Here is a 57671-nt window from a genome sequence, read left to right as displayed (position 1 = left end):
ACCTTAAGTAGCGAATCATCAACCATAAATGGCTTTAACGAACTGTGTACCCTGGTTTTGGTCGAATACACATCCTCATTAAGTTTTTGATAAAACTGGTAATTGTATGGCTGATATATGGATTGCGCCTTTGCAATTCCGGCTATCAAAAACAATAAAATAACGCTTGTAAATAATCTCTTCATATTCAGGTTTAGTATGGTCTTCTCTCTACTATTCAAAGTAATTTAATGTACTGAAGCCGCCTTTTTTAAGGTGTTCATTTTTCTTCATCAATTGCAGATCGGCTTGCACCATATCAGCAATAAGGGCTTCCAGATCGTATTTAGGTTTCCAGCCCAGCTTTTGTTGTGCTTTGGTGGCATCGCCAATAAGCAGGTCAACTTCTGTAGGTCTGAAATATTTTGCATCAACTTTTACAACGGTTTGCCCGAAGCGTAAAGCATCGAGGTTTAAACCAAGTTCAATGGCTTTTTGTTCGTCTATATCTATAATTACGCCGCGTTCATTCTGGTCTTTACCGCTAAACTCTACCTCAATGCCTAATTCGGCAAAAGTCATCCTGATAAAATCGCGCACTGTTGTGGTTACTCCGGTTGCTATCACAAAATCTTCTGGGGTATCCTGTTGTAGCATCAACCACATGGCCTCAATGTAATCTTTAGCATGGCCCCAATCGCGCTGTGCAGATAGGTTGCCTAAATAAATACAATCCTGCAGGCCGAGCGCAATGTTTGATGCCGCGCGGGTAATTTTACGGGTAACAAAGGTTTCGCCACGTACCGGGCTTTCATGGTTAAAAAGGATACCATTGCAAGCGTACATGCCATAAGCTTCGCGATAGTTTACCATTATCCAATAAGCGTAAAGCTTAGCCACTGCATAAGGCGAGCGCGGATAAAAAGGTGTGGTTTCGCTTTGAGGAACGGCCTGTACCAAACCATAAAGTTCGGAAGTAGAAGCCTGGTAAATACGTGTTGTTTCGTTAAGACCAAGGATTCGGATGGCTTCAAGAATGCGTAAAGCCCCTATCCCATCGGCATTAGCGGTGTACTCCGGAGTATCAAAACTCACTTTTACATGGCTTTGCGCAGCGAGGTTATAGATCTCATCCGGGCGTACTTCCTGGATGATCCTGATCAGGTTGGTTGAATCGGTAAGGTCGCCGTAGTGAAGTTTGAATGTTACCCCGGTTTCGTGTTGGTCGCGGTATAAATGATCTATCCTATCGGTATTAAATAACGACGAACGGCGTTTTACTCCGTGCACCTCATAGCCTTTATTTAGCAAAAACTCCGCTAAATAAGCCCCATCCTGACCGGTTATCCCTGTTATTAACGCCTTTTTCATTTAAAATGACAGCACATGCTTAGTATAGTACAATAATACCCATTTTATTGTAAATACTACTTTACACGGCAATATATCAAGTGAATGCTACCCTTATAAACGTGATCGCGAGGTACGAAGCAATCGCGAACTATACAGAACGGCTCTGTAAATCGGGGATTGCTTCGTACCTCGCAATGACGTTTTTGTAAAAAATTTCTATGTCAGAAAATTATATCCCAGCCAAAGTCTCCTCCAGCTCCTGGTACCATTCGGCACCGTATTTACGGATCAGCGGGCCTTTCAAAAATTCATGTACATGCACCTTTAATTCGTCGCCGAAGCTGCAGGCATCGCTGCAAATATGCCAGCGATCGTAGTTCAATACATCAAATTCCGGGTATGATGTTATGCGGATAGGATATAAATGGCAGGAAATCGGTTTTTTCCAGGTTACGGCACCTTCTTCCCAGGCTTTTTCAATACCGCATTTGGTGATGCCGTTTTCCCAAATCACGTAAGCGCACTCTTTGTTGGTATCAACACATGGAGTAGTATAGTCGCCCTCAAAATCAGTTACGTAAACGCCATCACGCTCTATAGTTTCAATGCCTTTGGCTGTGAGGTAGGGTTTTACTTTAGGGTAGATCTCTTTTAAAATATCAAGCTCATCGGCATTAAGCGGCGCGCCCGAATCGCCCTCAAGGCAACAAGCGCCTTTGCATTTATTTAAATTACACACAAAGTTTTCTTTTACCACATCTTCGTGCACCAATACGTTGCCAACCTCAATCATGTTTTTAAATCAATCTTTAATAGGGTTTAACGGGTATTTTAGGCCCGTCGCCGATTTTAACTCCATAGATACGCTGCCTAACAGCACTTCAACATGGGCCTTAACCGGGATCCTGTTTTTATCATTAGTTACCCAAAGGTACAATTTACTGTTTTTACGAAAAATGCGCCCTGGTATAATTGCAGGGCTAAATTTAAGACAATTAAATTTACCCAACGCGCAATCAACCGTTTCGGTGCCCACATAGGTTATCTGCATATTATGGAAACTATCTTCCAAAAAATATTGCAGATCAAAAGTATCACCCTGTTTCAGCTTTGAAACGTCAATTGCCCTTGCAAAATAATAGGCCGATACAAAATCAAAAGCCTCGCCTTTATAAGTATAACTACCTTTGTTTGCCGTTACCTTTTTGTCTTTCTCATCAAAAGTAACATTATCAGTGTGCCTGTATTTGCCCTCGCGCCTGTTCTCTGTATAAAAATAGGGCTTCAGGGTGTTTTGATCTATGTACGATTCGTAGCGGTTACGCACCTTATAAAACAGATCGAACGAGCCGGCGGTTTTCCCCTCAGCTATCAAATGAAACACCGGGTGATCATCAAACTTTTTATCGCTGGCCTCCACCTTAATGGTAGCTTCGGCGGCAGTGAAGATGCCATATTTCATTTTATAATCAAGCTGTTCGCCGGCCTTGAATATCGATTCGTTGATCTTTTTCAATTCCTGGGCAAACGCCCCCGAACAAAAAGCTATAAAAAGCAGGGTTATAAAAATAGGTTTATTGCTATGCAGTTTTTTCATTAATTAATAGCACTGGTTTACAGGCCTCTGATATGACAACTGCTATTATAAATGGTTTAAACTTATTTTTATTGCCCCGCGCTATGTAAATACTTAGTCCTTACGTTTATAAATAGGCACGGTTGAGCAAGGCTCGCCAAACATTAAGCTTTTCACCACAGCACTTAGCTTTTTGGTAAGCTCAACATAGGCAGATGTAGGTACCTCTACATCCCCACAACCTTTCAACACAATACGCTGACCACGGTATTGCTCAAAATCGGCTTTAGCTATCTCCTTTTCAAATAATACGGTTTCAAGCACATCTTTATCGCCAAAAACAATTTCGCGGGCGTAAGGGGCCATACGGTTGGCCAGCAGCATATAAGCCCAGGCTGGTACAATGGCGTCGGCAGTGCAGGTAATCCCTACGTTTTTGCCTTCGTATTGTGCCCAATCGTGCTCTTTTATAAAATCCCTGAAATCTTTTTCTTTCAGGATGAGGCCGTGAAAAAGGTTATCTGTTATATCGTAAATCACCCGTTCGCCTGCCGGAAAAAAATCCGCGGGATCTAAAGTGACCAAGCCGCTTTGCGCTACTTTATTGATGATGTTTTCCTGGATCTCCATATCGCTTAAAACAAAAAATCCGGGAACGGCTGTATGCCACTCCCGGATGCAAATTTACTTTAAATTTTGTTTAGAAAAATTTAGCTCTGTTATCTTTTACAGTAGCATTATCTTTTAGTGCATCAAGCAACACACCTTGCGAGCGTTGTAAAGCTGCCTGGGCAATTTGTTCTTTTTGTTTGATAACGTTTGTAAGTGCCGGTGGGTTAGTGAAACCGTTCACAACAAATACATAAACACCTTGTGTACCGTCAACAGCTTTCGAAATTTTACCAGGGGCAGAACCAAATACCGAACCGATAACTTTATACTCGGCAGATAAACCCGGGATAATTGGGTTAGCGAATACAATGTTCTCAACCGGAGTAACTTTGCCACCAACCTTCTGCGCAACCGCTTCAATTGAAGCGCCGCCGCTTAGGGCCGAGTCAAATTTCTCTTTCAGTTGTTTAGCTTTAACCGCGGCACGTACAGCTGGTTCAATTTGCTTTTTAACAGCCTCTAACGGCAGGGTACCTTTAGGTTTGATAGCAGTAAGGCGGGTTACGATATATTGATCGCCAACTGTAAATACTTTATCGGTAACATCACCAACATCGGCTTTGTAAGCCCATCTAACAACGTCACGGGCGTTATCCAAACCTGGCAAACCAGAAGCGATAGCTGTAACATCTTCGGCAGTGCGTGGTTTTAAGCCTTCGCTTTTAGCTTCAGCCTCAAAGTTATCAGAAGTTAATTTACCAAGGAATTTCTGAGCATTGCTATAGGCAACGGTTTGAGTTTTGCTGCTTGCACTTAACGGCTTATCAACTACACCAACTTTAACCAGTTTTACAGAACCTTTTTGATCTTCAACTTTTATAATGTGGTAACCAAATTGCGATTTAGCAATGATCACATCACCTTTATTAGCTTTGAAAGCTGCATTATAATATTCAGGAACCAATGTACCCTGACCACCCATGTTACCATTGGCATCAAATGCAGGGATATCACCGCCTTTTACAGCGCTACCTTTATCAGCAGAGAAAGTTTTAGCCAGCTCATCAAATGATTTGCCACCCAGGATCAGTTTCTTGATCGAATCGGCTTTGGCTTTAGCTTTATCATCACTACCTGCCGATGCAAGATCGATAAGGATGTGTTTGGTTTTAACAGAATCAAACGTTGTTTTGGTATCGATCAGCTTAGCTACTTTGTAGCTTCCGTTTTCTAAATACGGACCGTAAACGAAACCTTTAGCAGCGTTAAACATGGTAGTATCCAGTTTAGGATCGATACCGCCTTTACGCTGATAAACTAAAGGAGCCTTAGTTTCAGCATTGATCTGTACAAACAACGAATCGTTGGTTGATGCTTTAAATTCACCGGCAATCTTTTCAACCTGTTGTTTTGTAGCAACAGAATCCTCTTTTGAAGGGGCAGCGTTAAAGCTTACGTATTCAAAATTCCTGGTATCCTGTGGGTTTTTAAATTCAGCTTTGTGTGCATCGTAATATGCGCTGTAGTCGCCATCAGTTAAAGTAACTTTAGCATCAGGAATTGAAGCGTAATCAAGCATGGTGTATTTAAAGCTAACCAGTTTGTTTTTTGCCTCATAATCATCAGTTGCTTCAAGCGAGTTTACATACAGGCCGTTTGTAACCATGCTCATGTATTTGGTAGCTTTTTTTGCTTCGATCAGGTCGATAACAAAATCGCTCCAGGCTTGCTTTTGTGTAGGATCAGCTTTGCCCGATTGGATGTAGGCTTTGAACTGATCAAACCTTGAACGATCAAACTGACCGGTTTGCGGATCTGAAAACTGACGCGCGATCTGTGGATCAGGATTGTTATCGCCGATCATTACGCTCATCTCGTCGTCGCCAACAATTAAGCCTAATTTTTCAATTTCTTTAGCTAACAACAGTTGGCTTAAATACTGGTTCCAGGTAGTTTCCTGCAAATAGCTTTGTATTTGCGGAGACATACTCTGTCCCTGTTGTTTAAACTGCTGTGAAGCTTGTTCAAGCTTCGCATTAAATTTGTCGTAGGGCACTTTTTCGCCGTTTACAACGGCAAGCTCGTTACTATCGTCCCTAAAAAAGGAACCGCCCGATCTTACAACTTCGCTCACAATAAACGCAAGCAGCGCGAGGCCAATAAAGAATGCGAGAATTTTCCCCATCCTTTCGCGCAAAAAACCCATTATACCCATATTACAATTTATAATTATTCTGTCTCTGTTAAAAGAGGGCGCAAGATACAATTTTTACTAAAATTCTATAACACAAAATTTTCCTGAAAAAAAGTCATTATTGTGTATCTTTTTCATCTACGTGAATGATACCGGTAGCCTGCTGAAAAGTGGGGTTTAACAGCTTATCGTCGCTTTCAAAACTATCGCCGTTCATTACGTTACCGCCACTAAGCAAAGCCTGAACCGGCTTTTTAGAGTAAACGCGCTTGGTTACCTGGTCCCAGAATAACTCGGCCGATTTAAAAGTTTCGTTTTTGGTATTGGTGGCTACCACATGCCCGTGAAATTCGATCAGCTTTTCTTCTTCGCGCTGAATGCCCGTATCGGCAACGATACTGCCCGATTGCAGCCCGGTTTCTTTATCGTAGTAAACTATGTTTACCCCCTTGGGCATTATTTTGTAAGGCTTTTTGATAGTTTGATAATCAATCTCTAACGGAGCAGTGAGGTGGATCTCAACCCTCGCCGAATCGCTCATGATCAGATCGAGCCCTACAGTGCGCTGCGCAACAGTATCAATTTGGTTTGCCGATATTTCCCTTACTTTTTTCAGGTCGTTTTCGCACGATGATAGTATTGCTGCCAATGGCAACATTAACAGGCCAGCAGCCTGTACATATCCCGCACGTTTAGGCATAAAAAAGGATTAATCGAATTTATACTTGGTAAACCATTTATCATTTAGGGTGAAGCCTAAATGGATATTAACATAGTTTTCTTTAACCAGGCCATTAACCAATGATCCACGCTGACCGATCTCGGCCGCTATATTGATCTTGTAAAAGCTGGTACCATTGTTTGAACGCAATGGCAAACCTACGCCAAGTGTACCTGCATAGCGTTTAACGGTAGTACCGTTAATGCGCATGTAAGTTTGATCGTAAATAGCGCCTATGCGGTAATCAACAGTGGCCAGGTAATTTCTGATGGTTGAAATATTAGGGGTATATGAACCACCAATGTTAAATGTTTTGCTATCCTGTAAGCCTTGTGGTTCGCCGGCAATTGAAAGCTGCGACCATTTACCCATCGAGTAATCGGCACCAACTAAAAACTTGCCGTCGCTTTGAAACGATACACCGAACCGTTGGATAAGAGGCAATTTAAGTTTTGATTTAGGACCTGTATTGCTAACGATACTATCAGCAGGCAAATCAGGATCGCCATTGGCATCATTAAAGTACGAACTTACCACAAAAGTATTTTGGGTATGAAGCTGCGAACCTAACGAAGCCGAATAACCAAAAGTAAGGTGCTTGGTATCGGTAAAATCAACCGAATACTGGGCACCAAAATCATAATTTAAACCGCTTATGGCATTGCTGCTTTCCTCTTTGCTGTTTATAGCACCTGCCAGATCCGGAAACTCGGTAGTACGGCTATCTTTCAGGTTACCAAATATGTACGATACGTTTGCACCTAACAATAAATGCTTGCCTAAACCAAAGCCATAACCCAAATAAGCTTTTGATAAGCTACCATCGCCGGTATAGTTATAATTAACGGTGCTGGTATCGGCAGGTGAACCTGAATTACCTAATTTATTAACCGTTCTTCTGTAGCTGTAACCACGTTCGCTGTAAGGCAACAAACCAAAGCTTAACGCCGATTTTTTAGAAGTTGGGATAGCGAAAGCAACATGGTTTAACCTGAAGTTGCTATTTTTTTGACTTGCAGAACCTGTTTGATTTAAGGTTATAAAATTTGAATATAAACCGATATCAAATGTGGTGCGGCTGATAGCACCATAAGAGGCGGGGTTTATAACGTTGATATTATCAAAAAAGCTGATCTTATTGGTAGCAACGCCTATACCACCCATACCAATACTTTGCCCCATTAACTGCGGGCTGATATCGCCAATACCGTATCTTGAATATGGAGAGCTTGATGTTGCCGTTGTTTGGGCCTGGGCTGAATAAGCGGCAGCAGCCAATAAAAGAGTTATAAAAAACCGGGTATATTTAATCATTATGCTTTTGTATAGCTGCGTTTAATCCTTTTAAAACCAAATAAGGTTCAATTTTTATGTAGGGGGCAAAGATGCTATTTTTCAATAGAGTATCAAAAAAATTGCTGTCTCCTCCGCTTAGTATAATGTTCAGTTGCTGGCCTTCGGTTTTATAGCTTTCAATAAAACCTATAAGCTCATATTTTATTCCGTTTTGCACGCCCGATCGTATGGCGCTTGTTGTATCATTTCCGTATCCGGCTTCAAAACCCTGGTCGGCCTCAACAAGCGGCAAACCAGCTGTATAATAATTTAAAGCCTTATAACGCATATTTAAGCCCGGCGATATACTGCCGCCAAAATAATTTCCGGCAGTATCAACTCCATCGTAAGTAATGGCCGTTCCGCCGGTTACTACCAAACTGTTTTGCTCCGGGTATATGTTAGCGGCACCTATTACGGCGGCCAGCCTATCCGGACCAAGGGTTTGAGGGGTTAAATAATGGTTTTTTATTCCGCTTGTCATTAAAGTATTGAAATGTACCAGCGGAATTTTAGCTTCCAGTTCGCTTTGCCAGGCCTCAGTGCTTTTTTTTACTGACGATACGATCCCTTTAACAGGCTTATATCGATCAAGTAAAGCATCAAGCACAACGGCAGTGACGGTTTCATATTGGTTCACCTCAAGCAATTCGTCCTGCTTAAAAACAGCAATTTTAATGAGGGTGTTACCGATATCGATAACCAAACAGGTCATTACGCCCTTACTATTGACAATATCGATTCAAAGATCGCCAAACCATCCTCGTTAGCCAGCAAACCATCGGCAGCGCGCTCAGGGTGCGGCATTAAACCAAATACGTTGCGGGTTAAGTTGGTAACGCCTGCAATATTTTCAATAGATCCGTTAGGGTTGGCATCGGCAGTAATATTACCTGCTTCATCGCAATACCTGAACATTACCTGATCATTATCATTAAGGGCTTTGATCACATCGGCATCGGCAAAGTAATTACCCTCGCCATGGGCGATAGGGATACGTAATGCCTGCTGCGGGTCAAGCTGCGCGGTTGGCAACGATTGTAATGTTTGTGGTTTTAAGTAGATGTTGCGGCAAATGAATTTGCGGTTGGTGTTGTGTAATAACGCGCCCGGTAATAAACCAGCCTCGGTAAGGATCTGGAAACCGTTGCAAATACCCATTACATAACCGCCTTTTGCTGCAAACTGGATAACCTCCTGCATAATTGGCGAGAAACGGGAAATAGCGCCCGAGCGCAGGTAATCACCAAATGAAAAGCCACCGGGTAAAACAACAAAGTCAACACCTTGCAAATCATGGTCTTTATGCCATAAGCGCACAACCTGCTGACCCATTACTTTTTCTAATACGTATATGATGTCTTCATCACAATTAGATCCCGGAAAAATAACTACTCCAAACTTCATCGAAAATTGTTTTAAAAAAATTGGAATGGAACTAATTTAACTTCAAAAATAGTTTCACGTTACAAAACTAACATAACCGCCTAAATAAGGACGAATTTAAAAGTTAAAATTTGTTAAACTGAAAGTAAATGATGCTGATAAACAACAGTAAATACAGCGTTTCGTAAAACCAGCGCTTACTTGCATATAAAAAATAATACGCCGAAAACACGGCTACAGGCACTGTACACAATAAAAAGTGGTTTAACCGAAATTCGGGGTTTACATAAAAAGAGAGTGCCGTTATCAGCAAAATAAAAAACAGCAATTGGAAGGTTTTGCGGGTTTGAATGTAGCTTTTAAAGAAGTTTTGCTGCAATTTAAACACACAAAGCACCAGGATCACGATAACCGGCACCAATAAAAGGTAGGTATATGAGGTGATGCTGATATGATCAGGAAACCTTTTACCCAGTGGTAACCAGATGCCTTTGAAGCGTGGCAAGGTATCATTAAGATAATAAATTACCGCTAAAAAGAAAAACACAGTTGCATAGCCAAGCACAGATATTACCCACTCGCGCCAGTTAATCGGCCTGAAAATAACCAGGGCTATCCATATGGCCAGGAACAAATAAATAAAGGGGAAATATACCAACGAACCTACCGCCACTATCAAGCCCAGATCATACACCGTTGATTTGGCATCTTCACTTTTATAAAGATTGATGAGCTTAAACAGCATCCAGATCAACAAAAAATTACCGATAAGCGGTGCGCTCAGGGTTAAAAAAGGCGTAAATAAGCCAGATAGCGTTATGTACATCAAAGCCGGCAAGAAAGTGGGCTTACCTAACAAGTTATGGTGATTGATCAGCGAGTTAACAAGCAGGGCCTGTACAAATACCAGCACAGCGGCAAGTAGCACATTCAATGCAGGCGAAAAAGCGTACTCATATTTTACCGGAACCAGCAGGCGGGCAAAAGGCTCAACAAAAATAAACTCAAGCTTTTCGGGCACCTGTATAAGGTAGCCCATACGCAACGCCAAAAGCAAAACAGCCAGCCATATTACGTTGAGCGGATTATAAGTGCGGAAAAGATTGATCATAATGAGCGGCTGTATTTGAGGCTGCAAAATTAGCAGAAAAACAGCTTACTAAGCAATATCTTTCATGCCTGCAATGCGAGTAATAAAAGCCGAGGCCGCTATAGGAAATATGACATTTACCCCTTTGTCATGCTGAGTAAATAAAAACCGAGGCCTCTAAAGGATTATATGACATCAGGCGGGCGGGCCTGTCACCCTGAGCTTGTCGAAGGTCCGCGCGCAGATGTCCTGCCCACTATGCTTCGACAAGCTCAGCATGACATCCATTTTTAAACATGTCATGGGTAGGTACGAAGCATCTTCTTCGCCCTGTATAGCGGCCTGCTTGTTGAAGAAGATCCTTCGCTATCGCTCAGGATGACAACTTTTTTCCTTGTCATGGGTAGGCCACGAAACAACGACGGCGTAGTTAAATCTTAGCGTACTGCTTCACCATTCTATCCACTATCTGTGCGGTCTCATCCGGAAAATCGACGATGATCTTTTTACCATCATGGATCCAATTATTGAGGTGAACCGGGAACTGTTCATCAATTTCTTTAACAACAGGCACGCCCAGCTTCGATGCCGAAAGCGCGTTGCATTGCTGTTCATACTGACCTTTCATAGGTATCATCATTACCTTTTTTTGCAGGAAAAGCGCTTCGGCTGGTCCTTCAAAACCGCCGCCGGTAAGCAGGCCTTCACAGCTGGCCAGGCTTTTATTAAAAGCTTCGTTACTTACCGGGAATACTTCAACATTGCCGGCAACGTATGCCTGCTTTTGCCTTTTAGAAAACACCTGCCACTTAACATCTTTGGCCTGACCAAGGTATTTTACCAACGTTTTATCATCGTAAGCAGGCAAATAAACGGTGTAGTGGCCCAGATTACTGGTTTCCATCTGCCTTATTTCGCTGCGGATAACAGGCGTGTTGATGAAACTATCGTAACGTTCAAAATGAAAGCCTACATGGTAGGTAGTGGGCGAATAGTTTTTAAGCAACCATTGCGCAAAGGGATCCTTTTTTTCGGGCCGTGGGGTATTGGGCGATACAAATGAACATTGATGACTTAACGATACCGACGGCACGCCCCTCAGTTTGCAAGCCCAGGCGCTCACAGGTTCAAAGTCATTGATGATCAAATCGTAATCTTTTAAAGGCAGGCTGCGCAGATCGCGCTGAAACTGGCGCAGGTTCATGATTTTCCATGTAGCCCAGTTATCAACTCCTCCATTTGTTCCAAACACAAAACTCACGCCATGGAAACGGTATTTAAGCGGCTGCGATAAGGAAACTTCGGCTTCGGTACCACTCACTAACAAATCAACCTCGCCGTATTGTTGCAGTAAAGGCACAATTTCGCGCGCCCGGCTAATATGCCCGTTGCCTGTTCCCTGTATGCCAAACAGTATCTTCATTAAAATATTTTCAAAAAGTTGATGCAGGTACCTTTACGGTGCAAATAGCGCTACCGTTTGGGGCACAAAAATTCAAGGGCTTAATTTAGCAAAGAAAATGTTACCGGGAAGTAATTAATCGGGTTCGTGCTTAAAACGCTCCAGTAAACTCTTAACATCAAGCATGGCGTTCAGATCTTCCGAATCGGTTTTATCCTCTTCATCAGCATCATTGTTAAAATCGTCGGGGTTGTATTTAAATATTTTCCAGTTGCCTTCGTGGTACTCCAGCGCGCTAAGGCTTTCCACCCAATCGCCCGAGTTGAGGTAAATTACCGACCCCGTATTTTGGGTTGATTGAATTTCCCTGATCTCGGCATGGTGAATATGCCCGCAAATAACGTAAGTATATTGTTTATCAACAGCCAGGTCGGCCGCGGTTTGCTCAAACTGGTTAATGAATTTTACAGCCTCTTTAAAACTGGCCTTCACTTTTTGCGAAAAGCTCATTTTTTGCCTGCCAATGGCGGTAAGGAACCAGTTAACAAAACTGTTGATCAAAATCAAAGTATCGTAACCAACCGCGCCTAATTTGGCCAGCCATTTGGAGTGCTGCATGGTAACATCAAACACATCGCCATGAAAGATCCAGGCTTTTTTGCCATCGATGTTTAACACCAGTTTATCCAACAACTGGAATGTGCCCATGTTAAAATCGGTGAACTTGCGCAGCATCTCGTCGTGATTACCGGTTAGGTAATACACCGGGATGCCATCGGTAACAAATTTAAGGATACGGCGCACTACCTTCATGTGAGCTTCGGGCCAGTAGGATTTACTGAACTGCCAGATATCAATGATATCGCCGTTAAGGATGAGGATTTTTGGCTTAATGCTTTTTAAGTACTTAAGCAGTTCTTTTGCGTGGCAACCGTATGTGCCAAGGTGCACATCGGATATTACAGCAATATCAACTTCGCGTTTTGCCATTAAATTGAGCGGTTATTTTACAGGCCGACATATAGTGCCGGAAACAACATGTTTTAATTTAATACAACAACGATTTACTCGTCGTCTTCATCTTCGTTAACGGTTAACTCATATGGGCTTGCATAAAAGCAACCTACTAAGATCAGCAAGCCAATAACAACAAGGTATGCGTACTCAAAATTCATTACAAAGATTTTTACAAATGTCTGAAATCTAACATTATCCTACTGTTAAGACTGCATTAAATATAAAAGGTTACTTTGCCTTTGTAAATTTATTTTTGACGCGTTGCAACTGGTTTAAATGATGCTCCAAATGCACCCTGATAAACTTAAACCATTGCCTGGCATTCAGCATACCCAAACGCGGGTGTTTGTATTTATTGATGGGTAGCGAAGCTTTTATTAACGGAGCGGTTGTTTCCACCCGGCGGCGGCATTTGATGATGAGGTTTTTAGCGTCCTCTTTTGATATTTTATTTACGGCAACCTTAGCGTTAACATCAGCCGGAACTTTAACTTTTACCGGCGGCAAACTGCCAAAAAGCATTACAAAGCGGCCAGCCAGGGTAAGGCCTTTTTTGTTTGGTTCGCAATTGCCATGCGTACAACGTTCAAGCGCTATTGATGAACCTAATGTAGCCTGCATAATGTGACTATACACCTCGGCATAACTCCAGCTACCATCCGGCGGGGTTACATCAAATTCCTCATCCGGGATTACATCCAGCCAGCGGCGGTATTCATCAAGGGCGGCATCGATAGCTTTGCGTTCTTTGGCAATGTTCATAGCATTGAAGTTAACTCTTTTAAATGAGTTATCTGTACTAACACATCTTTGGGCTTTTCGACGTTAAAAGGATTAAAATAAATGGCATCCATCCCAAAGCTTAACGCTCCGCGGATATCGGCCTCAATGCTATCCCCTATCATCACGCTCTCATCCTTAACAGCCCCGGCCAAATCAAGCGCGTGCTGAAAAATCGCCTTATCAGGTTTGTTTACGCCGACATCTTCAGAAATAATGATGTGCTGAAAATATTTAGCCAGGTTAGAGCCGGCAATTTTGGTACGGGTTGAATCTTTAAACCCGTTAGAGATCAGGTGCAGCGTATATTTTGATTGCAGGTACGCCAACGTTTCGTGCGCGTGCGGGAACAAGTTGGTTTTGGTAGGGCAAAGTTGCACGTAAGCATCCTCAAAATCAAGCGGAACCAGATCGGGGTGCAGGCCAAGATCTGTGAAAGTTGATTTAAAGCGGGCATCCCTTAACTCATCTTTAGTGATCTCGCCAATGTGGTATTGTGCCCAAAGGCGGTGGTTATTGCGGGTATAAGTTTCGATGAAAAGCTCGGCCGAATGCAGTCCGATCTCTTTAAGCTGATGGATCAGATATAGCTCGTGCAGGGCTTCTTCGGCGTTTTTATCAAAATCCCAGATGGTATGGTCAAGATCAAAGAAGATGTGTTTGTAGTTTTTCATTTAGAAATTCGGATGTTCAATTTCGGATTTATTTAACCCTCTATCTGAAATTCAAAATTAAACAATTCCTGATTATAGCCCCCTCGGCCATCTTCAATTCTTTTCCAAAGCCGCCGGAAACCATGGTTTGTATCTCGCAACCTGTTTTTTAGCGTTATCAGATACCGGAATTTTCCAAACATCAAAAAAGCGGGACAGGTTGCTATTGGTGGTTTGACAAATAGTTGTGAACCAAAGATCGCGTTTGTCCTGGTCTGTTTTGGGGTATTGCTCTTTTGGCAGGTTGCGATAAATGACGTTAGCTTTTCTAATTGGATCCCATCCAAAACGGTCGATGATCTGGATGTACATGCTTAAAGCTAAGAATGGATCAGCTCTCCATTTTTCATAACTTGGCTTATCCGCAAGGTACGTTTTTATTTTTTGCAACACCTCGGCCATATTGCTCATACCCTCGTGATTGTAAATACCTTTGTGCAACACCTTATCAAAAATATACATGGTGTATAAATTCACCGTAACCTCGGTTGTGCCGGGAAAATCCAGATCGAAAAACTGGTGGTGATGGCCTAATTCATGAAAATGCCCCCACGAGCCATTGGAACGCATAAATGTTTCATTCAGCATATTCCAGCTGTTCTCGTCGTTAGGCGCTACAATTTTATTTGGAAGGGCATACATGTATCCCGTTGCAACATCTACATCAACAATTATCCGCTCATTGTGCACGCGCTTACGAGAAATACCGGCCAGGTCGGCATCGGCATCCATTACCTCGTCCCAAAACTGCATCAGTTTTACCGGATTACTTAAGTAGCGAACATGATCTGAAGGGACAGTAAATACAATATTATCGGTAGCCAGTTCGGCCCATGGGGCCGGGTTGTTACGGATAGCATTATTCCAATCCGCTTCGCTGGTTTCGCCTAATTTAAAATACGGGGCTTTAACTGCTCCATCAACTTTCACTTTAATGGTTTTTAAGGTAGTGGTATCGCTAATATTTATCAGCAGTAAGCCACCATACGGCGAGTAAATTTCGGTAGTATCCTTATCCAGCTCAAATATTTTGGTCATATCTACCGGTATCCGATGTATTTCGTCAAGGTGAGTAACATCGTCGTTATGAACTCCTATCTGGGCTTTTAAGTGCTGCTTAATATCACCGGTATTAATAACAATCTTAACTTTCTCGCCAGCAGGAACGTACAAACCGGTAGTATGCGGCCGGTAATAGGCCGGCATATCCCAAAGCCCTTGTGTGCCTACTTTTACCGGTATAGTAACTTCTTCTTTCACTCGGGCGGCAGTTTCAGTAACATAACCCGGAAATGTTTCATATCCCGCGGCCTTTACTTCGGGGTGATTGTAAAAATCCTGCTGAATAGCATATAATTTATATCCCGCCCGAGCAGTAGTTTTAAGCGCGGGTGTATTAATTTGCCATGGCTTATCTTCCGTTGGTATGGGCATTATCTCTGGTAGTTTAAAAAATTCATTGATATACTTAACAGTTTCAAGGTTATATTCTTTGTATTTATAGATCACATAAAGGGTAGGATCAACAAAATACCGTTTAATATTGTCATCCGTTAAGGTAGTGGGTTCTTTAAAAGCACGCGGCAACATACTCTTAACGCGCAGGTAATCGGGTACACTATCGGTAACAAGTTTATTAGTGGTTGGGGTTTGTATAACCAGTGCGTTCAGATTTACCACACCCGCTTTGGCAAGCAAGTTATTCAGCTTTATATCGTGGTATTGAGGCTGCTTTGTAGTATCTCTATGCACAAACCAATCTGAATAAGGCGAAGCGTATATCAACCTACCTCCATTACTCACAAAGTCGTCAATTTTTTTCAACTGCGTTGAATCAGCTATATCAGTATTCAAGATCAACAGATCTGTTTGTTTTTTAAAATCGAAGTTTTTGATGGTATAAACAGACGACTTCTCCTTAATCAGAAAATCATGAAGGGCGGGGTCGGCAGTTTCTGTAATTGCGATGCGAAGCTTTCTATTACCTGCACCAGCCCAGGCGAGCATATTTCTGTTCAGTTGCGCCACGTTGCTGTTTTTAAGCATATCGTGGTTAAAATAAGCGGTGCCCCCAATTGCTAAAACTTTCCCTTTGCCTAATGAGGAAGTGACAATAACACTTGATTTGAGGGTTTCCTGAAAGTCAAGCTTGGTCATTGCTATAATTTCGGGCTTATCATTGATCAAAGTAAAAAGTGATATGCCATTGGGTTCCGGCGGCAAGGGAATGCTATCAACTCCTTTTAATAAAAGTGATTTTGTGGCTTGGGCCTTTAAAGCAAAAGGCGTTATCAATATTAATAAAAGAAAAAAAAATGGGCGATAAGGGTTATAGGTCATGTGCAGATGATTGATCTGCTAAAGAAAAGAAATAAACTTTTAAACAAGTAACAACAATGGGAATATTAACTTATTTTAACATTGGGTTGTACGATCTTTCTGTTGCGTTTTACTAACATTCAAGATGGCATGTCAAGATCGAAGAAGATGTGTTTGTAGTTTTTCATTTCTGCTTTTCGGCGCCGGATTAATTATCTTTAGTGCCTGCACAAATTTATACCATTGAAAAATATAAAATATCAACGAGCTTTTTTAACGTTTGTCGCGCTCGTTTTTATTGCTTATCTATCATTTTTAATAACAGCTGCAGACGAAGAAACAGGTATTGCCAATAGCTTCTTTTCAGAATATATAGCACCGATATTCAAATATTTATTTATTACAATCGCCTACCCCTGCGCAATTTTCTCTCATTTTCCACAAATCCATGTCAACTTCCTGATATATAATCTTGGGCTGATATTCGGTTGTTTGTCACATAGCTTTTTGATTGAAATGATTTTAACCAGATATTCTAAATACAGACATCCAGAAAAAAAGGAAAGCTTTTAAGTATTACGCCTTCTCCCCAAAAGCCAGATCCCCAGCATCGCCCAAGCCCGGAACAATGTAAGCCTTGCTGGTCACCTCATCATCAACGGCACAGATCCACAGCTTAGCTTTAGGCAAATTGGCACGTACATGGGCTACCCCTTCGGTGCTGGCAATTACCGCGGCAATATGTAACTCTTTGATATTATACTGGGCAGTTAGTTCTTTACAAACCTGCACTACGCTTTGCCCGGTGGCCAGCATGGTATCGCACAAAATAAAAACCTTATCATCAAGGTTTGGGGCCGAGATATGATCAACCTGGATAACGAAGCTGCCATTGCGTTTTACCTTACGGTAAGCGGTAATGAACGCAGAAGATGATCTATCGAAAAAATTTAAAAAGCCTTGATGAAATGGTAGTCCGGCGCGTAAAACAACACCGAGCACGGGCTCATCGGCAGGTATATTGATGCTGGCAGTACCCAACGGGGTTTGAAAATCCTGGGTTGTGTAATGGAGGGTTTTACTTAGTTCGTAAGCCAGTATGCCACCCAGTTTTTCCTGGTTGTTTTTAAAACGCGCCTTATCCTGCTGGATAACAGCATCACGCAGCTCGGCCAGGAACTGGTTGGCAATAGTATCGGTTTTGTTGAGGATAAAGATCATTTGTCAGTTTGCAGTTATGAGTTTGCAGTGAGCAGCGATGGTTTTCCTTACAATCAGCTATTGCAAGCTACCTTAAAAAACGCGGACTATCAATAGTTTCCTAAATCAGATTTTAGACCAAACTATTGCCGGTTTGCTTCATAAATTTAGGATACCCTTTTTATTGCCCACTGAAAACTGCAAACTAAGCTGCCCTACTGACATACTCTTGTCATTACCACGTACTTATTTTGCTCAGCAAACCCTATTGGCAGATTATTTGTATTTTTACATAACAACATGGATTTTAAATTAACATCACAATATAAACCCACCGGCGATCAGCCCGAGGCCATTCGCCAACTGGTTGAAGGCGTTAACAACGGCGATCCGTATCAGACCCTTTTGGGGGTTACCGGGTCGGGTAAAACTTTTACAGTTGCCAATATTATTGAGCAAACGCAAAAGCCTACGCTGATATTAAGTCACAATAAAACCCTGGCGGCTCAACTATATGGTGAGTTTAAGCAGTTTTTCCCGGAGAACGCGGTGAACTACTTTGTGTCCTATTACGACTACTATCAGCCCGAGGCTTTTATCCCCACCACCAATACCTATATTGAAAAAGATCTTCAGATAAACGAAGAGATAGAGAAGTTGCGTTTGCGTACTACTTCTTCACTAATGTCGGGCAGGCGGGATGTGATCGTGGTATCATCCATATCATGCATTTACGGTATGGGTAACCCGGACGATTTTGCCGATTCTGTTTTCAAATTCGCGGTGGGCACACGCATTACCAGGAACGCTTTTTTGCACCGCCTGGTTGAAATTTTATACGCCCGTACCACCGCCGATTTTAAACGTGGTACCTTCAGGGTTAAAGGTGATACCGTGGATATTTTCCCGGCCTACCTGGATTATGCTTACCGTATTTCTTTTTTTGGCGATGATATTGAAGAGCTAAGCACTTTTGATATTGGTACCGGCAAAACCCTTGAAAAAATGACGCACATGGTGGTTTACCCCGCCAACTTATACGTCGCCCCGCGCGAGCGTTTCCTGCAATCGATCTGGGCCATACAAGAGGAATTAGAAACCCGCAAAAAACAATTTATTGGTGATGGTAGGTTTTTAGAAGCAAAACGGTTAGAAGAAAGGGTTAATTACGACCTGGAGATGATCCGCGAGTTGGGTTACTGCTCGGGTATTGAGAATTACTCCCGCTTTTTTGATGGGCGTCAGCCCGGTGCAAGGCCATTCTGTTTGCTGGATTATTTCCCGGATGATTACCTGATGGTGATTGATGAAAGTCACGTAACAGTACCGCAAATCAGGGCGATGTATGGTGGTGACCGTTCGCGTAAGATCTCGCTGGTTGATTATGGCTTTCGTTTGCCGGCGGCGCTTGATAACCGTCCGCTTAACTTCCAGGAGTTTGAAAACCTGGCTCCACAAACTGTTTATGTAAGCGCTACCCCCGGCGATTTTGAATTAGAAAAATCGGACGGTGTGGTGGTTGAGCAGGTGATCCGCCCTACCGGTCTGCTTGATCCGGTTATTGATGTTCGTCCGGTAATAAACCAGGTGGATGACTTGCTGGAAGAGGTTGATAAAACCATTAAACAAGGCGATCGCGTACTGGTAACCACCCTCACTAAACGCATGGCCGAAGAACTGGCAAAATACATGGACAGGCTGGGTATTAAGTGCCGGTATATTCACTCGGAAGTGAAAACCCTGCAACGTGTTGAGATATTACGTGGTTTACGTTTGGGCGAATTTGACGTATTGATAGGCATCAACTTATTACGTGAAGGTTTGGATTTACCCGAAGTTTCGTTAGTTGCCATTTTGGATGCTGATAAGGAAGGCTTCCTGCGTTCTGAACGTTCGTTGATCCAAACCATTGGCCGTGCTGCCCGTAACGATCGCGGCAGGGTAATTATGTATGCCGATAAAATAACCGATTCGATGCAGATAACGATGGATGAAACCAATCGTCGCCGGGAAATTCAAATTGCCTATAACACCTTGCACGGTATTACCCCGCTTACAGTAGGTAAATCGCGCGAGGAAATTATGGAGCAAACATCGGTGGTTGACTTTAAAGGTGGCGTACAACAGGCTTACGTAGAAATGGATACCATTACCCTTGCCGCCGACCCAATTGTTCAATACATGACCAAAGCCGATCTGAAAAAATCGATAGAGAATACCAAAAAAGAAATGCTTGCCGCCGCCAAGAATATGGATTTCCTATTGGCAGCCAAGCTGCGTGATGAAATGTTTGCGTTGGAGAAAACGATGGAGGAGAAGTTTTAACCGTTGATTGGTTTTGATTACGTTGATTTCGCTGATTTTTTCTGAACCGTGATTTATGGGATTAAGAGATTGGGAGAATTGTTAGGACTGTTCTAATCACAACGTTTGATGTTTAAATATTTAGATATCTAAACATTTATTAACTTTGAATAAAGCCGAGTTATGCAATTATCAGATCTTGATCTTTCAAAAACATATTCATACGCCGATTATTTGCAATGGACGTTTGAGGATCGTCTTGAATTAATAAAAGGCAAGATCTTTAAAATGACACCTGCACCCGCCTCGAAACATCAATATATTTCCTGGATTATAGCCAGCGAATTATATCCATATCTAAAAGGCAAAAAATGCAAAGCCTATCCTGCTCCTTTTGACGTCCGGTTGCCTCGCAAAGGAGACCATGATGATAGAAAAGTTTTTACCGTGGTTCAGCCTGACATTTGTGTAGTTTGTGATCCGAATAAAATAGATACCCGAGGCTGCACAGGTGCACCAGATATAGTAGTTGAAATTCTTTCCCCCGGCAATAACCAGAAAGAATTACGTAATAAGTATGAAGTTTATGAGGAGGCCGGTGTTAAGGAATATTGGATAGTATCTCCGCAAGATAAAACGTTTCTGAAATATACCCTAACTGCTGATGGCTATCAACCTTCAAAATTAATGACAATGGGTGATACTATCACTACACCGATCCTTCCCGGTTTTGAATTAAGTTTAGATACCGTGTTTGCTGATAATTGACCCATAAACAATCTGCATATCAGCACATCTGAAATTTGCACATTCGCGACTCAAAATCATAATCAAACAAAATATTCGTTATATACTTATATTTGTAAGCTCAAAAGTACAACAGTATGATTCTTATTCGTTTCCTGATCATATCGATCTGTATCCTTTACATCATTCGTAGTTTGGTGCGTTACCTGCTGCCGTTTTTGTTTGAGGGTTTGGTGAACAAGGCACAACAGCAATATCAACAGCAACAACGTAATTATAATGAAGGCCCTAAGCCCGACGGTAAAATACGTATTGACCATGTGCCTCAGCCTAAAAAAGGTAGCGTACCTGATAGCGAAGGTGAGTTTGTTGATTACGAAGAATTAAAGTAAACCTTATCAACAAATATGAACACCAACCCGGTATTTAACAGGCGGCATAATCACAACAACACACCCGCTTCCATCACGCTTATTATCACCAACTTTATAGTGTTTGGTGTTGCTACGCAGGTGCTTACTTCCTGCACAGGCATTAAAAGTTTTTATTGGGTGGTTTTGGCCGGATTAGCCGCTTATAACTTTTTCACCATCCGCAAATACCGCGAAGAATATGACAAACCCCAGGTTATAGCTTACGTGGTGAGCCTTGTTGTAATGATAGGCCTTTATTTCGCTTTGCGCTACTCACAGCACTGTTAACAGGCCTTAACATAAACTTATAATTCCTATTCTCATTGTATTTTCTATTTTTGAGGAATATAATATCCATTTCAAAATATTTAAATGAATAACTGGTTCAAGCGCAACGGCATTCACTTTGCTATAGCTGCAATTTTTTTAGTGATCTGCTTTATCTATTTAACCCCGGCTTTCCAGGGTAAAACATTAGGTGGTGACGTTACAAGGGCTTTATCAACCCAAAAAGAAATTAATGATTACAAGGCTAAAGACACCACCATACTCTGGACAAACCAGATCTACGGCGGTATGCCCGCTTACCAGCTTTGGGCACCTTACAAAGCCAATTTAACAACGCATATTGTTAATGTGATCAATTACACGTTGCCTACACCAGTAGGTACTGTGCTGATATTTTTATTGGGTACGTACTTTTTATTCATTGTGTTAAAAGTTAACCCATGGCTGGCCGCGGCCGGTTCATTGGCGTTTACTTTTTCAACGTATAATATTATCCTGTTACATGCCGGGCATGCTAACCAGGCATTCGCTATAGCGTTTTTTGGGCCGATACTGGCAGGGATCATACTCACGCTTCGCGGCAAACACCTTTTAGGCTTTTCGGTTACCGCACTGTTTCTGGCTTTAGAGATCCGTGCCAACCACGTGCAGATGACCTATTACCTGATGCTGGCTTTATTGATCATGTTGGGTATCGAGCTATATCATGCCATCAAAAACAAAACATTAAGCGCGTTCATCAAATCGGCTGGCTACATTGCAGCAGCTGTTGCACTATCCGTAGCAGTGAATGCATCTATTTTATGGAGCACTGCCGATTATGGAAACGAAACCATCCGTGGTAAATCAAACTTAACCAGGCAAGCTTCTGAGCCAAACAATGGCTTAGCGCGTGATTATGCTTATGAGTGGAGCCAGGGTGTTGCCGAGTGTTTCACCTTCCTGGTGCCTAATGCTTACGGTGGTGGCAGTCAGGGATCTATCGATCCGGAATCGCACGTAATTAAAGCACTTAGCACCAGCGGTGCCGATCCTAACCAGGTTGTCGCGATTTCTGCCCGTTACCTCCCGCTTTATTGGGGTAACAAACAATTTACCGAAGGTCCGTTTTACTTTGGCGCGGTAATTTGCTTATTATTTGTATGGGGTTTAATGATTGTTAAAAACCGCATTAAATGGTGGTTGCTTGGCGCTGTTGTATTAACCATGTTGCTGTCGTTCGGTCGTAACTGGCCTTATGTATCAGATCTGTTCTTTAATTACTTCCCGCTTTACAATAAGTTCCGCGCGGTTGAGTCGATATTAGCTGTTGCTGGTTTCTGTTTCCCTATACTCGCGGTACTGGCAGTTAACGAGGCTATTGTAAACGAAGATAAAGAGAACCTGTTCAAGAAGTTTAAAATTGCCACTTATATAACCGGTGGCCTGGCGCTTATCATCGCTGTTGTACCTTCGGTACTTTTATCGTTCAGCGTAAGCGAGCAAACAGCAGGTGTTATCGGGCAAATTGCGCAGGAATTTAAAATTGACGCGCAAACCCTTACTAACGCTTTAAGGGCCGACAGGGAATCATTAGCACAAGCCGACGCTGTACGCTCATTGATATTTATCGCTGTAGCTTTTGGTTTAGGTTGGGCATTTTTAAAAAAGAAGGTCAGCCCAACCATGTTATCGCTGGGCATCCTGGCATTGGTACTGGTTGATCTTTGGACCATCGATAAACGTTTTTTAAACGCTGATAGCTTTGCTGCAAAACAAGATAACGAAGCGCCACAGCCACGTGAAGTTGACCAATTTATCATGAAAGATAAAGACCCTGATTTCCGCGTGTTTGATGTTACCCAATATCTTAAAGGCGATGGTGTAACGCCGTTCTTCTATAAATCATTAGGTGGATACTCTGCCGCAAGATTAAAACGCTGGGAAGAATTGGTTGATAACCAACTAAGCAAAAGCATTAACCAGGATGTACTGGATATGATGAACGTGAAATACATCATCACATCCGATCCTAAAACCCAGGCATTAGGTATGCAGGCAAACTCCACAGCTTGTGGCCACGTGTGGTTTGTAAAAAGCATTAAATATGCCGATAATGCCGACCAGGAAATGCAGGCTATCAGCAGCTTTACACCAAAAGATGAAGCCATTGTTGATAAGCAATACAAAAGCATCATCGATGAGAAAGTATTAGGTTCGGGCGTAGGTGATGGCAAGATCGAGCTGACCAGCTACTCGCCTGATCATATGGTTTACCAAAGCGGTTCTACTGCCAACCAAATTGCTGTATTCTCTGAAGTTTACTATAACAAAGGCTGGAAAATGTATATCGACGGTGTTGAGAAACCTTACTTCCGTGCTGATTACTTATTGCGTGCCGCACAGATCCCGGTAGGTAACCACAAAATTGAGTTTATTTTCCACCCGGCATCATACTACACCGGCGAAACTATTTCATTAGCTGGTTCGATATTGCTGGTACTTGCCTTAGGTGGTGCCGCTTATACCGAAAACAAAAAGAAAACTCCGGCTGCAAAGCCTGCGGGTAAAAAAGCTTAAACTAAGTTTATAATAAAAGAGAAAAGCGATGGGTTTTACTCATCGCTTTTTTTGTATCCAACAATTCAGTTGACTAAAAGCAAATTGTCATTTCGGCGAACAGTGGGAGGGTAACCACGGAGGGTGAGGAGAAATCTTGTACGCCCTGCAAAGCCAACAAGCATTGCCGCTTAGCATGGTGTACAAGATTTCTCTTTCGCTCCGGCGCTCTTTCCCACCCCGGCTCTATCGAAATGACATTTTTTATAATAGTTTCCGCTAATCGTTCGTCCGTCTATTCTTCAACCAATACCAGCCTAAATTAAAAGCGATAACAAAATGGTTAAAAACGGTAGATAATAACCCATAGTTCCGCTTCATGATATCAAAGCGCTCCTGTAGGCTTTGTCTATGCTTTTTCTTCGACATCCCCCCTACCAGGTATTTTGCTACGTAGCGGTTTACGTTAACTATTTTTTTAGCTTTTTTTGCTGCGCAGATGATCCAGTCGATATCTGAACTTAACTGGTACCGCCTATCATAAGGTTCAGCCAAATCACGCTTAATATAAATAGCCTGATGGCTAATACTCATACCGTATTCAAATCCTCGCCAGGTAAATTTTTCCGGAGCTTTATGGCGGCGTTGGCCTAAGCTGCTGCCATCATTAGCTATCATCTCTGTTTCGCCGTAGTAGATATCAGCATCATTAGCTAAGGCAAATACAGCCGCAACAGTTTCGCTATCATAAAACTCATCGCCCGAGTTCATGAAGATCACATAATCGCCGGTGGCTAAGGCTAAACCTTTATTCATGGCATCATAAATACCTTCATCCTTTTCGCTGACGAGTTTAGCGATGCGATCTTTATATTGTTCGATAACCTGCAGGGTACCATCGTTAGATAAACCATCAACAACAATGTATTCGATATTGGTATAAGTTTGGTTGATCACCGAACGCATGGTCCGCTCGATATCCCGTACATTGTTGTACACAATAGTGATAACGCTTAACCGGGGATTAGACATTGTTGCCTCCCTCACTCAGCAAATTATTGTAAACTTCGATATGTTGTTTGGCGATAACTTCTTCCGAAAAACGATCCATAATGGTTTGCCTTGCCTGCCGGTTCAGCTTTTCCTTTTCAGGGTGTTTGATGATCCATTCCATCCCATCGGCAAAACTCTCGGATGAGCGGTATGTGGCCAGGTAACCGCTATATTCATGCTGCACCATATTAGGGATACCACCCGTAGTAAAGGCGATAACAGGTGTGCCGCAACTCAAACTTTCCATTACAGTATAAGGCAGGTTATCCTCCAGCGATGGGATCAGAAAAGCATCAGCAGCGGCATAATGTAGAGCAAGCTTTTCATCATTATTGATAGTTCCTAAAAAACTGGTTTTAAATGGAAAATCCGGCACAGCTTCGGTACCGCGGTTGCCAAATACAACAAGTTCAATTTTATCTGCATCCGCACCTAAACGTTGCTTAAGCAATTCCATGCTTTCCAGTAGATATTGGGTGCCTTTGTGCAGATCCTTGCGCGAAGGCATAAATCCGCTTAAAAAAATAAATTTATCTGTTGGCAGTCCTGCTTGCTCTTTAGCTTCCGCTTTATCAATCGGTTTAAAAATATCGGTTTCGAGTGTGTTAGGGATCTGGCTGATGGCCTTACCTTTCATCAGGCTGATGGCCTCTACCGATCCCTGCATCCAGGTACTTGGCGCTACTACATTAAAATCAAGTTGCTGATAGGCTTTATTTTTTTGCTGCCAGATACGGTGAGAAATATCATCATTCCCGGAATTAATCAGCAGCGGACAATTGCCACATTCCTGCTGATAGTTGGTGCAGGTGTAGCGCACATGGCAACCACCGGTAAAAGCATTGCTATCATGAAAAGTCCACACCACTGGCTTGCCCAGCCTTTTAATTTCGGCGATATGTTTGGGATCTAAAAAACCATGGTTTACCCAATGCAGGTGAATAATATCGGCAGCCTTAACATCGGGGTGTTTAATAACCGAACGGCCAAACCAGGTAAAGGAAAACGGCGTTCGGCTATCCGGTTTTAAAAAGCGTTTAGCCAATATCCGCTCAAAAATAATAGTTGCCGCGGTGTACGATTTTTGAATAATGCCACGGTTAAAAGTCTTGATATCAGCATTATTTCCAAATTTATAATGGACTATAATTTTAGAATCGATATTTTGGCTAAGTAATGCACGGTTAAGGCGCATACATGCCCGGCCCGCACCGCCATTACCATCGTAAGTGTTTAAATGCACTACTTTTAACATGGCTCAAAAATACATTTATTCATCATACTTAAACCAAATGAAAAAACGATACCTCGCCCTGTTTGCAGCCGTTCTTTGGCAAACAGGTGTTAATGCCCAAACCGCCACAAGCTATTTTACCTCAAACCCAACCCTTACGCCCGACGGCAAAACCGTAATTTTCACTTACGAAGGTGACCTATGGAAAGCTGATATCGGCAATCCTTCGGCTACCCGCTTAACCGCTATGCAGGGCGATGAAACAAGTCCGCGAGTATCGCCGGATGGACAGTGGCTGGCTTTTTCGTCAAACCAGTTTGGCAATAATGATGTGTATGTAATGCCGTTGGCCGGTGGCGATATCAAGCAGATCACCTACAACGATTCGGGGGATAATGTGGACTCCTGGAGCTGGGATTCGAAATCTATTTATTTTTACTCGGGCAGGTATAATGGCTTCAGCGAGTATAAGGTTGCTGCTACCGGCGGAACACCAGTCCGGTTGTTCGGTCATTATTTCAATACTATTCACGGTGTGGTAGAGCACCCGCAAACCGGCGAACTGTTTTTTAGCAATACCTGGGAAAGTAATTTCTTCTCTAACCGTAAACATTACAAAGGTGCTTACAACCCCGATATCCAATCATACAATCCCAAAACAAAAGCCTACAAAAAATACACCGACTGGCTAGGCAAAGATTTCTGGACCACTGTCGATAAAAAAGGGAACATCTATTTCGTATCCGACGAGGGCAATGAAGAATATAACCTCTACACTTTTATCGACGGAAAGAAAACCGCTTTAACCAATTTTCCAACATCCATTAAACGCCCGCAGGTAAGTGCCGACGGCAGCAAGGTTGTTTTTGAAAAAGATTACCAGCTGTTTGTGTACGATGTAGCATCTAAACAAACACAAAAACTAAGCTTAAACCTGTTCCGCAATAATGTATTGCCTAAAGAACAGTCCTTTGATGTTGGTGGCAAAATTGAAGGTGCTGATCTATCGCCAGATGGCAAAAAACTGGCTTTCATATCCCGCGGCGAATTATTTGTAAGCGATGCCGAAGGCAAATTCATCAAAAAACTGGAACGCAATACTGGCGAGCGTGTTACCGAAGTGGAGTGGATGGCCGATAACAAAACCCTGCTGTTTGGGCAAACTTTAGGCGGCTACCCTAATTTGTACACCATTGCAGCTGATGGCAGCGGTGAGGAAAAACAGATCACTACTGATAAAGGCAGCGACCGCCAGTTCAACATGAATAAAGACCGCTCAAAAGCCATTTACCTGAGTGGCCGTAATGAGCTGAAGCTTTTAGATTTAAAAACGCTTACTTCAAAAACCATCGTAACCGATGAGTTTTGGGGCTTTTATAATCCGCAGCCGAGGTTTTCGCCTAATGGCGAGTATGTGGTTTATAATGCCTACCGCAATTTTGAAATGGATGTTTTTGTTTACGAGATAAAAACCGGTAAGATCATTAATTTGACCAATAGTGGTGTTACCGAGGCGGCACCGTTCTGGTCGCCGGATGGGAAGTATATTTATTTTACTTCATCGCGTACGCAGCCGGAGTATCCTTATGGATCGAAAGATGCGCATGTTTACCGCATGCCGCTTCAAAAATATGATGATCCGTTTAAAATGGATAAGTTCAACGCTCTATTTAAAGAGGAGAAAAAAGACGACGATAAAAAATCGAAAGAGAAAGAGAAAAAATCCAACAAAAAGAAACCATTATCCGAGCAACCAACGCCAAAAGCGCCCGCCGAGATCACTATCGATACCGACGAACTGATGAAACGTCTGGAGCGCATCAGCCCTGAGTTTGGTCAGGCGCAAGGTTCGTACGTGATCCAAAAAGGTGATAAAACAATGGTTTATTATTCATCAAACCATAGCGAAGGAAGAGGTGCCCTTTACCGCACCACACTCGAAAACTTTGAGCAACCTAAAACCGAAAAAGTTGGGGGCGGCGATTTTGGCAGTTTTGATATTTTTGGCAATAGCGATAAATACGTTTTGGTAGCAGGCGGCAATATTTATACACTGAACATTGATGCCAACAAAGTTGATAAGATCGATATCAATTACAGCTTTAACAGGAACATTGCCGGCGAATTTGCTCAGATGTTTGACGAAACCTGGGCTGGGCTGGATGAGAACTATTACGATGGAAACTTCCACGGTGCAGATTGGAAAAAGGTGCATGATACCTATAAAGCCTTTGTGCCTTACATCAATAACCGTTCTGACCTGCGCTTATTATTAAACGATATGTTGGGCGAGCTAAACTCATCACACCAGGGCTTTTACTCAAACGGCAGCGAGGAAAGGAAAAATCTATCCTACCGCACCATGGAAACTGGGATCATTTTTGATAACGACTCTCCCTACAAAGTGAGCAGCATAGCCATCCACAGCAATGCTGATAAAGCAGGCATCGATGTAAAACCGGGCGATATATTAAAAGCGGTAAACGGTGTTACCGTTGATGAAAAGCAGGACCGTAACTTCTACTTCACCAAGCCCCAGCTTGACCGCGAAATTGAACTGACATTTACCCGCGCGGGTAAAGATGTAAAAGTAAAACTACACCCCGAATCAACCGGCGACCTATCAAACAACCTGTACGATGATTGGATCCAAACCAACGCCAAAACCGTTGCCGATAAAAGCAAAGGCCGCATAGCCTACTCGTACATGAAAAACATGGGCGACGGCGCTTTGGAAGATTTTATGGAAGATATGGTTGATGATGCCTACAAAAAAGACGCGCTGATCCTCGATCTAAGATATAACACCGGCGGCAACGTGCACGATAATGTGCTCCGCTTCCTATCCCAAAAACCTTACCTGCAATGGGCCTACCGCGACGGTAAGAAAACCCCGCAGCCTAACTTTGCCCCGGTAGCAAAGCCCATCATACTGTTGATGAATGAGCAAACCCTGAGCGATGGCGAAATGACCTCGCAAGGTTTTAAAGCTTTAGGTCTTGGCAAAATAGTAGGTACTGAAACTTATCGTTGGATAATTTTCACCAGCGGCAAAGGTTTGGTTGATGGTTCGTTTTATCGCATCCCGGCATGGGGCTGTTACACGCTTGATGGTAAGGACATTGAGAAAAATGGTGTATCGCCGGATATTTATGTGAACACTAATTTTACTGATAGACTGGAAAATAAAGATCCGCAATTGGATAGAGCTATTGAGGAGATTTTGAAACAGTTGCCTCCGACTACATCAAAAGCAGAAAAATAGCAGTTCATCTCTTAAAAGACGTCATTGCGAGGTACGAAGCAATCCCCTATTAGCAGGGAGGCTATGCAGGCTTCTCTGTAAGTAGGGGATTGCTTCGTACCTCGCAATGACGTTTTTGGACTATCTCCATAAAAATATTACTATTCTTATCCCATCTCTACCTCCTAATCCCCAATCACTTATTTAGAACATATCCAAATAACATTTGTACAAAGCACTGACGGCTTTGGAATGTTATTTTTTGTAAATTCGCCGCTCTAAGGCCAGTTAATGGGCTTAACGTCAATTTCTTTTACTTTTCACCTAAAAATCAAATACAAATGGCTTTTGATTTAGATATGATCAAAAAGGTTTACGACCGCTACAGCACCCGCGTTGAGGCTGCACGTAAAGCGACCGGTAAACCCCTTACTTTAACCGAAAAGATTTTATACGCCCACCTTAGCGAAGGCGATGCTCAACAAGCATTCGGTCGCGGGGTTGATTATGTTGATTTTGCACCAGACCGTGTAGCCATGCAGGATGCTACCGCGCAAATGGCCCTTTTGCAGTTTATGCAAGCTGGCAGGCCGCAGGTTGCTGTTCCGTCTACCGTACATTGCGATCACTTGATCCAGGCTAAAATTGGCGCGGTTGAAGATTTAAGTACCGCTGTTGACGTTAACCGCGAAGTTTACGATTTCCTGGCCTCAGTATCTGATAAATATGGTATCGGTTTCTGGAAAGCCGGTGCAGGTATCATTCACCAGGTAGTGTTAGAAAACTACGCTTTCCCTGGCGGTATGATGATCGGTACAGATTCTCATACACCTAACGCAGGTGGTTTAGGCATGATCGCTATTGGTGTTGGTGGTGCCGATGCTTGTGACGTTATGGCCGGATTACCTTGGGAGCTTAAATTCCCTAAACTGATCGGTGTTAAATTAACCGGTAAACTTTCTGGCTGGACTTCTGCTAAAGACGTAATTCTGCGTGTTGCGGGTATCCTTACCGTAAAAGGTGGTACCGGTGCCATTGTTGAATACTTTGGCGAAGGTGCCCGTTCAATGTCGGCAACAGGTAAAGGTACTATCTGTAACATGGGTGCCGAGATCGGTGCTACTACCTCTATCTTCGGTTACGACGAAAAAGCTGCTGCTTACTTAAAAGGTACAAAACGTGCCGATATCGCTGAATTAGCTGATGCTATCGCCGAACACTTAACAGGCGACGAGGAAGTTTACGCTAACCCTGAGCAATACTTTGACCAGGTTATCGAGATCAACCTGAGCGAGCTTGAACCACATGTAAACGGTCCGTTCACTCCGGATCTGGCATGGCCTATCTCTAAATTTGCTACTGCTGTTAAAGAAAACGGCTGGCCTACCAAATTAGAGGTTGGTTTGATCGGTTCATGTACCAATTCATCTTACGAGGATATTACCCGTTCGGCTTCTATCGCTAAACAGGCTATCGATAAAAAATTAAAAACTCAGGCCGAGTTTACCATCACTCCGGGTTCGGAATTGGTGCGTTACACTGTTGACCGTGACGGTTACCTGGATACATTCGGCCAAATGGGTGGCGTTGTATTGGCTAATGCCTGCGGACCATGTATTGGCCAATGGGCCCGTCATACAGACGATCCTACCCGCAAAAACTCTATCATCACGTCGTTTAACCGTAACTTCGCTAAACGCCAGGATGGTAACCCTAATACCCACGCATTCGTGGCTTCACCAGAAATTGTTACCGCTTTCGTTATCGCCGGCGATCTGACTTTTAACCCACTTACTGATACGTTAACCAACGAAGCAGGTGAGCAGGTTAAATTTGACGAGCCACAAGGTATCGAGTTACCGGTAAAAGGTTTCGCGGTTGAAGATGCGGGTTACCAGGCACCGGCCGAAGATGGCAGTAAAGTACAAGTGATCGTTTCTCCAACTTCATCACGTTTACAATTGCTTGAGCCGTTCAAAGCATGGGAAGGTACCGACATCACCGGTTTAAAACTGTTGATCAAAGCAAAAGGTAAATGTACTACCGACCATATTTCGATGGCAGGCCCATGGTTGAAATTCCGTGGCCACCTGGATAACATTTCGAACAACATGCTGATCGGTGCTATCAACTACTTTAACCTTACTGCCGATAGCGTTAAAAACGAACTGACCGGCGAATACGGTCCGGTTCCGGCTACCCAGCGTGCTTACAAAGCAGCAGGTATCGGTTCTATCGTAGTAGGCGACGAAAACTACGGCGAAGGTTCATCACGTGAACACGCAGCCATGGAGCCTCGTCACTTAGGTGTACGTGCCATATTGGTAAAATCATTTGCCCGTATCCACGAAACCAACCTTAAAAAACAAGGTATGTTGGGTATCACTTTCGCTGATAACAACGATTATGATAAGATCCAGGAGGATGACACTATCGATATCACCGGCTTAACTACATTTGCCCCAGGCAAACAGTTAACTGTTGTTTTGCACCACAAAGATGGCTCAACCGAATCATTCCCTGTAAACCACACTTACAATGCACAGCAAATTGAGTGGTTTAAAGCAGGCGGCGCGTTGAACATCATCCGTGCTCAAATGGCATCTTAATTTCGGATATCGGAATTTTGATTTCGGATTTAAATATTGAAAGCCTTCCCGTTTGGGGAGGCTTTTTTGTTGGATGATTGTGTGACGGATACTCATTTATGATTTACAACGTTTGTTAATTGGAAACCGACCTTATATGAAATTCCTGCTACTTCATTTAATCCTGATCTTCTTATTTACAGTTGCTAACGCGCAGTCAAAAAAAGCCAGGAGCGTTACTTATCAAGCTCATCCTATTTCGAGTATAAAACAGATTGGGGATTCCGGTTCTCTCTCAGTTAATCAGTCGCTCATATTACAGGATAAAAACCTTGACGCTTTTATAGCCGATCTTAAAAAATCATCGATGTTATTGCACACAAGCATTAAAGGTATTCCTTCAGTTGTAAAAGATTTCTTAGCATCCTTTGCCGCTGATGGGTTTTCAATAGCAGATCCGGGCAAAGAATGGAATTGTTGTGATGGAGGCTGGGACGACGATTTACCCAATCGTGAACTGATTAATGTTGGCAGCGATGGGCATCTGTTTATAATCACTTACCTTACCGGAGGAATAGGGGTAGGAGAACACATTATACTGATTACATATAATAAAAAAAGAGTACTTGATTTTTGGACAGGAGATATATCAGAAAGGCTTGAGCGCAAAAGTGAGATCATTGGATATCTTATCGAAACAAAGGACAAGCATTGGCATGTAAATAAGTATAAGTTGCTTATATAATGGATTTAATAATTCTATCCCTTACTTACCGCTTATGATTTTTCGCTAAATTTAAAGCCATACACCTAATATGAAATCAATTTTAACCTCAACCTTATTTTTATTGATCAGTGCTTTTGCATTTGCCCAACCTTTCACTTTTAACCAGGGAGGCACAAGCGCTAAAAACTATTACGAAGAGATCCCTTACGAAAAACTATCGGGCAAAATGTTTATTACTGTAGAAATTGCAGGTAAACAACATCGATTTCTGTTTGATACCGGCGCGCCTGTACAAATTACTCCAGCTCTTGCTGCCGAATTGAAATCGCCCAGTATAAATCGCATGAGCATATCTGATGCTACCGGACTAAAAGACTCATTAAATGTAGTTGACCTGGCCGAAATTAAACTGGGTAATACCACCTTCAATAATATCCCAAGCCTCATAACAAACTCCGCAGCCTATGCTTGCTGGCATATAGACGGTGTGTTAGGTAGCAATATTCTGCGGAAATCTATTTTGCGGATCGATCAGGAAAAACAATTGATCATTATTACTGATAACGAGAAAAAACTATCGCTAAATAAAAAGAATGGGGCGCTATTGGTTGTCGATCCTATGCAAAGTTATCCTTATATTCCTGTACAAGGGCCGAATAAACTTTTTTTGATGGCTGGTTTTGATAGCGGCGAAAGCATTCTATTCGTGCCTTCAGAAGACGATATCGCATTAGTGGCAAAATCCAATGCTTTTGCTATTACCAGTATTGGCTACGGAGCTGGTACCACCGGCCTTTTCGGCGTACAGAAAAGCGACAGCGCAAAGCGTTTATTCTTTCCGGTTATTAGTATCGGAAATCAGGTATTTACAGATCTGACCGGAGAAACTCTTAAAAGTAATATGACAAGAATAGGTACCAAGCTGTTAGATTATGGAATATTGACCCTGGATTTTATTCATCAACGGTTTTATTTTGATACAAAAGCGGACACGATACACGTTGAAAAAAACAACTGGCCAATCAGACCAAATTTATCAGGCAACCATCTTGTGGTAGGAATAGTATGGAAGGGATTACGAGGTGAGATTTCACCCGGCGATCAGATAGTAGCAATTGACGATATGAATACTGAAACTGTAAACATATGTGACATTATTAACAGAAAATCAGGAAGTCTTCTTGATGGCAGGCAAACAGCAATATTAACTATTAAAGATGCAAAAGGCGAACTAAAGAAGATTACGATTAAACGAGAATAATTTCCCCGTTGGCCGGGTTGCATAATAAAGAAAAGACTTGCGAAGTTTTAAAAACTTCGCAAGTCTGATAATCACTTAAAACTTATACCTCACAAAGGCCTCCATAGCCTCATACTCAGCTAAACCAAGGCGGTCATAACGTTGCGCGGTATCACGGGTACGGTCTTCAGCGCGTACCCAAAACTCGCGTGCGTCGTCACCAGGGAATACCGGGGTATCCTTTTGCGATTGATGTTTAAAGATGGCGTTACGCTTACGGATAACCTCTTGAGGCGAAAGCGGCACGGCCATTTCTATTTCGTGAGTTTCAAACTCGTGCCATGCACCGCGGTACATCCATAACCAGCAATCTTCAACCCATTCTTCTGTTCCTTTTAATCGCTCTAATGCGGCAAGGATAATTTTGAAACAAACTAAGTGGGTTCCGTTAGGGTCAGCAAAATCACCGGCCGCAAAAATTTGCTGTGGTTTTATTTTTTGGAGTAGCTCGATGGTTAACTGAACATCTTCCTCTCCTACCGAGTTCTTTTTGGTTTTACCTGTTTCGTAAAAAGGAAGTGCCATAAAGTGGATATGATCATCCTGTAAACCTGCATACCTCGCACCCGAGATAGCTTCTGTTTTACGGATGAAACCTTTTACGTTACGGATCTCTTGCGTATCGATTTCGTTTGGCTGTTTGGTTGGGAAAAAGGCGCGCATTTCTTCATATGATTTTTGAAGATGGGTGCTGTCTTCGCCGATTGAATTTGTAAAGTCGATAGCAAACTCCATGTACCTCAATACATCATCATCCCATACCGCGGTGTTACCTGAAGTTTGGTAAGCTACGTGTACATCATGGCCCTGATCAACCAAGCGGATAAAGGTACCACCCATTGAAATTACGTCATCATCAGGGTGTGGAGAGAAAATGATTGAACGTTTTTTAGCAGGCAATGCCCTTTCCGGCCTTTGTGAATCATCAGCATCTGGTTTGCCACCCGGCCAACCGGTAATGGTATGCTGAATCTGGTTGAAAATATCAATGTTGATATTATAAACAGGACCTTGCTCAACCGCCAGTTGGGCCATGCCGTGGGTGTTATAATCTTCTTCGGTTAATTTTAATACCGGTTTGTTGATCTCGTTAGCTAACCAGATCACGGCTTTCTTTTTCAGTTGGTTATCCCACACACAGTCTTTAACCAGCCATGGGGTATCAAAGCGGGTTAAATCTGATGCTGCCTCAACGTCAAGTACAAACTCTACGTTATCGGATAGTTGCAGGTAGGTAGCAGGTACTTCACCCGAAATTTCACCTTCTACGGCTTTCTTAATGATCTGGGCTTTCTTTTTGCTCCAGGCCATCAGGATAATTTCGCGGGCTTTGAATATCGTACCGATACCCATGGTAATGGCTTTAGTAGGCACATCCGCTTTACCACCGAAATCCCTCGCAGCATCACGGCGGGTAAGGTCATCTAAAGTAACCATCCTGGTACCTGAGTTTGGTGCCGATCCCGGCTCATTGAAACCAATGTGACCGGTACGGCCGATACCTAGTATCTGCAAATCCAAGCCGCCAAATTCTTCTATCTTCTTTTCATACTCCACACAAAAGGCAACTACTTCATCAGCATCAAGGGTACCATCCGGAATGTGTACGTTCTCTTTGTCGATATCAATATGGCTAAACAAATTATCGTACATGAAAGTCACATAGCTTTGCGCTGCTGTGGGTTTCATCGGGTAGTACTCGTCTAAGTTGAAAGTGATCACGTTTTTAAAGCTCAAACCTTCTTCCTTGTGCTGGCGTACCAGTTCGCCGTACACGGCAACCGGGGTTGCGCCTGTGGCCAGGCCTAATACCGCTTTTTCGCCGCGGGCTTGTTTGGCTTTAATCAGCTTTGCAATCCTGTCGGCCACTGCTATCGAAGCCGCTTTCGCATCACTGTAAACGCTTACCGGTAACTTCTCGTACCGGGTTTCTTCCAATAAATTTAATCTTGCCATAATTTGTTCAGAACCTGTATTTTATATGTGAAAGTTTAAAAAAGTCGCTATACAAAAAACCCCCGCCGGGGCGAGGATTTTTATCAAACCAATTAACAAAAATGTTTATCCTCACCGACATGAGCATAAAGTAATTTACGTATAATAATAAGCTGTGCATTATCAATACAAACTTAATAAAACATAATTTGATTTAAAAGAACTTTTTAAATTTTTTTAATAAGTATTTTCTATCCCGAAAAGGTGATTAAACATGTAATTGGGTTAAAATTTGCGAAAATATATCTCATTTGGTTGCGAGTAAGTAAAAGATATGACCTCTGAAGGATTGTATGATATCAGGCGGATAGGCCTGTCACCCTGAGCTTGTCGAATGGGCGCGCAGAAGCCCACCCACCATGCTTCGACAAGCTCAGCATGACACCCATTTTTGAACATGTGATTGCCAGGTACGAAGCAATCGCACGGAAGCCGAGCCGCTCTGCATAGCATGCGATTGCCACGTCGCCCCCCCCCTTTGCGCAACCCTGCTCGACTCCTCGCAATGACATGATCTAATAGAATTCCAAGAAATATTTCTACTTGCTCATATGCTGTGTCTCCCCCTAAAAAATGAAAAAGAGTTCCTGATGGGCAGGAATACTCTTTTTGCTAACCAATTATAAAACATAAATCATGAGAGAGAAGAGATGCAGGGGCGGAGTCGAACCAACCGTTTGCTGCCGAACCAGCGCCTGCCACTTAGTTTTAAATGAACCCCATTCACAAACTAATCTGATGCAAATATATAAATATTCTACCAAACAGATAGATTTAATAGGATATTTATAGAAAAAGATTAAATGCGTAATTAAAAACCTAACTATCAACATCTTAATTTTTCAATTATTATTCGTCAGATTTATTGGAGCAGATCTTTTCGAACGGAACGTGGTATTCCTCGCCTAATGATTTTTCATACTCGGCAGCAAACTCATCATATACTTTGCGGGCATGTTCAATGCCACGGGTACGGCGCAAGGCCTTGATCTTAAATTTGATAGCAGTATCGTTAAACGGATCGATATTCAAAACAACCCGCGAAATTTCGAGCGCTCTTTTATAGTCATATGAGTCGTAAACCTTCTTGATCACCGGTAAAATTACCGGCATCAGGGTTTCTTCATATTCCTGTTTAAAATCATCAAGCCAAATTTCGGGGATATGCTGTAGCAAGCCACCGCGCACAATCAAATCAAAATGATTAAATAAAGGTTGCTCTGCATTCCCGGCCTGTTTCAGGTCATCCCTTACAATAAAATAATCGCAGTAAAAATCTTCGGCTATAACGAAGCTGTAAGTATCATTCAGGAAAGTAAGTTCCAACCCTTCAATATCCGAAAGGATCTTACGCAGGTGATTAATAGTAACTCCCCGGATGTTTTTGGTTTTAGCCACATCCTTATCCGGCCAAAGAATAGTGGAGATCTTTTTGGAAATCACCCCGCCTTTATCACGGCTGTTCAATAAAATAAGGATAAAGAGCTGCTTAATTTTCGAACTGAACAGGTAGGTGATATCCTTCGCGTTTTTGTCAAAAACGGTGAACTCACCCAGCAGGTAAACGGCATCAGCTTTATTGCCGATCTCTTTTTCTTCAGGTTCGGTAATGATTGGTTCGATATTGGCAACCGGAGATTGTTCCTCCTCGTCCACCCTTTTTCTCTTCAGAAAAAACAATACGATCCCTGTTAAAAACAACAATGCCGAAGCGCCTCCCAAAACCCTGTATAGGGTAAATGTTTTTGGCCGGGGTTGATGCGCAGACAGGTAATCCTGCTCACTAACCGGCGGGGCGCTAAGCGCAAAGATCCTGATGGTAGATTGTGATGGCGTAACAAACTCCTGCGTGGTGCAATAAAACACATCCTGTTTAGCATTATAAAACAGGTTATGATCTGTCTCAATCCGTTCGGACACAACTGGGATAGTTCCGCTTACTATCTGGTACGATCCATCCTTTATCGAAAATTTGTACAAACGCATAGCAGTTTTAGGCCGTTCGTGCGGGTAGCACAGGGCGTAAAAAAACTGCTTATCTTTTGAAATAATGAGGTTATTGGCCGGTACAAAAGCCTCCTCATCGGGCTTGATCTCCCAAAGTTTCTTTACGGTGTGGGTGGTAAGGTTAACCCGGTATAGGTCATAATAATGGATCCCGCCAACCACCTGGTTGCCGGATTGATTGCCGTAGCCGCCAAAAATATACACCTCATTATTGTTATCAGCAGCACTCGCTGCCGAGAAGAAACGTGGATTGATAACATCACCGGTAAAATTCTGGATCTGCCAGTTATCGGTAGCTTTATCGTACTTAAAAAAATCTTTATAGTATTTAAATGAGCCGTAGCCGCCAAACAGGTATAGGTTGTTAAAATCCTTATCGTAAAATACATTGTGATGGTGCCTTTGCTCGGTAATGTTGGCCTTACCATAAAAATCCCAGGTAAGGCTATCCAAACTAAAAGCGGCAATACATGGTGCCGGTTGCGGAGCCCGTAGTACTTCGTATAGGTAACATTTGTTTTCCTTTACGTTCACAATACTTTTGCCCAAATGTAGCGGCACATCCAAACGTTTTTTAAAGGGATTGGCCCATCCCCTGTTATACTCCACATCGTAATAAAAAAGCGAATCGCTTTTATAGATAAAGAATTGCTCGGTATGTTGGTTAAAGTTAAGCCCGGCTACTTCATTAAATGTTTTAGTGTATCTCTGCTTCCAAAAGTATGATTCGTTGATGAGCCAGGCGGGGTTATCTACCCAACCTATATTATCACCTTCATCATTATAAACATCGTTACCGGCCCACTCATTAAGCGGGAAGCTGTATTTATCATCATCATTACCGATAATCAGGTTTTTGATGGCCATGTTAGGCACGTCCGAGTAGTGCTCGTTTTTACCAAAGGTGATCTTAGCTTTTATTTTATCATCAAAACCTAAACCCGCGGCGCGGTACCATTTCCCGTTGATAGAGACACCTATTTTATCGCCCTTCAAATCCAGGTCGACTATAACTTTCATCCATTTGCGCCTCTTCAGCAATGAATCGGCAAGAGGGATATTAAGCTTATTGCTGCGGCTATCGATATTAAAATTAAGGAACGAACCCTGATTGTAGATAGAACTTAAACTGTATGAGTTGCCTTTAACATCCGTAAGGTTTAAAATATACCCAAGGTGCTGGTTATCCCAAAGCGAAAGATCAAAAGCTATTTTAAGATGATCATGAAACGTAGGCACCTCGTCTTTAAAAACCTGGTACGAGGTACGCTTGCTCATCAGGCTATCGTTCGAGCCGAATTGCAGCCCCTGCGCATGGCTTTTAATGGCTGGGAACAGCATAAAAAAAAGTAACACAATCTTACATGCCTTTTTTGAAAGCATAAAAATTTTACCATTTTTTATCATCGAAGGCACTGTGTTTAAATGCGCAAACTTACTTGCGTTAGAGGTTAGAATAATGTGCTAAAATAGAGTTTTTTTAACTACGGTAAAGGACGTTTTTCAGGATTTTAGATACCCTTAGTGTAGCGATGCCCTTTCCTGATCGTAATCCGGGTCCGCCATCGATTGCCGCAGAGCCGATGGTAAAAAACATTTTACATAAGTAGCTTAAACCCGCTCTACGATACCCACAAAGCACTTTCTCAGCTACAATACTACCTATCAGGCATTTACAGTAATAAGATTGATACATTACTTTGGGCGCTAAGCATAGTCGTACAAAAACATTTTGCCTTTTGGCGGTATTAGTACATGCACAACAAACAGGTATTAGCCGCCACCGGTGTAATTTTTAAAACTATGCCATTGAAATTAAAACATATCATAACGTTCTTTATTTTGCTTGGAGGGAGCGCCCACGCATTTGCGCAGGACAGTACCCTGGTAGGCAAAACCCTTAAGTGGGACCTGGCGCAATGCATCGATTACGCCAAAAAGAACAACATTCAAATCAATTCGCTCAGGCTTTCGCAACAAACCAGTCAGCAGGAGTATTTATTGGCCAAGGCTGGTCGACTGCCGGATCTTTCGGCAACGGGTTCGCAAACTTTTGCCCATGGTAATAACTTTAGTAACGGCGATAACGGTAGGCATTCAGGTTATAACGTATCTGGTTCGTACGGGCTGAGTTCAAACATCACTTTGTATAATGGCAGTTATATCAATAATAACATCAGCCAGAAAAACTTACAGGTACAATCGGCCAACCTGAGTATCCTTCAGCAGGAAAATGATATTACCCTGCAAATTACCGAGGCCTACTTAACGGTACTGCTTGATAAGGAGAGCGTGATCTACAATACTGACTTGCTCAATACAACCCAGGCGCAGGTTAAGCTGCAACAGCAACGCTACAATGTAGGCAGCGTAGCCCGTAAAGATCTCATTCAACTACAGGCCCAACAGGCAACCGATCAGTACACGCTGGTAAACTCGCAAAATGCAGTACGTAATGATATGCTGACTTTAAAGCAGCTGTTGGTGTTACCTACGGATGTGAGCTTTGATATTGCCAAGCCAGATACGGTGATAGCACCGATAGATAATGTAGCCTCCTTCCCCGAAGCGGAACAAACCGCACTGCAAAATCGGCCCGAAGTTAAAAACGGCGAGCTGGGCGTAAAAATAGCGCAGTTTGATGTGGATAAAGCCAAAGCAGGCTATAAGCCAACGCTAACGGCAGGTGCATCGCTTAATACCGGCTATGCAAACGGGCAAGGCGTAAGTTTCGGCAACCAGATCAATAATAACTTTTACCAGCAGGTTGGGCTTAACCTATCCATCCCCATTTTCACCAAACGGGTGGTAAAAACACAGGTTGAAGAAGCGAAGATCAACGTGAAACAATCGCAACTGGATTTGAAAAATACCAGGATCACGCTATCGCAAACTGTGGAGCGATCATTCATCAACGTACAAAACGCGCGCAGCCAGTATGATGCCGCTGCCGAAGAATATAAATACAGCAAGGAAAGTTACCGCATTGCCAGCGAGCAGCTTAAAGTTGGCGTAGCCAATACGGTTGACTTCCTGTTGCAGAAAAACCTTTTTGTGCAGGCACAGCAATCATTTGTGCAAGCTAAATACAACGCGTTGCTCACATTAAAGATCTATGATTTTTACAGGGGCGTACCCATCACCTTATAATACCGGTTTATCATGAAAAGCAGTTATAAAAAGATACTCATTATTGCAGGCATAGTGGTGGCACTGGTGCTCATCTGGTTCCTGTTCTTCAAGAAAAAAGAAGAGCCTATTGTGTTGCAAACCCAAAAGCCAGCCAAAGGATATATAGCCCAAAGCGTAACCGCCACCGGCCGTATCGAACCAGTGGATACCGTTACCGTAGGAACCCAGGTATCGGGCATTATTAAATATGTATATGCCGATTTTAATTCGAAAGTTAAAAAAGGGCAGTTGATTGCCGAGCTTGATAAATCATTGTTACAGGCAACCGTCGATCAGGCTAAAGGCACTCTATTAAATGCCCAAAGCCAGCTGGTTTACGCGCAAAATAATTACGCCAGGCAAAACCTGCTCTTTAAAACCGATGCCATTAGCAAGGCTGATTATGATGTTGCCCTCAATACCTTAAACGCAGGTAAAGCATCAGTAAAAAGCGCGGAGGCACAGGTACGTTCGGCAGAGAAAAATCTTTCTTACGCGGATATCTACTCGCCTATTGATGGCGTGGTGCTTAACCGTAACGTGAGCGTAGGGCAAACAGTAGCGGCAAGTTTCAGCACACCTACCTTATTTGTACTGGCAAAAGATATCACCAAAATGGAGGTAGAAGCCAATGTGGATGAAGCCGACATAGGCGATGTAAAAGCAGGAGAGCGGGCATCATTTACTGTAGATGCCTTTATAAATGATCAGTTTGGCGGCACGGTTGAGGATATCAGGCTGCATCCATCGGTATCATCAAATGTGGTTACCTATACCACCATCATCAATGCGCCAAACGATGATATGAAACTGAAACCGGGGATGACGGCAAGCATTATCATTTACACCAAAGAGGTTAACAACGCTTTACTGATCCCTGCCAAAGCGTTAAGCTTTACACCCGATTCGGCATTGATGAAAGATTATGAGATAGTAGGTAAAGTTGGCCACAAAGGCGGCAAAAAACGCGGTGGCGGCCAAGGTGGCAATGCTGGTGCAGGAAGCGCAGGCAATGGCGGGGCCAACGATAATTCGGCGGCGATACATACCGCCAAAAGCCGCAAGGATAGTAGCGGCGTAAATAAACAAACAGCCATTGTTTGGGTGTTGCAGGGTAAAAAGATTGTCCGCAAAAAAATCCAGACCGGATTGAATGACAATACTCAAGTTGAAGTACTATCGGGCTTAACTGCCGACGATGCTGTGATAACCGGGGTTACCGGTGGAGCGGCAAGCTCATCATCAACAACGGCAAAACCGGGCAGCAGTCCGTTTATGCCGCAAAGACCGCGTGGCGGAGGGGGAGGCCGTAGGTAATGAGCAAGAAGATATTAGATATACGTGAGCTGAAACGCGAGTTTCAGATGGGCAGCGAAACTGTGCGAGCGCTTAAAGGCATCTCCTTTGATGTAGAAGCAGGCGAGTTTGTAACCATTATGGGCAGCAGCGGCAGCGGCAAAACCACCCTGCTTAACATTTTAGGTTGTTTAGATAAACCATCCATAGGCGATTATTTTTTGGATGGTGTAGATGTAAAAAAACTATCGCGCGATGAACTGGCACAACTGCGCAACCGGAAGATAGGCTTCGTTTTCCAGGCTTATAACTTGCTACCCCGCACATCGGCACTGGAAAATGTAGAACTCCCCCTATTATATAATAAAGATATCAGCGTAGCCGAACGCCGCGACAGGGCCATTCACGCCCTTGAAGCGGTAAAACTTGCCGAGCGTTTAGATCATACACCCAGCCAACTTTCAGGCGGACAGCAGCAACGTGTGGCCATTGCCCGTGCGCTGGTTAACGAACCTGTAATGATCCTGGCCGATGAGGCTACGGGTAACCTGGACAGCCGCACATCGTACGAGATCATGTCGTTGATGCAGGAACTGAACTCGCAGCAGGGTAAAACTATTGTATTCGTAACGCACGAGCCGGATATCGCGTCGTTCAGCAGTCGTACAATTCAATTGCGCGATGGGCGCATCCAAAAGGATACGCAGAATACCAATCAACGGTCGGCGAAAGAAGTATTGGCGGGCTTGCCTATTACCGATGACTATTAAAGCATTGTAACCATGAATTTATTTAACCTGATACGGATTGCTTACAAGGCCCTGCAACGCAACAAGCTGAGGGCTTTCCTTACCATGCTCGGCATCATCATAGGTGTGGCCTCGGTTATTGCGATGGTGGCTATTGGCCAGGGATCAAAACAAAGCATCCACGATCAGCTTTCCAGCATGGGATCAAACATGATCACCGTTTTGCCAAGCAGTAACCTTAATGGTGGCGTGCGCATTGCAGGTTCGAGCTTTCAAACGCTTACTCAAAAAGATATTACCGCTTTGCAAAAAGCACAATATATTACTGAATTGTCACCGTCCATCACCTCTAAAGGGCAAGCTATTAACGGTGCCCTGAACTGGCCTACGTCTATACAGGGTGTCAGTCCGGATTATTTAGATATCCGTAAATTGAGCCTGAAAGATGGTATCTCGTTTACTGAACAGGATATCCTTACTTCGGCCAAGGTTTGTTTGATCGGGCAAACGGTTATCGACAACCTTTTTCCGGGTGGCGAAAATCCGATAGGCAAAGTGATCCGCTTTAATAAGATCCCGTTTCAAATCATCGGCATACTTAACCCCAAGGGGCAAAACGCCTTTGGGCAGGATCAGGACGATATTTTGATAGCTCCATATACCACCATCCAAAAAAGAATCCTGGCAACTATCTATTACCAAAACATCTACGCATCAGCAGCCAGTGAACAGGTTACCGATGCCGCGGTATCCGAGATGACACAGATCCTTCGCGATTCGCATCGACTGCGTGATACTGAGGATAATGATTTCACCGTACGTACCCAGGCCGAGCTGATCAACACTTTAAGCTCAACCAGTGGTTTGCTTACGGTATTACTTACTGTGATTGCGGGTATCTCACTGGTGATTGGCGGCATCGGTATTATGAATATCATGTATGTATCCGTAACGGAGCGTACCCGCGAGATTGGGTTACGCATGTCTATAGGAGCACGGGGTAAAGATATTATGCTTCAGTTTTTGATGGAGGCAATATTGATCAGTATTACCGGGGGAATCATTGGGGTGATATTAGGGATAGTATCATCCAATTTGGTTACACTTACCTTATCATGGCCTACTATTGTTTCTCAATCTTCCGTATTGCTATCATTTGTGGTGTGTGCTATCACGGGGATCTTTTTTGGATATTATCCGGCGCAGAAAGCGGCGAGATTGGATCCTATTGAGGCTTTGAGGTATGAGTAGACATTCCTACCCTCATTATGTCATTGTGGGCGTAGTAATCACACGGAAGCATATCCAGACTTACGAAGTTTTAAAAACTTCGTAAGTCTGGATATGCTTTGTCATATGATCCTTCAGAGGCCTCGGCTCTTATTATTCGCAATGACATGAAGAAGAATGCTATCTCTCTTCAACCATTTAACACTCCATCCTGCGACCAAATGTTAAATTTTAGCGATGAAATGTTAAATCTACAGTACTAAATGTTAAAACCCTTGCACAACTAACTATTTAGTTATATTTTGGCTTTCATAACGAACCTTATGAAAATCACATTTATTGGACTAATCTTACTTTGTCTCGGTTTTACTACCTCGTTTGCTCAAACCACTTACAGCGTAAAGGGAAAAGTAGTCGACACCGTAGCCAACTCAAACCTTATCAATGCCAGCGTAAGCGTTATCGCGGCTAAAGATTCTATTCTCCAAAAATTTACCCGGGTTAAGGATGATGGCACTTTTACCATCAATAACCTTAACAAAGGCAAATTTATTTTGGTGGCCACCTACCCCGGTTATGCCGACTTTGTAGAGCGTTTTACTTTAGATTCGGCCCACACAACCCATAACTTTGCTACCATAAGCATGCTGCTTAAAGAGCGCCTGCTAAAAGAGGTTATTGTGAAAGGCAAAGCAGCTGCCATCAAAATTAAAGGTGATACCACCGAGTTTAACCCGGCCGCCTATAATATCCAACCCAACTCCAAGGTAGAAGACTTGTTAAAACAGCTCCCCGGCATTGAGGTGGATAAAGACGGAAAGATCACCGCACAAGGCCAAACGGTAAAGAAAGTATTGGTTGATGGAGAAGAGTTTTTTGGCGATGACCCAACATTGGTTACAAAAAACCTACGTGCCGATATGGTTGATAAGGTTCAGCTGTACGATAAAAAAAGTGACCAGGCAGCCTTTACCGGTATTGATGATGGCGTGAAAGATAAAACCATCAACATTAAACTTAAAGAAGATAAAAAGAACGGCTATTTCGGGAAGCTTGATGCCGGCATAGGCACCGATGGCTACTACCAGGGCCAAGCCTTGTTTAACCGATTTAAAGGCAAACAAAAATTTTCGGTTTATGGAACTGTTGGCAATAACGGCAAAACAGGTTTAGGCTGGGAAGATAACAACAAATACGGCGGTGGCGGCAATATGGAATTTGGCGACGATGGCGGTATTTATATCTTCGGTGGAGGTGATGACCTGGATAGCTTTGGCGGACGTTATAATGGCGAAGGTAAGCCTTTAGCCCGTACCGGCGGCGTACATTACGATACTAAATGGAATGGGGATAAAGAATCATTAAATGCCAACTACAAAATAGGCTCGCTTACAGTTGATGGTACTAAAAACACGCTACAGCAAAATAACACCATCGATAATACATCAAACGTAAACACCGATCAAACCAATCATAACTACCTGTTTCGCCAGAAGCTTGATCTGAATTACCAGGTAAAAATTGATTCGATGCAGAATTTGAAGGTTACTGCCGATGGGACTTTGAGGCACAGCGATACCAAAAGTACATCCAGCACACAAACACGCCGCCTTAACGGAAGCCTGATCAATACCAATGATCTTGATAACAGCGCTAATGTTGATGGCAAGGTATTTAATGCCAATGCCTTTTATACCAAAAAATTCAAAAAGAAAAGCCGCACATTATCGGTAAATTTTAAAGCAGCCTACAATGAAAGTAACTCGGAAGGTTTCTTAAAGTCAACCACCCGGTTTTATGATCCGGTTAGTGTTGATACTGTTGACCAGTTTAAGGCAAACAAAACCAAAAGCACCAATATCAATACCAACATCACTTATACTGAGCCCCTGGCTAAAGATTTTACGCTTGCCCTTAGCTATGCCATATTGGTAAATAACGCAAATTCTGATAGACGTACGTTTAATAAACCAACAAACTCGGCTAATACTTATACGGTTCTGGATAGTATTTACAGTAGCGATTATAAGCTTAACCAACTATCAAACCAGGGAGGAGCTGTGTTTAACTTACAAAAAACTAAATACACATTTAACTTTGGTACCAAAATAGCCGGTGTTAAATTTAAGCAGGTTGATGAATTTGGTCAAACACCCGATTTAACCCGCAATTTTACCAACTGGTACCCGCAAGCCAGCTTCCAATACAAATTCACTAAACAATCAAGTGTCCGTTTAAGCTATAACGGTAACACTACCCAACCTTCTATTGATCAGATCCAACCGGTACGCAATAACTCCAATACCCTTAATATACAGTTAGGTAATGCAGACTTAAAGCCATCATTCACTAATCGTTACAATATCAGCTATAACTCATATAAGGTTATCAGCAATCAATACATCTGGATCAGCGGTTCGTATTCAACAACATCCAATCCAATTGTGAGCAACGTGGTGCGCGATACATCAAAAGGTACAAGTACTTATCAATCATCTAACTTAAAAAACCACTCCACCAACAACTTTTGGGTTAACAGTTATTTCGAGCGCAAAATTCCGGGTACCGACATTAATGCAGGCTTTGAACTTTCGGGCGATGGCAATACCTACTACAACTTAACCAACAACGCGCTTAACAAAACCAAATCATATAATTACTCAGGTAGCCTTAGGTTTTCGAGATATAAAGAAAAAAAATACGATGCATGGATCTCAGGTGGCCCTACTTATACGGTTAACTCGTCGTCGTTAACCCCCGAGATAAACAACAATGGCAGGGGTTTTAATGCAAACGGCGGTTTCAACATTTATTTGCCTGGCAAATTCCAGGTTGGTTCGGATGGTAATTATACCTATAATGCCCCAACCCAGTCATTTGATCAATCCTTTAAAAGATTTTTGGTGAATGCCAATATATCGCGCACGTTTTTTAAAGATGCCCTGAAAGCATCCGTTTCAGGCAATGACTTGTTAAACCAAAATACCGGCTACAACCGTACCGGTGCTACCAATATCATTACACAGGAACGTTACACCACCATCCGGAGATACTTTATGTTTTCCCTTACCTGGGATTTTAACAAAGTTGGAGGCGGCGCACCTAAAAAATAAACCTATCATGAAAAAGATATTAACCCTAACCACTCTATTAATATTAAGCGCCAATTTACTAATGGCGCAGGCTAACAAGCATTTCACCTTTCATGGTGTTATTGAATACGATAAAACATCCAATGTATGGGCAATGCTTCAAAAGGCCATCAATAAAGATAACGAAACCTGGTACCAACCCAGATATGAGCAGTACAAGAAAACCAAGCCACAGTTTAAGGTGTTAAAAAGCACCCTGAAGTTTGGCAACAACCAAACCCTGTTTACCCCCATTGAACCGGAAACACCAACAGCCGGTTTTTGGAGTGAACCGATGATGGTATCGCAAAACAGCACTATATTTTCTGATTTTAATACAGGATTGAGCACCAGTCAGAAAAGTGTATTTGAAGAAACTTTTTTAGTAAAAGATACCACTCGCCGCATTAAATGGAAACTAACCGGCGAAACTCGCGAAATTGCCGGCTACCCTTGCCGCCGGGCCAATGGCTTGATCCTTGATTCGGTTTATGTGGTTGCGTTTTATACTGAGGAGATCCCGGTTTCGGGGGGCCCCGAATCATTCAATGGCTTGCCGGGAATGATATTGGGTGTGGCTCTGCCACATGAAAACGTAACCTGGTTTGCCACTAAAGTTACCGAACAAGTACTCGACGAAAAATCATTAGCGGCCCCTAAAAAAGGTAAAGCCTCAACCAACAAAAGCTTCATGACCGTATTACAAAACGCTATGAAGGATTGGGGTACAGAAGGGAAAGAATATCTGAAGGGATTTTCGCTGTAGAAAGAAATTAACCTAAACCTGATAACAAAAACGTCATTGCCCGGTTCGGGCAATGACGTTTTTTATTTATTCAAAATATTTGCGACTTAGCGCCTTCGCGAGCCTAAATACTACGCGTTTGCCAAAGCCCTATCCAAATGCACATACCCACCATCAACATAAATTAATTGCCCGGTAGTATGGCTTGATGCTGGCGATAACAAAAATGCTACAGTATTGGCTATCTCTTCGGCAGTTGTCATCCTGTTGCCCAACGGAATTTTTGATTCGATCTCTTTCAATTTAGCTTGCGGATCGGGCAGGGTTTTGATCCAGTTTTCGTAAAGCGGTGTCCAGCACTCTGCTACTACCAGCGCGTTTACACGGATACCATATTTTAACAGCTCAACGGCCCACTCGCGGGTAAGCGCGTTACGGCCACCGTTTGATGCTGCATAGCCAGAGGTGTTGCCCTGGCCCGTATCGGCAGTTTTAGAGGTGATGTTCAAGATAGCGCCTTTTGATTTTTTCAATTCGGGCAAGGCATAGTGCGCCATCAGGTAGTAATGAACTACGTTTTTATGCAATGATGCCATAAAACCTTCATAGTCGCCGCTTTCTAAGCCTACGCCATCGTTTACACCTGCATTATTCACAAGACCGTCGATACGGCCATATTTAGCTACTACTTCGTTGATAGCGTTCTCGCTTGCCTTAGGATCAGTAAGCTCGGCAACTACCTGATGGGCTTCGCCGCCAACGGCTTCAATTTCCTGCACGGTTTTCAGGTTATCAGCTTCGTTGCGACCAATTATTACCGGTATAGCCCCTTCAGATGCTAATACCTTTACTATGCCCTCGCCTATTCCTTTGGCACCGCCGGTAACTATAATTACCTTATCTGTAAGTTGTAAATTCATTTTTTGGTATGATAGATATATTAATGCGAACCCGACATAGCGAGTTTCTTAACTTTATGATTATTGATGGCGAATATTAAAATGCCCAGGAAACAAAATCCCGGTACAATGTAAGCCAGCTGAATGTTATGTGTAGCATCAGAAACGCGGCCCATAATTACCGGGAATATGGCACCACCAACAATACCCATAATAACCAATGATGAACCCAATTTGGTTTTAGCGCCCAAACCACGGATACTTAACGAGAATATAGTTGGGAACATGATTGACATGAAGAACCAGGTAGCCATCAGCGAATAAACAGCAACCTCGCCATGAAGTGTAACAGCCATGCCAATTAAAATGATATTGATAACAGCATAGGTAATTAATAGCTTCACAGGGTTAAAGTAACGCATCAGCAACGTGCCAATAAACCTGCCCGCCATAAAACCCGCCGAGGCTATGGTTAAATAGTATGATGCCGGTTTTTCGGCAAAACCAGCCACTCTTTCCGAATAGCGGATAAAGAAGCTACTGATACCAGCCTGCGAACCAACGTATAAAAACTCGGCAAAAATACCAGCCCTTAAACTTTTCACACGTAATAACTCGCCTATCCGCACACCAAGTGAGCGGTTATCGTTAACCGCTTCTTCGCTTGTTTCTTCAACAATTGGCGGGAAGTGCGTGCGGTAAATTAAAAATGCCACAACAAGCACCGCGGCACCGATCACTAAAAACGGTAATTGTACTGCCGATGCCTCGTGATTAAGATATTCATTCAATTGGCTTGGCGACATTTTGCTCGATTCGGCATCGGTCAATACTTTTCCTGAAAGGATGTATTTACCGCCGATAAGGGGAGCTAATGTAGCTGCCAACCCGTTAAATGATTGAGAGAAATTGATACGGCGTTCAGCTCCTGCCGGATCACCCAATACGGTGATATAAGGATTGGCCGCTGTTTCTAAAAACGCGGCTCCCGAAAACACAATGAACAATGCCGCCAAAAAGAAAGAGTAATTACGTACTGCCGCTGCCGGAAAAAACAGGAAAGCACCGGTTGAAAAAAGTATCAAGCCTAAAATGATCCCACCTTTGTAGCCGTATTTTTTCATGAATTGAGCGGCAGGGATAGGTAATATAAAGTAGGCGATATAAGATGCAGAGTCAATTAATGATGACTGCAGATCATTAAGCTGACAAGCTTTTTTTAAGTGCGGAATTAATATCGGATTAAGGTTAAGCGCGAATCCCCAGATAAAAAACAGGGAGGTAATTAATGCTACCGCGAACAGCGTGTTGTTTTTTGACATTAGTATTTATTGGTTGATTGTATTTATTCTTTTTATTTAAATGTTGCAGATATTTCATCTAACGAAACACCCAGTGTTTTTAATGCTATTTTATTTAAAGCAGCTTTGTCACCTGTAAAATGAAAAACGCTATGCTTGTGCGTAAGCTTTTCGCCCGGCTTTAAAAATGCAGCTGGTGATACGCTTTCAATTTCGTAAAACGGCCCCATCTGTTTACCGTCAGCCAGCGGGCCATCATTGTATGCATTTACCGCATCGCCGCTGTAAGGCTCCGTATCGGTTTTCCATTCCTGGTTTAGATATTGGGCTTTATTATCAATATCAAACAAGGTTATAGTTAAAACCTGGTTTACGGCATCATAACTGCCCGCCATACTTTTGGCACGGTTTGGCGGAATGCCCAGCTTCCCCCTGCTTTTCCCATCGGCTTTAAATAACAGGATACCTTTTTTATAAGTGATCCTGTCTTTAGGTATCTCACCAAAATAGTTGGTAGTTGCTACTTTACCAATAGCTTCATTATTATAAGGCACAACTATAACCAAACCCGGCGAAGGTGCAAACATATCCAAATTCCACAAACATGGCGCACCTGTTGTTTGATCCCACGCGTTGTTACCTGTATTAATAATAGAGTTGCGGGTACTGAAACCAACAGATCTGACTGTGGAATCAGGACCTATACCTAAAAGCGAACTTATATTTTGGCGAGGTATTATCTCAACCTCGCGTTCCAATTTGATAGAAAGATAGGTACCCGCGTAGTTTTGCAAATGAGTGGTTTTACTCATCGATACCTTGGTTGAGGATGTATTTTCTTTGCTCAACTCCCAACGTTCATTATCAACAGCCGCGGGTGTATGCCAGTTGGCAAACTCCATTTTAGTACCGGGTTTAAAAAACAGCGAAAACTTTCCGCCTTCCGGCCCAAGCCATAAGCGGTCCTCCCCTCCAAACGCGTTCATGTGCAAATCCGGCTGTTTTTGATCAAAGGTTTCATATTTGATCCAGCCAAAACTTTTCCCGGGTGATCCTTCAGCTGTCGAAGTGAACACTTTTCCCTGGTATTTTGGCGATATGGCAACCATGCCTAAACCTCCATCTGATAAAACCACTAAACTATCATCGTGCTTTTTCAAAAACCGCAGGTCATAATCAAAACTACCTTTTTCTATAGGCGGCATCCGCATAGTACACGAGCCCAAACCCGCAAGCAGCAAAACTAATGATGACCTTTTTAAAAGCTGCATATTGCCGTTATTTATGTTTAGGGTTTATGCCTATCGAATTCACCATAGTACCGATATGATCAATACTGATCTCTACCACATCACCAGGTTGTAAAGTAAAAGATGGCGGCGGCACCAGGCAGGTACCTGTCATCAAAAAGCATCCGTAAGGAAAATCGCATTCGCTGTATAAATAATCCGTTAGTTCGGTAAATGAGCGCTTGATGCGCGATACCGTGGTGTCGTCTTCAAAAACCAATTCACCATCGCGTTTGATATTCATGCTAATTGCAGTTTCGGCAGAAATAGGAGCTGAAGTAATATACAGGCATGGCCCAAGGGCAGCGCTCCTTTCATACACTTTTGCTTGCGGCAGATATAAGGCGTTTTCACCTTCAATACTGCGCGAACTCATATCATTGCCAATAGTATATCCCTGTATTTGGCCGTTGCTGTTTACAAATAAGGTAAGTTCAGGCTCAGGCACATTCCATTCCGAATCTTTACGGATATAAACCTCACTATTGTGGCCGGAAACACGATGGGCAAGGGATTTAAAGAACAACTCGGGGCGTGGCGCATTATAAACCTTATCATACAAACTTGCACCTGTTTCTGATTCTTCCATGCGGGCATCGCGGCTGCGCAAGTACGTTACCCCGGCGGCCCAAACTTCCTGGTTACCTATTGGTGGTAAAATATTTCCGCTTAGATATTCAGTTTCAACATTGGCACTTAAAGCGGTAGTATCGGCGGTTATCAATTCGAGATAAGCGGCTAATTCATCACGATTAATTAGTTTGTCCCAATCGTCATCAATAATATATGATGAACCATTATGCTGTAGTAAGCTGCTTTTGGCCAGTTTATATAGTTTCATCAGTTTACTTCCAGTTCGTCTTTAGTTGGGAATTTAGGGAAAGGGCCATGCTCGCCGGTTTGATACCAAAATACAGTTGAGGCGATATCATCCTGCAAAGGCATATACCGGCCATCGTGCCGCCAGCCTAATGCCTGTATAGTAACTTTCAGGCTTTTTTTGAAGCGGATAGGATCAACAATATGCCAGCGGTATAAGCCAAAGCGTTGCGCTATTTCATAATGCCCATCACCACGGATCACCTGGGGTAAACCGCTGTAGGGGCTACAAAATTCAGTATATTCAGTACCGGGCTTTTCTTTTCCGTTGGCATCTTTGTGGCGGGTATCAAAATCATACGATCCGCAGAAATAATCTTCTGTACCGGTGCCGTTTATCGTCGGGAACTTAGTATCGCCATCCATAAAAAATTTGATCTCGCCTTCGCCCCACCAACCGTTTTTATTCGATCCATAAGCTATATAAGTGCCTACGTACTGGCCTTTACCTTTAATGCTATCTACCAAAACAAAATCTTTTTTGTACGGCAGTGGGTTTACGCGGCGAAACTGTGCGTGGAAATAACCGGCATCGGCAGGTACATCGGTTAAAGTATAGTCAACCTGATAATATAGCACCATATCGGCATCATCAATGTTCTCCATAGTGATGCGGCATTTTTTGCGGAAAGGCATCGGCCAATAGCAATTAAATGCACTGCCTGGATTAACAGCAACTGCCAACGAATTTACAGGCGCGTACTTACCCCAGCCCATGCAAAAAAAATCACCAACCGGCACTTCTACCGATGGGGTGGTTTCATCGTCCCAATAAAAGCGGATGATTGAGTAGCGCCAGTTACCGGTGGGTGTCATCCAGATATGCTGGATAGCACCAGATCCGTTTATTTCGGCAACTGTAAATGTGGTGTGTTTTTTTATAACAACACTTGGGCTAACTTTCCAGGTCTGGCCCAGATCGCGGGCTGCATTTGCTCCGGTGCCTTCAGTGGCCATTCCGCCTTTACCTTTTTCGCCGGTGAAATTTTCAGGACTTATCGATCTTGTTTTGGCATCAGATACCCGGTAAAGGTTACCCAACCCAACATCCAAACCATTAAACTTTTGCTGCGCCTTAGCGTACGAAGCCACAATAACAAACAGGCAGATAGTTAAAAAATAATTTTTTACCATAAAACTTATCTTTAAAATCAGTTAACGCGAATTGGTAACGCGCTCCAGGTTTATTTGTTAAATGCTTCAGGCCCCGGTTAAAAAGCCATTCACAATCATATTGATAATTTCCCGCTATCCATACCGCTTTATAAGCATAACATTCGCATATTTTGGCATGTAGATTTGACGGTTGTTAAAGCTAATTTAAAATTTATTAAATTGATTACCATGCCTGTAAAAAACAGGTTAGATAAATTACCCAAAGCAAGGTAATAAGCTAAATAAAACACATTTTTGCATATGCCGCTCAATTTGATACTCAACAACCTCGAAAAACACATCCACCTCACACGCGAAGAGCAGGATATTTTCACCGCCTATCTTCAGCCTAAAAAATTAAAACGCAAGCAATTTTTGCTTACCTATGGCGAGGTATGTAAATATTCGGCTTTTGTTACTTCGGGATGTTTAAGAGGGTACACTGTTGATAAAAGCGGTATTGAACATGTGCTAAGCTTTGCCCCATCCGATTGGTGGATAGCCGATATGTACAGCCTCATTTCGCAAAAGCCGGGCATCCAAAATATCGAGGCCCTGGAAGACACCGAAGTACTGCTGCTATCAAAAAGTAACCAGGAAAAATTATATCAGGAGATACCCAAGTTTGAGCATTTTTTCAGGATCCTTACCGAAAACTCGCTGGTAGCAAGTCAGCAGCGGTTAATTGATAGCCTAAGCCTTACCGCCGAAGAACGCTACAATAATTTTTGCAAACGATATCCTACGTTAATAGATCATCTCCCCCAAAAGCAAATAGCATCATACATTGGCGTTACCCCCGAATTTTTCAGCAGGATGCGTGGCGGGATGGTGAGGAAGAGGTAGTTTTAGTGAATGGTTGATTAAGTGAGCGGTTAAACTCACTTGCCATGCAAACAACCACACACCCAATCAACCTAATCAACTACGCACCATTTCTTAATCTACATCAAGTGCCCCGCAAGCAATCTGCCGTAGATTTGTATTAACAAACAAAGGAAAAAACATCATGGCACAGACCGTTTTACATAAAGCCAACACCCGCGGACATGCAGACCACGGATGGTTGCACAGTTACCAATCGTTTAGTTTTGCTGGTTATTACAATCCGGATAGGATGCATTTTGGTGCTTTGCGGGTATTGAATGATGATACTGTTGATCCGGGCATGGGCTTTGGAAAACACCCACACGATAATATGGAGATCATCTCTATCCCGTTGGAAGGCGACTTAGAGCACAAGGATAGCATGAACAACGTTGCCGTGATTAAAAACGGCGACATACAGGCTATGAGTGCCGGTACCGGGATATTCCATAGCGAATACAACTTTGACCGTGCAAGCGAAGTGAAGTTTTTACAGATCTGGATCTACCCTAACAAACGCAATGTTGAACCGCGTTATGACCAGATATCGCTGAACCTTGAGGATAGGCATAATAAACTGCAACAGGTACTATCACCCAATCCGGATGATGCCGGCGTCTGGATACATCAGGATGCCTGGTTTCATTTAGGTAAATTTGATAAAGGTGTTACAACTGAATATACTATTAAAAAAGAAGGCAACGGCGTTTACGCGTTTGTGTTAAGTGGCGAAGTAATTATTAATGGGGAAACATTAGGCAGTCGAGATGCCTTAGGCATTTGGGATACCGATAAATTTACTATCGAAGCTGGTACTGACGCCGAATTTTTATTGATAGATGTACCAATGAAATTTTAAAAGCAATGGAAAAGATACAGATACTGGTAGTTGGCCGCCACCCCGAAATACTGGCTACTGTGGTACGCCTGGTAAACAATAATCCTGACTGGAACGCGACTGGCTGCCTCAGCGATGAGGAAGCCATCGCGGCTTTCGGCACACAGGATTTTAGAGTGGTATTATTAGGTGGAGGCGTTAATGAGATATCAGAAGCGGCACTGAACTCGCATTTTTTTAGCATCAACCCTGATATTAAAATAGTACAGCACTTTGGCGGAGGCAGCGGATTGTTAAGTGCCGAAATTTATGAGGCGCTTAAATAAAATTAAACGGCTGTTTGGCTACGTTTAGTTAATTCATTTAATAGGTTATCTCTATCAGCTATTTCGGGTTGGATGCGGATCCAACCTCTCCCACTCCATCTTCTGGAAAAACCGAAAATCCGGTTATCAAACAAATCGATAACTCCATTTTGTTGTTCCTTAACAATTAAATTAGCCCAGTCTATAGCTTTGTAAGGCATTCCTTCTGCTTTAACCTCAACCCCATCATCGTTTAAAACAATCTTTAAAGTTTCGTATGTCTTTTTAAACCTTCTTCTTGTAGAGTAGCCTATTATCAATAGTAAAAACGGTGTAGTGATACAGAAAGACAAAACCAACGCTTTGAGATCCTTTGAGCCATATGAAAAGTACTGCGAAACAAACACGGATACTCCTATTATAGCTATTCTATTAAACAGGCTGTATTGTAAGCGTTTTAGTAAACTGCTTAACTGGGTTTCATCAATTGCGAAAGTAATGGTATTCATTGTGACAAATTAGGTTTATAAATGTAGTACATAAGCAGATATTAACCAAACAAGTTAATGCCCGCTACTACATCCTGACGATGAGCAACCCGAGCAACCGCTACTGCATCCACTATGACCGCCGCAACCAGAGTGGCCACCGCTATGACACCCATGACCCGAATGACCGTGATGGCCAGAATCAGAATCACCGCCACAACCAGCCGTGCTACAACCTGAACCGCTGCCATCACGGTCCCGCTTATCGCTATCCCGTCCTTCCTTCTGATAACTAAATGCGATGATCAAAACAAATACGGCCAAGAAAATCAATATAAAAATATCACTATCGGATGCCTGTATAAACATAAATGATAGCAAAATAAGTCCTCCCAATAGCGCAAAAGTCTTGGTTGGCTTAGGTTTCCGGATAAGCCAGTAATTATCCAGGCTTACACGTTGGAAATTGATTTCGCTGAAACGTGCTTCATTAGTCGGCCAAATATCCGCTGGCGACAGTTCGTTAAAATGTTCAAAATATAATTTACTGGTACCCGTGTAAAAGCTATCATACTTTGTGGCCTCGCTTTCACCACCCTTAGTTGGATTATGGTGTATTTCCCGGCCAATTGTATCACGACAGAGACCAACCCAATACGAGCGGGTAAAAGTCAGGTGTAAATGCCAGGCTTGATCAACGGCATCGGAAGGAGTAACCCCCTTTTCTGATACGCAGCAAAGAAATATAAATTTTTTATACTCGACAATTACACGGTGGGCATATTGAATACTCCAACCGTTTTCCCGGGATAGGCGTTCCGAAAACTTAAACGCGGCATTCGGATCATCTAATTCGAATCTATTGATCCTATCCCAAAGCTGGGTTTGTTCTGCTGTAAGCATATGTTTAGGTATATGCCCTTAAGTTAAGCAAATGGTTTTGATAAAAGCAAGAGATAGAAAGTTTGCTCGTGAAGGCGAAGCGAAAAGTTCTGGTGGGCTTAGTGAGTGGTTGATTGGGTTGATTGGGTGAGTGGTTGGTTACCGGCGATAACTAAAGGTTGACTACTCCTCCACATCATTGCGAGGCACGAAGCAATCGCACGGAAGCAGGGGGTTATACAAATCCGCCCTGTACCGTTCGCGATTGCTTCGTACCTCGCAATGACGGCGGGGAGAGATTAGCCTTAGCGCCTTAGCCACCCTTGCGAGC

At 42.8% G+C, this 57671-nt stretch carries 48 protein-coding genes (1 of these 48 running past the window's edge); 20 read left to right on the top strand and 28 right to left on the bottom strand.

The window, feature by feature from the left end; all coding sequences use genetic code 11:
• From AAFN85_RS24295 to AAFN85_RS24220, 16 genes are all read right to left on the bottom strand, one after another.
• Positions 1-185, bottom strand: partial view of a gliding motility protein RemB gene (locus AAFN85_RS24295; protein WP_347530336.1) — the beginning only. It extends 1402 nt beyond the left edge of the window; 185 of the gene's 1587 nt are visible here — the first part of the coding sequence; the start codon lies at positions 183-185; the stop codon falls past the left edge of the window.
• Between the two features lie 28 nt (positions 186-213).
• Positions 214-1350, bottom strand: a complete 1137-nt coding sequence (gene gmd, locus AAFN85_RS24290; RefSeq protein WP_347530335.1) for a GDP-mannose 4,6-dehydratase — start codon at positions 1348-1350, stop codon at positions 214-216.
• Between the two features lie 211 nt (positions 1351-1561).
• The gene (locus AAFN85_RS24285) at positions 1562-2125 is read right to left on the bottom strand and encodes a DUF3109 family protein (RefSeq protein ID WP_347530334.1); all 564 of its coding nucleotides are present in this window, start codon (positions 2123-2125) and stop codon (positions 1562-1564) included.
• A gap of 9 nt (positions 2126-2134) precedes the next feature.
• Entirely contained in the window at positions 2135-2929 is a 795-nt protein-coding gene (locus AAFN85_RS24280) for a DUF3108 domain-containing protein (RefSeq protein WP_347530333.1), read from the bottom strand.
• 93 nt (positions 2930-3022) lie between these two features.
• Positions 3023-3538, bottom strand: a complete 516-nt coding sequence (locus tag AAFN85_RS24275; RefSeq protein ID WP_347530332.1) for a DUF2480 family protein — start codon at positions 3536-3538, stop codon at positions 3023-3025.
• Positions 3539-3608: 70 nt separating this feature from the next.
• Positions 3609-5726 carry a SurA N-terminal domain-containing protein gene (locus tag AAFN85_RS24270; RefSeq protein WP_347530521.1) on the bottom strand — a complete coding sequence of 706 codons (2118 nt, stop codon included), beginning with the start codon at positions 5724-5726 and terminating at the stop codon, positions 3609-3611.
• A 106-nt stretch (positions 5727-5832) separates the two neighbouring features.
• The gene (gene lptC, locus AAFN85_RS24265; protein ID WP_347530331.1) at positions 5833-6414 is read right to left on the bottom strand and encodes an LPS export ABC transporter periplasmic protein LptC; all 582 of its coding nucleotides are present in this window, start codon (positions 6412-6414) and stop codon (positions 5833-5835) included.
• A gap of 9 nt (positions 6415-6423) precedes the next feature.
• Positions 6424-7749 (bottom strand): hypothetical protein, encoded by a 1326-nt coding sequence (locus tag AAFN85_RS24260; protein WP_347530329.1) that lies wholly within the window; start codon positions 7747-7749, stop codon positions 6424-6426.
• Positions 7742-8485 (bottom strand): type III pantothenate kinase, encoded by a 744-nt coding sequence (locus AAFN85_RS24255; RefSeq protein WP_347530328.1) that lies wholly within the window; start codon positions 8483-8485, stop codon positions 7742-7744. Before AAFN85_RS24255 ends, AAFN85_RS24260 begins: the two co-directional genes overlap by 8 nt.
• Complete coding sequence (gene purQ / locus AAFN85_RS24250; protein WP_347530327.1) at positions 8485-9177, bottom strand: phosphoribosylformylglycinamidine synthase subunit PurQ; 693 nt, start codon at positions 9175-9177, stop codon at positions 8485-8487. The genes AAFN85_RS24255 and purQ overlap by 1 nt, the downstream gene beginning before the upstream one ends.
• A gap of 103 nt (positions 9178-9280) precedes the next feature.
• Positions 9281-10267, bottom strand: a complete 987-nt coding sequence (locus tag AAFN85_RS24245) for a DUF6427 family protein (RefSeq protein ID WP_347530326.1) — start codon at positions 10265-10267, stop codon at positions 9281-9283.
• Between the two features lie 409 nt (positions 10268-10676).
• The gene (locus AAFN85_RS24240) at positions 10677-11669 is read right to left on the bottom strand and encodes a glycosyltransferase family protein (protein WP_347530325.1); all 993 of its coding nucleotides are present in this window, start codon (positions 11667-11669) and stop codon (positions 10677-10679) included.
• Between the two features lie 114 nt (positions 11670-11783).
• Positions 11784-12638, bottom strand: a complete 855-nt coding sequence (locus tag AAFN85_RS24235) for a UDP-2,3-diacylglucosamine diphosphatase (protein WP_347530324.1) — start codon at positions 12636-12638, stop codon at positions 11784-11786.
• A 255-nt stretch (positions 12639-12893) separates the two neighbouring features.
• On the bottom strand, positions 12894-13427 hold the full coding sequence (locus tag AAFN85_RS24230; protein ID WP_347530323.1) for a DinB family protein: 534 nt from the start codon (positions 13425-13427) through the stop codon (positions 12894-12896).
• Positions 13424-14119: a YjjG family noncanonical pyrimidine nucleotidase gene (locus tag AAFN85_RS24225; protein WP_347530322.1), complete on the bottom strand. Its 696-nt coding sequence runs from the start codon at positions 14117-14119 to the stop codon at positions 13424-13426. Before AAFN85_RS24225 ends, AAFN85_RS24230 begins: the two co-directional genes overlap by 4 nt.
• A gap of 93 nt (positions 14120-14212) precedes the next feature.
• Complete coding sequence (locus AAFN85_RS24220) at positions 14213-16315, bottom strand: M60 family metallopeptidase (RefSeq protein WP_347530321.1); 2103 nt, start codon at positions 16313-16315, stop codon at positions 14213-14215.
• A gap of 22 nt (positions 16316-16337) precedes the next feature.
• Here AAFN85_RS24220 and AAFN85_RS24215 point away from each other — a divergent pair, with 22 nt between their 5' ends.
• Together AAFN85_RS24215 and AAFN85_RS24210 are read left to right on the top strand one after the other, a co-directional pair.
• Positions 16338-16484, top strand: a complete 147-nt coding sequence (locus AAFN85_RS24215; RefSeq protein WP_347530320.1) for a hypothetical protein — start codon at positions 16338-16340, stop codon at positions 16482-16484.
• Positions 16485-16720: 236 nt separating this feature from the next.
• Positions 16721-17050: a hypothetical protein gene (locus AAFN85_RS24210; protein ID WP_347530319.1), complete on the top strand. Its 330-nt coding sequence runs from the start codon at positions 16721-16723 to the stop codon at positions 17048-17050.
• Positions 17051-17053: 3 nt separating this feature from the next.
• On the opposite strand, the gene upp is transcribed toward AAFN85_RS24210, so the two are convergent.
• Positions 17054-17698 carry a uracil phosphoribosyltransferase gene (gene upp / locus AAFN85_RS24205; protein WP_347530318.1) on the bottom strand — a complete coding sequence of 215 codons (645 nt, stop codon included), beginning with the start codon at positions 17696-17698 and terminating at the stop codon, positions 17054-17056.
• A gap of 279 nt (positions 17699-17977) precedes the next feature.
• Here upp and uvrB point away from each other — a divergent pair, with 279 nt between their 5' ends.
• The 5 genes from uvrB (at position 17978) to AAFN85_RS24180 (ending at position 23988) form a co-directional block, all read left to right on the top strand.
• Positions 17978-20002, top strand: coding sequence for an excinuclease ABC subunit UvrB (gene uvrB, locus AAFN85_RS24200; protein ID WP_347530317.1), 2025 nt, complete (start codon positions 17978-17980; stop codon positions 20000-20002).
• Positions 20003-20164: 162 nt separating this feature from the next.
• Positions 20165-20749 (top strand): Uma2 family endonuclease, encoded by a 585-nt coding sequence (locus AAFN85_RS24195; RefSeq protein WP_347530316.1) that lies wholly within the window; start codon positions 20165-20167, stop codon positions 20747-20749.
• A 116-nt stretch (positions 20750-20865) separates the two neighbouring features.
• Positions 20866-21120: a DUF4834 family protein gene (locus AAFN85_RS24190; RefSeq protein WP_347530315.1), complete on the top strand. Its 255-nt coding sequence runs from the start codon at positions 20866-20868 to the stop codon at positions 21118-21120.
• A 15-nt stretch (positions 21121-21135) separates the two neighbouring features.
• Positions 21136-21429, top strand: a complete 294-nt coding sequence (locus AAFN85_RS24185) for a hypothetical protein (RefSeq protein ID WP_347530313.1) — start codon at positions 21136-21138, stop codon at positions 21427-21429.
• Positions 21430-21513: 84 nt separating this feature from the next.
• Positions 21514-23988: a hypothetical protein gene (locus AAFN85_RS24180; RefSeq protein ID WP_347530312.1), complete on the top strand. Its 2475-nt coding sequence runs from the start codon at positions 21514-21516 to the stop codon at positions 23986-23988.
• Positions 23989-24246: 258 nt separating this feature from the next.
• Here AAFN85_RS24180 and AAFN85_RS24175 read toward each other — a convergent pair whose 3' ends face one another.
• Together AAFN85_RS24175 and AAFN85_RS24170 are read right to left on the bottom strand one after the other, a co-directional pair.
• Positions 24247-24999 (bottom strand): glycosyltransferase family 2 protein, encoded by a 753-nt coding sequence (locus AAFN85_RS24175; RefSeq protein WP_347530311.1) that lies wholly within the window; start codon positions 24997-24999, stop codon positions 24247-24249.
• Positions 24992-26275, bottom strand: coding sequence for a glycosyltransferase family 4 protein (locus AAFN85_RS24170; protein ID WP_347530310.1), 1284 nt, complete (start codon positions 26273-26275; stop codon positions 24992-24994). The genes AAFN85_RS24175 and AAFN85_RS24170 overlap by 8 nt, the downstream gene beginning before the upstream one ends.
• A 37-nt stretch (positions 26276-26312) precedes the next feature.
• Between AAFN85_RS24170 and AAFN85_RS24165 the strand changes: the two genes are divergently transcribed.
• The 4 genes from AAFN85_RS24165 (at position 26313) to AAFN85_RS24150 (ending at position 34074) form a co-directional block, all read left to right on the top strand.
• On the top strand, positions 26313-29519 hold the full coding sequence (locus AAFN85_RS24165; protein ID WP_347530309.1) for a S41 family peptidase: 3207 nt from the start codon (positions 26313-26315) through the stop codon (positions 29517-29519).
• 320 nt (positions 29520-29839) lie between these two features.
• Positions 29840-32107: an aconitate hydratase gene (locus AAFN85_RS24160; protein WP_347530308.1), complete on the top strand. Its 2268-nt coding sequence runs from the start codon at positions 29840-29842 to the stop codon at positions 32105-32107.
• 136 nt (positions 32108-32243) lie between these two features.
• Complete coding sequence (locus AAFN85_RS24155) at positions 32244-32831, top strand: hypothetical protein (protein ID WP_347530307.1); 588 nt, start codon at positions 32244-32246, stop codon at positions 32829-32831.
• Positions 32832-32901: 70 nt separating this feature from the next.
• The gene (locus AAFN85_RS24150) at positions 32902-34074 is read left to right on the top strand and encodes an aspartyl protease family protein (protein WP_347530306.1); all 1173 of its coding nucleotides are present in this window, start codon (positions 32902-32904) and stop codon (positions 34072-34074) included.
• A 75-nt stretch (positions 34075-34149) separates the two neighbouring features.
• Here AAFN85_RS24150 and nagB read toward each other — a convergent pair whose 3' ends face one another.
• Together nagB and AAFN85_RS24140 are read right to left on the bottom strand one after the other, a co-directional pair.
• Complete coding sequence (gene nagB, locus AAFN85_RS24145; protein ID WP_347530305.1) at positions 34150-36069, bottom strand: glucosamine-6-phosphate deaminase; 1920 nt, start codon at positions 36067-36069, stop codon at positions 34150-34152.
• An 888-nt stretch (positions 36070-36957) separates the two neighbouring features.
• The gene (locus tag AAFN85_RS24140; protein ID WP_347530304.1) at positions 36958-39456 is read right to left on the bottom strand and encodes a hypothetical protein; all 2499 of its coding nucleotides are present in this window, start codon (positions 39454-39456) and stop codon (positions 36958-36960) included.
• A 414-nt stretch (positions 39457-39870) separates the two neighbouring features.
• Here AAFN85_RS24140 and AAFN85_RS24135 point away from each other — a divergent pair, with 414 nt between their 5' ends.
• The 6 genes from AAFN85_RS24135 (at position 39871) to AAFN85_RS24110 (ending at position 48458) form a co-directional block, all read left to right on the top strand.
• The gene (locus AAFN85_RS24135; protein WP_347530303.1) at positions 39871-41265 is read left to right on the top strand and encodes a TolC family protein; all 1395 of its coding nucleotides are present in this window, start codon (positions 39871-39873) and stop codon (positions 41263-41265) included.
• A gap of 12 nt (positions 41266-41277) precedes the next feature.
• Positions 41278-42603 (top strand): efflux RND transporter periplasmic adaptor subunit, encoded by a 1326-nt coding sequence (locus AAFN85_RS24130; RefSeq protein ID WP_347530302.1) that lies wholly within the window; start codon positions 41278-41280, stop codon positions 42601-42603.
• Positions 42603-43352 carry an ABC transporter ATP-binding protein gene (locus tag AAFN85_RS24125; RefSeq protein ID WP_347530301.1) on the top strand — a complete coding sequence of 250 codons (750 nt, stop codon included), beginning with the start codon at positions 42603-42605 and terminating at the stop codon, positions 43350-43352. The genes AAFN85_RS24130 and AAFN85_RS24125 overlap by 1 nt, the downstream gene beginning before the upstream one ends.
• A 12-nt stretch (positions 43353-43364) precedes the next feature.
• Positions 43365-44582, top strand: coding sequence for an ABC transporter permease (locus tag AAFN85_RS24120; protein ID WP_347530300.1), 1218 nt, complete (start codon positions 43365-43367; stop codon positions 44580-44582).
• A gap of 302 nt (positions 44583-44884) precedes the next feature.
• On the top strand, positions 44885-47674 hold the full coding sequence (locus tag AAFN85_RS24115) for a TonB-dependent receptor (RefSeq protein ID WP_347530299.1): 2790 nt from the start codon (positions 44885-44887) through the stop codon (positions 47672-47674).
• 7 nt (positions 47675-47681) lie between these two features.
• Positions 47682-48458: a GLPGLI family protein gene (locus AAFN85_RS24110; protein WP_347530298.1), complete on the top strand. Its 777-nt coding sequence runs from the start codon at positions 47682-47684 to the stop codon at positions 48456-48458.
• A 110-nt stretch (positions 48459-48568) separates the two neighbouring features.
• Here AAFN85_RS24110 and AAFN85_RS24105 read toward each other — a convergent pair whose 3' ends face one another.
• The 5 genes from AAFN85_RS24105 to AAFN85_RS24085 are packed head-to-tail and all read right to left on the bottom strand — an operon-like array spanning position 48569 to position 53939.
• Positions 48569-49357, bottom strand: coding sequence for an SDR family oxidoreductase (locus tag AAFN85_RS24105; protein ID WP_347530297.1), 789 nt, complete (start codon positions 49355-49357; stop codon positions 48569-48571).
• Between the two features lie 20 nt (positions 49358-49377).
• Positions 49378-50658, bottom strand: a complete 1281-nt coding sequence (gene fucP, locus AAFN85_RS24100; protein ID WP_347530296.1) for an L-fucose:H+ symporter permease — start codon at positions 50656-50658, stop codon at positions 49378-49380.
• Positions 50659-50690: 32 nt separating this feature from the next.
• The gene (locus AAFN85_RS24095) at positions 50691-51908 is read right to left on the bottom strand and encodes a DUF6786 family protein (protein ID WP_347530295.1); all 1218 of its coding nucleotides are present in this window, start codon (positions 51906-51908) and stop codon (positions 50691-50693) included.
• Positions 51909-51915: 7 nt separating this feature from the next.
• Positions 51916-52767, bottom strand: coding sequence for a fumarylacetoacetate hydrolase family protein (locus AAFN85_RS24090; protein WP_347530294.1), 852 nt, complete (start codon positions 52765-52767; stop codon positions 51916-51918).
• A complete protein-coding gene (locus AAFN85_RS24085; protein ID WP_347530293.1) occupies positions 52767-53939 on the bottom strand; it encodes a glycoside hydrolase family 172 protein in 1173 nt (390 codons plus the stop codon). The genes AAFN85_RS24090 and AAFN85_RS24085 overlap by 1 nt, the downstream gene beginning before the upstream one ends.
• 282 nt (positions 53940-54221) lie before the next feature.
• On the opposite strand from AAFN85_RS24085, the gene AAFN85_RS24080 reads away from it, so the two are divergent.
• From AAFN85_RS24080 to AAFN85_RS24070, 3 genes are all read left to right on the top strand, one after another.
• Complete coding sequence (locus tag AAFN85_RS24080; protein ID WP_347530292.1) at positions 54222-54806, top strand: Crp/Fnr family transcriptional regulator; 585 nt, start codon at positions 54222-54224, stop codon at positions 54804-54806.
• Positions 54807-54969: 163 nt separating this feature from the next.
• Complete coding sequence (locus AAFN85_RS24075) at positions 54970-55686, top strand: pirin family protein (RefSeq protein WP_347530291.1); 717 nt, start codon at positions 54970-54972, stop codon at positions 55684-55686.
• Between the two features lie 5 nt (positions 55687-55691).
• Positions 55692-55991 carry a hypothetical protein gene (locus tag AAFN85_RS24070; protein ID WP_347530290.1) on the top strand — a complete coding sequence of 100 codons (300 nt, stop codon included), beginning with the start codon at positions 55692-55694 and terminating at the stop codon, positions 55989-55991.
• A 2-nt stretch (positions 55992-55993) separates the two neighbouring features.
• Here AAFN85_RS24070 and AAFN85_RS24065 read toward each other — a convergent pair whose 3' ends face one another.
• Together AAFN85_RS24065 and AAFN85_RS24060 are read right to left on the bottom strand one after the other, a co-directional pair.
• Entirely contained in the window at positions 55994-56479 is a 486-nt protein-coding gene (locus AAFN85_RS24065) for a hypothetical protein (RefSeq protein ID WP_347530289.1), read from the bottom strand.
• 54 nt (positions 56480-56533) lie between these two features.
• Entirely contained in the window at positions 56534-57361 is an 828-nt protein-coding gene (locus AAFN85_RS24060; protein WP_347530288.1) for a hypothetical protein, read from the bottom strand.
• Positions 57362-57671 lie beyond the last annotated feature (310 nt).

The sequence above is a fragment of the Mucilaginibacter sp. CAU 1740 genome (assembly GCF_039839285.1).
Taxonomy (GTDB): Bacteria; Bacteroidota; Bacteroidia; order Sphingobacteriales; family Sphingobacteriaceae; genus Mucilaginibacter.
Note: the sequence above shows the minus strand (reverse complement) of the source record. Positions and strands in the feature narration are given on the sequence as shown.

Coding starts and splice junctions, on each gene's coding strand:
- AAFN85_RS24160 (WP_347530308.1), top strand. CDS start 29,840: ATGGCTTTTGATTTAGATATGATCAAAAAGGTTTACGACCGCTACAGC.
- AAFN85_RS24060 (WP_347530288.1), bottom strand. CDS start 57,361: ATGCTTACAGCAGAACAAACCCAGCTTTGGGATAGGATCAATAGATTC.
- AAFN85_RS24090 (WP_347530294.1), bottom strand. CDS start 52,767: ATGAAACTATATAAACTGGCCAAAAGCAGCTTACTACAGCATAATGGT.
- AAFN85_RS24110 (WP_347530298.1), top strand. CDS start 47,682: ATGAAAAAGATATTAACCCTAACCACTCTATTAATATTAAGCGCCAAT.
- AAFN85_RS24125 (WP_347530301.1), top strand. CDS start 42,603: ATGAGCAAGAAGATATTAGATATACGTGAGCTGAAACGCGAGTTTCAG.
- nagB (WP_347530305.1), bottom strand. CDS start 36,069: ATGGCAAGATTAAATTTATTGGAAGAAACCCGGTACGAGAAGTTACCG.
- AAFN85_RS24260 (WP_347530329.1), bottom strand. CDS start 7,749: ATGATTAAATATACCCGGTTTTTTATAACTCTTTTATTGGCTGCTGCC.
- fucP (WP_347530296.1), bottom strand. CDS start 50,658: ATGTCAAAAAACAACACGCTGTTCGCGGTAGCATTAATTACCTCCCTG.
- purQ (WP_347530327.1), bottom strand. CDS start 9,177: ATGAAGTTTGGAGTAGTTATTTTTCCGGGATCTAATTGTGATGAAGAC.
- AAFN85_RS24255 (WP_347530328.1), bottom strand. CDS start 8,485: ATGACCTGTTTGGTTATCGATATCGGTAACACCCTCATTAAAATTGCT.
- AAFN85_RS24240 (WP_347530325.1), bottom strand. CDS start 11,669: ATGAAGATACTGTTTGGCATACAGGGAACAGGCAACGGGCATATTAGC.
- AAFN85_RS24170 (WP_347530310.1), bottom strand. CDS start 26,275: ATGTTAAAAGTAGTGCATTTAAACACTTACGATGGTAATGGCGGTGCG.
- AAFN85_RS24155 (WP_347530307.1), top strand. CDS start 32,244: ATGAAATTCCTGCTACTTCATTTAATCCTGATCTTCTTATTTACAGTT.
- AAFN85_RS24235 (WP_347530324.1), bottom strand. CDS start 12,638: ATGGCAAAACGCGAAGTTGATATTGCTGTAATATCCGATGTGCACCTT.
- AAFN85_RS24085 (WP_347530293.1), bottom strand. CDS start 53,939: ATGGTAAAAAATTATTTTTTAACTATCTGCCTGTTTGTTATTGTGGCT.
- AAFN85_RS24285 (WP_347530334.1), bottom strand. CDS start 2,125: ATGATTGAGGTTGGCAACGTATTGGTGCACGAAGATGTGGTAAAAGAA.
- AAFN85_RS24195 (WP_347530316.1), top strand. CDS start 20,165: ATGCAATTATCAGATCTTGATCTTTCAAAAACATATTCATACGCCGAT.
- AAFN85_RS24245 (WP_347530326.1), bottom strand. CDS start 10,267: ATGATCAATCTTTTCCGCACTTATAATCCGCTCAACGTAATATGGCTG.
- AAFN85_RS24095 (WP_347530295.1), bottom strand. CDS start 51,908: ATGCAGCTTTTAAAAAGGTCATCATTAGTTTTGCTGCTTGCGGGTTTG.
- AAFN85_RS24280 (WP_347530333.1), bottom strand. CDS start 2,929: ATGAAAAAACTGCATAGCAATAAACCTATTTTTATAACCCTGCTTTTT.
- AAFN85_RS24220 (WP_347530321.1), bottom strand. CDS start 16,315: ATGACCAAGCTTGACTTTCAGGAAACCCTCAAATCAAGTGTTATTGTC.
- AAFN85_RS24230 (WP_347530323.1), bottom strand. CDS start 13,427: ATGAACATTGCCAAAGAACGCAAAGCTATCGATGCCGCCCTTGATGAA.
- AAFN85_RS24065 (WP_347530289.1), bottom strand. CDS start 56,479: ATGAATACCATTACTTTCGCAATTGATGAAACCCAGTTAAGCAGTTTA.
- lptC (WP_347530331.1), bottom strand. CDS start 6,414: ATGCCTAAACGTGCGGGATATGTACAGGCTGCTGGCCTGTTAATGTTG.
- AAFN85_RS24105 (WP_347530297.1), bottom strand. CDS start 49,357: ATGAATTTACAACTTACAGATAAGGTAATTATAGTTACCGGCGGTGCC.
- AAFN85_RS24150 (WP_347530306.1), top strand. CDS start 32,902: ATGAAATCAATTTTAACCTCAACCTTATTTTTATTGATCAGTGCTTTT.
- AAFN85_RS24080 (WP_347530292.1), top strand. CDS start 54,222: ATGCCGCTCAATTTGATACTCAACAACCTCGAAAAACACATCCACCTC.
- AAFN85_RS24190 (WP_347530315.1), top strand. CDS start 20,866: ATGATTCTTATTCGTTTCCTGATCATATCGATCTGTATCCTTTACATC.
- uvrB (WP_347530317.1), top strand. CDS start 17,978: ATGGATTTTAAATTAACATCACAATATAAACCCACCGGCGATCAGCCC.
- AAFN85_RS24185 (WP_347530313.1), top strand. CDS start 21,136: ATGAACACCAACCCGGTATTTAACAGGCGGCATAATCACAACAACACA.
- AAFN85_RS24180 (WP_347530312.1), top strand. CDS start 21,514: ATGAATAACTGGTTCAAGCGCAACGGCATTCACTTTGCTATAGCTGCA.
- AAFN85_RS24135 (WP_347530303.1), top strand. CDS start 39,871: ATGCACAACAAACAGGTATTAGCCGCCACCGGTGTAATTTTTAAAACT.
- AAFN85_RS24275 (WP_347530332.1), bottom strand. CDS start 3,538: ATGGAGATCCAGGAAAACATCATCAATAAAGTAGCGCAAAGCGGCTTG.
- AAFN85_RS24140 (WP_347530304.1), bottom strand. CDS start 39,456: ATGCTGTTCCCAGCCATTAAAAGCCATGCGCAGGGGCTGCAATTCGGC.
- AAFN85_RS24225 (WP_347530322.1), bottom strand. CDS start 14,119: ATGAAAAACTACAAACACATCTTCTTTGATCTTGACCATACCATCTGG.
- gmd (WP_347530335.1), bottom strand. CDS start 1,350: ATGAAAAAGGCGTTAATAACAGGGATAACCGGTCAGGATGGGGCTTAT.
- AAFN85_RS24130 (WP_347530302.1), top strand. CDS start 41,278: ATGAAAAGCAGTTATAAAAAGATACTCATTATTGCAGGCATAGTGGTG.
- AAFN85_RS24120 (WP_347530300.1), top strand. CDS start 43,365: ATGAATTTATTTAACCTGATACGGATTGCTTACAAGGCCCTGCAACGC.
- AAFN85_RS24070 (WP_347530290.1), top strand. CDS start 55,692: ATGGAAAAGATACAGATACTGGTAGTTGGCCGCCACCCCGAAATACTG.
- upp (WP_347530318.1), bottom strand. CDS start 17,698: ATGATCTTTATCCTCAACAAAACCGATACTATTGCCAACCAGTTCCTG.
- AAFN85_RS24165 (WP_347530309.1), top strand. CDS start 26,313: ATGAAAAAACGATACCTCGCCCTGTTTGCAGCCGTTCTTTGGCAAACA.
- AAFN85_RS24270 (WP_347530521.1), bottom strand. CDS start 5,726: ATGGGTTTTTTGCGCGAAAGGATGGGGAAAATTCTCGCATTCTTTATT.
- AAFN85_RS24075 (WP_347530291.1), top strand. CDS start 54,970: ATGGCACAGACCGTTTTACATAAAGCCAACACCCGCGGACATGCAGAC.
- AAFN85_RS24115 (WP_347530299.1), top strand. CDS start 44,885: ATGAAAATCACATTTATTGGACTAATCTTACTTTGTCTCGGTTTTACT.
- AAFN85_RS24175 (WP_347530311.1), bottom strand. CDS start 24,999: ATGTCTAATCCCCGGTTAAGCGTTATCACTATTGTGTACAACAATGTA.